General features: G+C 62.8%; 50 protein-coding genes and 1 tRNA gene (1 of these 51 running past the window's edge). 19 read left to right on the forward strand and 32 right to left on the reverse strand.

Annotated elements, in window-relative coordinates:
* Both VA599_RS13640 and VA599_RS13645 read right to left on the reverse strand, forming a co-directional pair.
* Positions 1-3372: two-partner secretion domain-containing protein (locus VA599_RS13640; protein ID WP_346789052.1), on the reverse strand; the 3372-nt coding region annotated here is incomplete at its 3' end.
* 36 nt (positions 3373-3408) lie between these two features.
* A complete protein-coding gene (locus tag VA599_RS13645) occupies positions 3409-5100 on the reverse strand; it encodes a ShlB/FhaC/HecB family hemolysin secretion/activation protein (protein ID WP_346789054.1) in 1692 nt (563 codons plus the stop codon).
* 515 nt (positions 5101-5615) lie between these two features.
* Here VA599_RS13645 and VA599_RS13650 point away from each other — a divergent pair.
* Together VA599_RS13650 and VA599_RS13655 are read left to right on the forward strand one after the other, a co-directional pair.
* On the forward strand, positions 5616-7016 hold the full coding sequence (locus VA599_RS13650) for an L-serine ammonia-lyase (protein WP_021477256.1): 1401 nt from the start codon (positions 5616-5618) through the stop codon (positions 7014-7016).
* A gap of 112 nt (positions 7017-7128) precedes the next feature.
* Positions 7129-7656, forward strand: a complete 528-nt coding sequence (locus tag VA599_RS13655; protein ID WP_104947446.1) for a GNAT family N-acetyltransferase — start codon at positions 7129-7131, stop codon at positions 7654-7656.
* 63 nt (positions 7657-7719) lie between these two features.
* Here the strand turns inward: VA599_RS13655 and speA are convergent, their stop codons facing one another.
* Positions 7720-9600 (reverse strand): arginine decarboxylase, encoded by a 1881-nt coding sequence (gene speA / locus VA599_RS13660; protein ID WP_021477258.1) that lies wholly within the window; start codon positions 9598-9600, stop codon positions 7720-7722.
* A gap of 469 nt (positions 9601-10069) precedes the next feature.
* On the opposite strand from speA, the gene astE reads away from it, so the two are divergent.
* On the forward strand, positions 10070-11059 hold the full coding sequence (gene astE / locus VA599_RS13665; RefSeq protein ID WP_346789056.1) for a succinylglutamate desuccinylase: 990 nt from the start codon (positions 10070-10072) through the stop codon (positions 11057-11059).
* 63 nt (positions 11060-11122) lie between these two features.
* Here the strand turns inward: astE and flgL are convergent, their stop codons facing one another.
* Genes flgL through flgB form a run of 11 tightly spaced genes read right to left on the reverse strand, consistent with a single transcriptional unit; the run spans position 11123 to position 21233 of the window.
* Positions 11123-12058, reverse strand: coding sequence for a flagellar hook-associated protein FlgL (gene flgL, locus VA599_RS13670; protein WP_021477260.1), 936 nt, complete (start codon positions 12056-12058; stop codon positions 11123-11125).
* An 11-nt stretch (positions 12059-12069) separates the two neighbouring features.
* Positions 12070-13881: a flagellar hook-associated protein FlgK gene (flgK, locus tag VA599_RS13675; protein WP_021477261.1), complete on the reverse strand. Its 1812-nt coding sequence runs from the start codon at positions 13879-13881 to the stop codon at positions 12070-12072.
* A 50-nt stretch (positions 13882-13931) separates the two neighbouring features.
* Positions 13932-14891 carry a flagellar assembly peptidoglycan hydrolase FlgJ gene (gene flgJ / locus VA599_RS13680; RefSeq protein ID WP_021477262.1) on the reverse strand — a complete coding sequence of 320 codons (960 nt, stop codon included), beginning with the start codon at positions 14889-14891 and terminating at the stop codon, positions 13932-13934.
* 53 nt (positions 14892-14944) lie between these two features.
* The gene (locus VA599_RS13685) at positions 14945-16042 is read right to left on the reverse strand and encodes a flagellar basal body P-ring protein FlgI (protein ID WP_031296417.1); all 1098 of its coding nucleotides are present in this window, start codon (positions 16040-16042) and stop codon (positions 14945-14947) included.
* Positions 16043-16062: 20 nt separating this feature from the next.
* Positions 16063-16746, reverse strand: coding sequence for a flagellar basal body L-ring protein FlgH (locus VA599_RS13690; protein ID WP_021477264.1), 684 nt, complete (start codon positions 16744-16746; stop codon positions 16063-16065).
* Between the two features lie 39 nt (positions 16747-16785).
* A complete protein-coding gene (gene flgG / locus VA599_RS13695; RefSeq protein ID WP_021477265.1) occupies positions 16786-17568 on the reverse strand; it encodes a flagellar basal-body rod protein FlgG in 783 nt (260 codons plus the stop codon).
* Between the two features lie 34 nt (positions 17569-17602).
* Positions 17603-18343 carry a flagellar basal body rod protein FlgF gene (locus VA599_RS13700; protein ID WP_346789057.1) on the reverse strand — a complete coding sequence of 247 codons (741 nt, stop codon included), beginning with the start codon at positions 18341-18343 and terminating at the stop codon, positions 17603-17605.
* 15 nt (positions 18344-18358) lie between these two features.
* The gene (gene flgE / locus VA599_RS13705; protein WP_021477267.1) at positions 18359-19603 is read right to left on the reverse strand and encodes a flagellar hook protein FlgE; all 1245 of its coding nucleotides are present in this window, start codon (positions 19601-19603) and stop codon (positions 18359-18361) included.
* A 40-nt stretch (positions 19604-19643) separates the two neighbouring features.
* Positions 19644-20384 (reverse strand): flagellar hook assembly protein FlgD, encoded by a 741-nt coding sequence (locus tag VA599_RS13710; protein WP_158677676.1) that lies wholly within the window; start codon positions 20382-20384, stop codon positions 19644-19646.
* A 20-nt stretch (positions 20385-20404) separates the two neighbouring features.
* Positions 20405-20815 (reverse strand): flagellar basal body rod protein FlgC, encoded by a 411-nt coding sequence (gene flgC, locus VA599_RS13715; RefSeq protein WP_021477269.1) that lies wholly within the window; start codon positions 20813-20815, stop codon positions 20405-20407.
* 4 nt (positions 20816-20819) lie between these two features.
* The gene (gene flgB / locus VA599_RS13720) at positions 20820-21233 is read right to left on the reverse strand and encodes a flagellar basal body rod protein FlgB (RefSeq protein WP_346789058.1); all 414 of its coding nucleotides are present in this window, start codon (positions 21231-21233) and stop codon (positions 20820-20822) included.
* A gap of 245 nt (positions 21234-21478) precedes the next feature.
* Here flgB and VA599_RS13725 point away from each other — a divergent pair, with 245 nt between their 5' ends.
* On the forward strand, positions 21479-22276 hold the full coding sequence (locus VA599_RS13725) for a response regulator (protein ID WP_346789059.1): 798 nt from the start codon (positions 21479-21481) through the stop codon (positions 22274-22276).
* 102 nt (positions 22277-22378) lie between these two features.
* Here VA599_RS13725 and VA599_RS13730 read toward each other — a convergent pair whose 3' ends face one another.
* The gene (locus VA599_RS13730; RefSeq protein ID WP_346789060.1) at positions 22379-23206 is read right to left on the reverse strand and encodes a hypothetical protein; all 828 of its coding nucleotides are present in this window, start codon (positions 23204-23206) and stop codon (positions 22379-22381) included.
* An 88-nt stretch (positions 23207-23294) separates the two neighbouring features.
* Entirely contained in the window at positions 23295-24338 is a 1044-nt protein-coding gene (locus VA599_RS13735; RefSeq protein ID WP_346789061.1) for an EAL domain-containing protein, read from the reverse strand.
* 433 nt (positions 24339-24771) lie between these two features.
* Between VA599_RS13735 and VA599_RS13740 the strand changes: the two genes are divergently transcribed.
* Complete coding sequence (locus VA599_RS13740; protein WP_021477274.1) at positions 24772-26091, forward strand: DEAD/DEAH box helicase; 1320 nt, start codon at positions 24772-24774, stop codon at positions 26089-26091.
* Between the two features lie 63 nt (positions 26092-26154).
* On the opposite strand, the gene VA599_RS13745 is transcribed toward VA599_RS13740, so the two are convergent.
* The 3 genes from VA599_RS13745 to VA599_RS13755 all read right to left on the reverse strand — a co-directional run bounded on the left by VA599_RS13745 (position 26155) and on the right by VA599_RS13755 (position 29826).
* Entirely contained in the window at positions 26155-26763 is a 609-nt protein-coding gene (locus VA599_RS13745; RefSeq protein ID WP_346789062.1) for a hypothetical protein, read from the reverse strand.
* A gap of 140 nt (positions 26764-26903) precedes the next feature.
* A complete protein-coding gene (locus VA599_RS13750; RefSeq protein WP_346789063.1) occupies positions 26904-28589 on the reverse strand; it encodes a glycoside hydrolase family 9 protein in 1686 nt (561 codons plus the stop codon).
* A gap of 25 nt (positions 28590-28614) precedes the next feature.
* Positions 28615-29826 (reverse strand): ROK family transcriptional regulator, encoded by a 1212-nt coding sequence (locus tag VA599_RS13755; RefSeq protein WP_346789064.1) that lies wholly within the window; start codon positions 29824-29826, stop codon positions 28615-28617.
* A gap of 156 nt (positions 29827-29982) precedes the next feature.
* Between VA599_RS13755 and VA599_RS13760 the strand changes: the two genes are divergently transcribed.
* The 5 genes from VA599_RS13760 (at position 29983) to VA599_RS13780 (ending at position 34424) form a co-directional block, all read left to right on the forward strand.
* Positions 29983-30864: a glucosamine kinase nucleotide-binding domain-containing protein gene (locus VA599_RS13760; protein WP_346789065.1), complete on the forward strand. Its 882-nt coding sequence runs from the start codon at positions 29983-29985 to the stop codon at positions 30862-30864.
* 10 nt (positions 30865-30874) lie between these two features.
* On the forward strand, positions 30875-32131 hold the full coding sequence (locus VA599_RS13765) for an ABC transporter substrate-binding protein (protein WP_346789066.1): 1257 nt from the start codon (positions 30875-30877) through the stop codon (positions 32129-32131).
* Between the two features lie 79 nt (positions 32132-32210).
* Entirely contained in the window at positions 32211-33080 is an 870-nt protein-coding gene (locus VA599_RS13770) for a carbohydrate ABC transporter permease (RefSeq protein ID WP_346789067.1), read from the forward strand.
* A gap of 7 nt (positions 33081-33087) precedes the next feature.
* Positions 33088-33933 (forward strand): carbohydrate ABC transporter permease, encoded by an 846-nt coding sequence (locus VA599_RS13775; RefSeq protein ID WP_346789068.1) that lies wholly within the window; start codon positions 33088-33090, stop codon positions 33931-33933.
* The gene (locus tag VA599_RS13780) at positions 33930-34424 is read left to right on the forward strand and encodes a hypothetical protein (RefSeq protein WP_021477555.1); all 495 of its coding nucleotides are present in this window, start codon (positions 33930-33932) and stop codon (positions 34422-34424) included. The genes VA599_RS13775 and VA599_RS13780 overlap by 4 nt, the downstream gene beginning before the upstream one ends.
* Before the next feature lie 47 nt (positions 34425-34471).
* Here VA599_RS13780 and VA599_RS13785 read toward each other — a convergent pair whose 3' ends face one another.
* On the reverse strand, positions 34472-34765 hold the full coding sequence (locus tag VA599_RS13785; RefSeq protein ID WP_021477556.1) for a hypothetical protein: 294 nt from the start codon (positions 34763-34765) through the stop codon (positions 34472-34474).
* 195 nt (positions 34766-34960) lie between these two features.
* On the opposite strand from VA599_RS13785, the gene VA599_RS13790 reads away from it, so the two are divergent.
* Complete coding sequence (locus VA599_RS13790; RefSeq protein ID WP_104947458.1) at positions 34961-36274, forward strand: MFS transporter; 1314 nt, start codon at positions 34961-34963, stop codon at positions 36272-36274.
* On the opposite strand, the gene VA599_RS13795 is transcribed toward VA599_RS13790, so the two are convergent.
* On the reverse strand, positions 36262-37062 hold the full coding sequence (locus VA599_RS13795; RefSeq protein ID WP_346789070.1) for a M90 family metallopeptidase: 801 nt from the start codon (positions 37060-37062) through the stop codon (positions 36262-36264). The genes VA599_RS13790 and VA599_RS13795 overlap by 13 nt on opposite strands.
* Before the next feature lie 93 nt (positions 37063-37155).
* Between VA599_RS13795 and VA599_RS13800 the strand changes: the two genes are divergently transcribed.
* The 4 genes from VA599_RS13800 to VA599_RS13815 all read left to right on the forward strand — a co-directional run bounded on the left by VA599_RS13800 (position 37156) and on the right by VA599_RS13815 (position 41811).
* The gene (locus VA599_RS13800) at positions 37156-38361 is read left to right on the forward strand and encodes a cation:proton antiporter (RefSeq protein WP_021477559.1); all 1206 of its coding nucleotides are present in this window, start codon (positions 37156-37158) and stop codon (positions 38359-38361) included.
* Positions 38354-39487, forward strand: a complete 1134-nt coding sequence (locus VA599_RS13805; protein ID WP_021477560.1) for a YbdK family carboxylate-amine ligase — start codon at positions 38354-38356, stop codon at positions 39485-39487. Before VA599_RS13800 ends, VA599_RS13805 begins: the two co-directional genes overlap by 8 nt.
* A gap of 25 nt (positions 39488-39512) precedes the next feature.
* The gene (gene nudC / locus VA599_RS13810) at positions 39513-40310 is read left to right on the forward strand and encodes an NAD(+) diphosphatase (RefSeq protein ID WP_346789071.1); all 798 of its coding nucleotides are present in this window, start codon (positions 39513-39515) and stop codon (positions 40308-40310) included.
* 265 nt (positions 40311-40575) lie between these two features.
* A complete protein-coding gene (locus VA599_RS13815; protein WP_346789072.1) occupies positions 40576-41811 on the forward strand; it encodes a hypothetical protein in 1236 nt (411 codons plus the stop codon).
* Positions 41812-42041: 230 nt separating this feature from the next.
* On the opposite strand, the gene VA599_RS13820 is transcribed toward VA599_RS13815, so the two are convergent.
* The 7 genes from VA599_RS13820 to VA599_RS13850 form a co-directional block, all read right to left on the reverse strand.
* Positions 42042-42911 carry a HEPN domain-containing protein gene (locus VA599_RS13820; RefSeq protein WP_346789074.1) on the reverse strand — a complete coding sequence of 290 codons (870 nt, stop codon included), beginning with the start codon at positions 42909-42911 and terminating at the stop codon, positions 42042-42044.
* Between the two features lie 15 nt (positions 42912-42926).
* Positions 42927-43760 (reverse strand): hypothetical protein, encoded by an 834-nt coding sequence (locus tag VA599_RS13825; RefSeq protein WP_346789075.1) that lies wholly within the window; start codon positions 43758-43760, stop codon positions 42927-42929.
* 151 nt (positions 43761-43911) lie between these two features.
* Positions 43912-44187 carry a hypothetical protein gene (locus VA599_RS13830; protein ID WP_346789077.1) on the reverse strand — a complete coding sequence of 92 codons (276 nt, stop codon included), beginning with the start codon at positions 44185-44187 and terminating at the stop codon, positions 43912-43914.
* Between the two features lie 73 nt (positions 44188-44260).
* Positions 44261-45418 carry a hypothetical protein gene (locus VA599_RS13835; protein WP_346789079.1) on the reverse strand — a complete coding sequence of 386 codons (1158 nt, stop codon included), beginning with the start codon at positions 45416-45418 and terminating at the stop codon, positions 44261-44263.
* 184 nt (positions 45419-45602) lie between these two features.
* Positions 45603-45932 carry a phage tail tube protein gene (locus tag VA599_RS13840; protein WP_346789081.1) on the reverse strand — a complete coding sequence of 110 codons (330 nt, stop codon included), beginning with the start codon at positions 45930-45932 and terminating at the stop codon, positions 45603-45605.
* A gap of 257 nt (positions 45933-46189) precedes the next feature.
* A tRNA-Thr gene (locus VA599_RS13845) sits at positions 46190-46265 on the reverse strand.
* Between the two features lie 46 nt (positions 46266-46311).
* Positions 46312-46905 (reverse strand): hypothetical protein, encoded by a 594-nt coding sequence (locus VA599_RS13850; protein WP_346789082.1) that lies wholly within the window; start codon positions 46903-46905, stop codon positions 46312-46314.
* On the opposite strand from VA599_RS13850, the gene VA599_RS13855 reads away from it, so the two are divergent.
* Positions 46904-48511, forward strand: a complete 1608-nt coding sequence (locus tag VA599_RS13855) for a methyl-accepting chemotaxis protein (protein WP_021477570.1) — start codon at positions 46904-46906, stop codon at positions 48509-48511. The two genes, VA599_RS13850 and VA599_RS13855, sit on opposite strands and share 2 nt — an antisense overlap.
* A gap of 88 nt (positions 48512-48599) precedes the next feature.
* Here VA599_RS13855 and VA599_RS13860 read toward each other — a convergent pair whose 3' ends face one another.
* Genes VA599_RS13860 through VA599_RS13875 form a run of 4 tightly spaced genes read right to left on the reverse strand, consistent with a single transcriptional unit; the run spans position 48600 to position 53808 of the window.
* Positions 48600-49151, reverse strand: a complete 552-nt coding sequence (locus VA599_RS13860; protein WP_346789083.1) for a cob(I)yrinic acid a,c-diamide adenosyltransferase — start codon at positions 49149-49151, stop codon at positions 48600-48602.
* Entirely contained in the window at positions 49144-51834 is a 2691-nt protein-coding gene (locus VA599_RS13865; RefSeq protein ID WP_346789085.1) for a hypothetical protein, read from the reverse strand. Before VA599_RS13865 ends, VA599_RS13860 begins: the two co-directional genes overlap by 8 nt.
* Positions 51831-52256 carry a DNA polymerase III subunit chi gene (locus tag VA599_RS13870; RefSeq protein ID WP_021477573.1) on the reverse strand — a complete coding sequence of 142 codons (426 nt, stop codon included), beginning with the start codon at positions 52254-52256 and terminating at the stop codon, positions 51831-51833. The genes VA599_RS13865 and VA599_RS13870 overlap by 4 nt, the downstream gene beginning before the upstream one ends.
* The gene (locus VA599_RS13875) at positions 52243-53808 is read right to left on the reverse strand and encodes a leucyl aminopeptidase (protein WP_231153532.1); all 1566 of its coding nucleotides are present in this window, start codon (positions 53806-53808) and stop codon (positions 52243-52245) included. The genes VA599_RS13870 and VA599_RS13875 overlap by 14 nt, the downstream gene beginning before the upstream one ends.
* Before the next feature lie 194 nt (positions 53809-54002).
* On the opposite strand from VA599_RS13875, the gene lptF reads away from it, so the two are divergent.
* The 3 genes in view from lptF to VA599_RS13890 are tightly spaced (at most 12 nt apart) and all read left to right on the forward strand, a layout consistent with a single transcriptional unit that may run on beyond the window.
* Positions 54003-55109: an LPS export ABC transporter permease LptF gene (gene lptF / locus VA599_RS13880; RefSeq protein ID WP_346789087.1), complete on the forward strand. Its 1107-nt coding sequence runs from the start codon at positions 54003-54005 to the stop codon at positions 55107-55109.
* 12 nt (positions 55110-55121) lie between these two features.
* Entirely contained in the window at positions 55122-56198 is a 1077-nt protein-coding gene (gene lptG, locus VA599_RS13885; protein ID WP_021477576.1) for an LPS export ABC transporter permease LptG, read from the forward strand.
* 1 nt (position 56199) lies between these two features.
* Positions 56200-57396, forward strand: partial view of a [protein-PII] uridylyltransferase gene (locus tag VA599_RS13890; protein WP_346789088.1) — the 5' end (the start) only. The gene runs 1374 nt beyond the window's last position; only the first 1197 of its 2571 coding nucleotides appear in the window; the start codon lies at positions 56200-56202; the stop codon falls past the right edge of the window.

Genomic DNA, 57396 nt, shown 5'->3' on the forward strand with positions numbered 1-57396 from the left:
GCCGGCAGCGTTCTCCAGCGTGCCGACACTCAATTTCACTTGGCCGTCGCTGCCGACCACGCCGTCGTTGTGCAGGCTGTCGGTCGCCGTCAGGTCGACGCCCTGGCCGCCGATCAGGCTGCCTTTGCTGTTGTCTAGGGTCTTGAGTTGGCTGCTCAGCTGCTGCTGGGCGTAGATCTCGCCGGCCTGGTTGCTCAGCGAATCGGCGTTCAGCTTCAGGCTCTGGCCGGCGATATGGCCGCCATCGTTGATCAGGCTGCTTTGCTTGCTCAGCTCCAGATGGCTGGCCGCTTGCAGCGTGCCCTTGCTGTTGTCGATGGTCGCCGCGTTGACGGTCAGATCGGCGTTGCCGGCGACTTTGCCCTGGTTATGCAACTCGCCACTGACGTCCACCTTGCTCGCCGCGTCTTTGCCCAACGCCAGGATCTGACCCTTGTCGGCGTTGGTCAGGCTTGATGCGCTGAGCTGCAAATCCTTACCCGATTGAATCGCGCCTTGCGCATTCTCCAGCTTGCCGGCGGTCAGCTTCACTTGGCCGTCGCTGCCAAGCACGCCGTCGTTATGCAGCAGGCTGCTGACGGTGAGGTCGACGCCTTGTCCGCCGATGACGCTGCCCTTGGCATTATCGAGAGTCTTCAGCTGGCTCGTCAGTTGCTGCTGAGCATAGATTTCGCCCGCAAGGTTGCTCAGGTTGTTCGCACTCAGTTTCAGGCTCTGACCGGCGATATGGCCGCCGTCGTTGATCAGGCTGGATTGTTTCGACAGCTCCAGATGGCTGGCCGCTTGCAAGGTACCCTTGCTGTTGTCGATGCTGGCGGCACTGACGGTCAGGTCGGCGTTGCCGGCCACCTTGCCCTGGTTATGCAGTTCGCCGCTGACGTCCACCTTGCTCGCCGCGTCTTTGCCTAACGCCAGGATCTGCCCCTTGTCGGCGTTGGTGAGGCTACTAGCGGTAAGCTGCAGATCCTTGCCGGATTGGATGGTGCCGGCGGCATTGTCCAGCTTGCCGGCGCTCAGCTTCACTTGGCCATCGCTGCCGACCACGCCGTCGTTGCGCAGCAGGCTGCTGACGGTGAGGTCGACACCCTGCCCGCCGATTAGGCTGCCTTTGCTGTTGTCTAGGATCTTGAGTTGGCTGCTCAGCTGCTGCTGGGCGTAGATCTCGCCCGCCTGGTTGCTCAGCGAATCGGCGTTCAGCTTCAGGCTCTGGCCGGCGATATGGCCGCCGTCATTGATCAGGCTGCTTTGCTTGGTCAGATTCAAGCTAGCCGCCGCCTGCAAGGTGCCCTTGCTGTTGTCGATGGTCGCCGCGTTGACGGTCAGGTCGGCATTCCCGGCGACCTTGCCCTGGTTGCGCAGCTCGCCGCTGACGTCCACCTTGCTGGCGGCATCCTTGCCCAGCGCCAGAATCTGGCCTTTGTCGGCGTTGGTGAGGCTATTAGCCGTGAGCTGCAGGTCCTGACCGGACTGAATCAGCCCGCTGCCGTTGTCGAGCGCGCCGGCGGCGAGGTCCAGCTTGCCATCGCTGCCCAGCACGCCGCCGTCGTTACGCAGCTCGCTCTGGGCCCGGACCGCCGCCGACTGGACGCCGACCAGCCGCCCCTGGCGGTTGTCCAGTTGCGCCGCCTGCGCGTCCAGCCGGCCGTCGCTGGCGATGCGGCCTTGTTCGCGGTTGTCGAGCGCGTCCGCGCTCAGGCGCAGCGCTCCGGCGCCGGCATGGCTGATCTCGCCGCCGCGGTTGTCCAGGTTGCCGCTTTGCAGCTTCAGGTCGCGGCCGGCGCTGGCAAGCACGCCCTGGCGATTGTCGGCCTGGCCGTTGATGCGCCAGGCCGAGTCCGCTTGCCCGGTCTGCACGATCTTGCCCTGGCGGTTGTCCAGCGCCCCCAATTGGAGGTCCACCTGAGCGGCGGCGAGCTGGCCGCTACGGTTGTCGAGCTGGCCATCTAGGGTGAGCCGGGCGGCGCCGGCGGCGCTCAGGCGGGCCTGCTGCGCGTTCACGTCGCCGGCGGCGCGGATGTCCAGCGCGCCGTGGCTGGCGCTGACGGTGGCTTGGGACAGGTCGGCCTGGCCAGCCTTCAGACTGACGTCGCCGCCGGCCAGCAACTGGCCGCTGTGCTGCAGCATGCCGCCGCTGGCCACCGCCAGCCGGCCGTGGTCGGTCAGCTTGCCGTCGGCCTGGGCCCCCGCCGCCAGCGCGCCGTCACCCTGCAGCGAGCCTGTGTTCAGCGTGAGGTCGCCGCCGGCGCTGAGCGCCTGGCTCAGGGCGGTCTGACCGGCGATATCGGCCTGGATCGCTCCCTCGGCGCGGGTGACGCCATCGTGCCGCAATTGGCCGTCGGCCTGCAGGATCAGGTTCTGCCGGCTGTGGGTCTGGCCGCGCAGGATCAAGTCGCCGGCGCTGGTCAGTTGCAGATCGCCGGCCTGGGCCGCCATGGTGCCCAGCTGATTGACGCCGACGCCCTTCTCGGTGCCCACCAGCTTGATGGCGTTGGCGTACATGCCGCCCAGCTGCGCCACGTCCAGCGCGAAGGCCGGGGCGTCGCTCGGGCTTGCCGCCAACGGCTGGGCCGCCAGCGTGGCGGCGTCCACCTGGTTGCGGCCCAGCACCAGGTCCAGCTTCTGAGCGTACAGATTGGCGTTGATCGACACCGCCCGGCTGATGATGGCGAAGCTATCGATATTGGCGGCGTTTAGGCCGGCGCCGTCGATGCTGACGCGGCCGCCGGCCACCTGGTAGCCGGTCAGCGCGCCCAGGGCGTTCAGTTGCGGCGCGCCGGTGGTCAGCGTGACTTGCGGGGTGTTGATGAAGCCGCAGCCGCTGCAAGTGATGCCCCAGGGGTTGGCGATCACCACCTGCGCGCGCTGGCCAGCCACCTCCAGGTAGCCGCGCAGCTGTGACGGATTCGCCTGCGTCACTTCATTGAGGATGATGCGGGCGCTGCCGTTCTTCAGATTTGGGTTGCCGCTGATATAGCCGGCCAGCTGGGTATTGACGTTGACCGCGCTGTTGTTGAGCAGCGCGCCGCCGGGGCCGACGTTGAACTGCTGGTACTGGTTGTGCGATACGCCGGCGGCGGTGGGCGCGGCGATCTGCACCACCGGCAGGCCGTTGGCCGACTGGATCACGCCCGGTTGCTTGCCGGCTGCGGCGTTGGAATCGGCGATGATGTCGGCCGCCAGGGCGCTGCTGCCTAATCCCAGGCCGATCAACAACACGCTGAGGCGCAGGGAGAATGCCTTGCACACCGCCGCCAGCGTGGCGGCGACGCCCTCGGCGCCGTTGCCCTTGCCCTGTCCGCAGGCGTCTTCCTGCACCACCATCAGTTGGCCGCGGGATTGATTGAAGATGATCCGATAAAGGTGTTTGTTCATGATGTCAGCTCAACAAGACGGGACAGGGCAGCGGGCTCACCACTGCGCGGTAATCGAGAAATGGGTGATGGCGGGACGATCCCAGCCCTGCGGCTGGTGCAGCGCGCGCTCGTGGCTGAGTTCGGCGGACAGATGGCCGCCCAAGCTCATGCGCAGGCCGGCGGCCCAGCCGGACAGGCTGCGGACCGGACCAACATCGTAGGTAGGGCGCGCAATCTGGCCGGCATCCAGCCCCAGGTAGGGCTCCAGCGCCAGCGGTCCGGCCGGCGGCAGCGGCCAGCTCAGTTCGTTGCGCAGGTAATAGCCGCTCTGCCCCACCAGCGTCTCGCCGTTGAAGCCGCGCACCGTGCAGCGGCAGCCGAGAGAGAACTGCTCGCTGGACATCAACAGGTCCGGGCTGTACTGGCCGCGCAGCTCGCTGCTCCAGCGCAGCGTCTGCGATGCGACATGCAGCGGCAGTTGCAGCGCCAGCCTGCCTTGGTAAAGCTCGTGGCGGGCGGTCGGGCCGCCCAGCGCCGCCAGCGTGTCCGGCTGCGCGCCCCAGGCGCCGATGCCGCGCTGGTAGCTGATCGAGCCATCCAGCACCGCCTCGCCCAGATACTGGCGATGGCTGAGCTCCAGCCCGGCGATGGTCAGGTCGCGCCGCTGCTGCACGACCTCGGCGTCCTCGACGAAGCTGCGCGACGCCTTGCGCGTCAGGCTCAGCTTCAGCTCGGTCTTGCCGCTCTGATTGCGCCGCAACAGCCGCGACAGCGACAGCAGCGTGTTGCGGCTGTCGCCACTGGAGGTGAAGCTTTGGTTCACCCCCTGCACCGTCTGGTGGTAGGCGAAGCCGCTATAGCTGACAAAGCCGGTCCAGTTGCCCAGCGGCAGCAGCCAGGACAGCGACGCCGACTGGCTCAGCGGATGCCGCAGATGCTCGGCGTCCTGGCTCCAGGACAGCGACAACGCGTCGTTGAGGCCTGTCGCGCCGCCCAGCGTCAAACTGCCGGTCGTTTGTAGCCGGCCAGTGGCATTCTGGCCGGAGTCGTCCAGCGACAGCATGCCGGACAGCAAGCGGCCGCCGCTTCTATCCACCACCACGTCGCTCTCGCCCGGCGCGTCGGCCGGCGTCAGCTCCATCGTCGCCTGCTGGCCTGGCACTCGGCCCAACTGCTCCAGACCCTGTTCCAGGTCGCGCACGTTGAGCAGGTCGCCTGGCCCGGCCGGGAAGGCGCTGCGCAGGCCGATGTCGCCGCCGCCCGCCTTCAGCCGGATCGCGTGGATGCGGCCGGGCACCACCGCCAGCCGCAGTTGGCCGCCGCGCAGGTTCTGTTCCGGCAGGTAGACCCGGCTGGTGACGAAGCCGCGCGCCACCATCTCGTTGGTCAGCGCCGCCGTCAGGCCGTTGATCCGGGCCAGGTCGACGCAGCCGGCCAGGCCAGAGTCGGCCAGCGGCTGCAGCCAGGCCAGCCAGCCGGCCGGCGCGCCTTCCAGCTCCACCCGCGTCAGGGCGAAGCAGCGTTGGGCATCGGAAGCAGGAACAATCGGCTGCGGCGATGCAGCCGGCAACGGGGAGAACACGTCCGGGCGCTGCTGCAGTTCCTGACGGCGTTGTTCCAGTTGTTGTTGCTGGTGGCGGAGCTGTTGGTCGTTCTGTTGCAGCACCGCGTCCGGCACGGTGGCGGCGCAAACCCAGGCGGGAAAGAGCAAGCCGCCCAGGCGGGCGGCTTTGGAGGCAAAGTTCATCGCGGGAATAATTTAGAGTAAATGTTTAAATTTGTTTAAAATTTTGCCTTAAATGTTAACAATTTGTTTACGTAATCGAATTACGTAAAAATACGTAATTAATCTGCAAGAGATTGATAAGCCCTCGATTTAGTCATTCAAAACGTATAAATTTCATAAAATGCAATAGATAAGGTTTTTAATGCCAAAAATGACATATAAATCTTGCAAGCAAAAATACGACAACTATTCTGACTTCAGTCCCACGACGCTCTCCGCGCCACACCCTGGATCCGCTCATTCCCTAAAAAAACAACGACATATTCCAAATAAGACCATATTCTCGACAGGGTGGTGCGGGCTTGCGCTCTGCGGTAATCTGCCGACGAGCCAACCGGACCGCTCGCCTGCGGCGCAATCATCCGCCGCCCGCGCACCCTCGCCCGGCAACCATTACAATACAAACTAAGAGACGCTTCGCGGCGCCCGACAACAACCCGGCCCGAGCCGGGAATTTCCCTTAGAGAAGCATTACCATGGCAATCAGTGTTTTCGACCTGTTCAAAATCGGCATCGGCCCATCCAGCTCCCACACCGTGGGCCCGATGCGCGCCGCCCGCCAATTCATCAGCCGCCTGGAAAAGGACGGCCAGCTGGACGCCACCGTCCGCGTCAGCGCCGAGATGTTCGGCTCGCTGGGCGCCACCGGCAAGGGCCACGGCACCGATGTCGCGGTGCTGCTGGGCCTGCAGGGCGAACAGCCTGACCTGGTCGACACCGATGCCGTGGACGGCATGCTGGCCGCCATCCGCGAACAGCGCAAACTAAAGCTGCTGGGCAAGCGCGAGATCGATTTCGTCGAAGGCGAGCACCTGATCCTGCACAAGAAGAAAACCCTGCCCTACCACCCCAACGGCATGATCTTCGAAGCCTTCGACGCGGCCGGCGAAAGCCTGTCCAAGCGCGCCTACTACTCGGTAGGCGGCGGCTTCGTGGTGGATGAGGCGGCGATCGACGCCGGCTTCGTCCCGCCGGGCGTCACCGAGCTGAAGCACCCGTTCAAGAGCGCGGCCGAGCTGTTGGCGCTGTGCCAGCGCCACGGCAAGAGCATCAGCCAGATCATGCTGGAGAACGAGCTGTCCTGGCGCAGCGAGGAAGAAGTGCGCGCCGGCCTGCTCAACATCTGGAACGTGATGCAGGCCTGCGTGAAACGCGGCTGCGAGCGCGAAGGCATCCTGCCGGGCGGCATGAAAGTGAAGCGCCGCGCCGCCGACATGCACCGCAAGCTGCTGGCCTCGCCGGAAGCCGCGATGCGCGACCCGCTGACGGTGATGGACTGGGTCAACCTGTACGCGCTGGCCGTCAATGAAGAAAACGCCGCCGGCGGCCGCGTGGTCACCGCCCCCACCAATGGGGCGGCCGGCATCATCCCGGCGGTGATGCACTACTACTCCCGCTTCGTGCCGGGCGCCAGCGACGACGGTATCGTCCGCTTCCTGCTGACCGCCGGCGCCATCGGCATCCTGTTCAAACTGAACGCGTCCATCTCCGGCGCCGAAGTCGGCTGCCAGGGCGAAGTGGGTTCTGCTTGTTCCATGGCCGCCGGCGCGCTGTGCGAAGTGATGGGCGGCACGCCGGAACAGGTGGAGAACGCCGCCGAAATCGGCATGGAGCACAATCTGGGCCTGACCTGCGATCCGGTGGGCGGCCTGGTGCAGGTGCCTTGCATCGAACGCAACGCGATGGCTTCGGTGAAAGCCATCAATGCGGTGCGGATGGCGCTGCGCGGCGATGGCCAACACTTCGTGTCGCTGGACCGCGTGATCAAGACCATGCGCGACACCGGCATGGACATGAGCACCAAGTACAAGGAAACCGCGCGCGGCGGCCTGGCCATCAACGTGATCGAGGTGCCGGTCAACATCGTCGAGTGCTGACCTCCTGCGCCAAGCAAAAAAGCCGCGGTTTTAGCCGCGGCTTTTTTTATTGGCTAAGCCCCTGCCCGCTGGCACACTGTAGCCTGTCCCACCCACACCAGAGCTTCATTCCGTGCACTCACTAGACATAGAAACGCCGCGCCTGCTGCTCCGCCCGCTGCAGGAAAGCGACGCCCCCTTCATCCTGGAGCTGGTCAACGAGCCTGCCTTCCTCGCCAATATCGGCGACAAGGATGTGCATGATCTGGCCGGCGCGCGCAACTATATCGAGAAAGGCCCGCAGGCCAGCTACCGCCAGCATGGCCACGGTCTGCTGATGGTGGCGCTGCGCGATAGCGGCGAGCCCGTCGGCATCTGCGGCCTGGTCAAACGCGACAGCCTGCCCCACCCCGACATCGGTTACGCATTCTTGGCGCGCCACTGGGGCCGCGGCTACGCCAGCGAAGCCGGCGCCGCCTGTCTGGAGCACGGACGCGCGCGACTGGATATCCACTACGTGGTGGGCATCACCGCGCCACACAATCAGGGTTCGATCCGGGTATTGGAGAAGCTGGGCCTGGTCTACGACCGCACGCTGGACTTGCCCGGCATCGACGGCCCCAGCCTGTATTTCGTCCCGCCAGGCTCCGATCCAGTCTGATCGGCGCGCCAGGCGCAAAAAAACCGGGCTCAAGGCCCGGTTTTTTACTGGCGAAAGCGTAGATCAAACTGCCAGATACGACGACTGTTTCAGGCCGCGGCAGAACTCGGCGAAGTACAGGCTGCGCTCTTCCGGGTTCAGATCGCATTCGCGGGTCTTGGCCTCGTAGCGGTTGATCAAGTCCTCCGGCGACAAGTGCACGTAGCGCAGCATGTCTTCGATGGTGTCATGCTCTTCGATGCCGGAAACCTCCAGCTCGCCGCCTTCGCGGACGTAGACGTTGACCGAGTCGGTATCGCCGAACAAATTGTGCATGTCCCCCAGGATTTCCTGGTAAGCGCCCACCAGGAACACCGCGATCAGGTACTCGTCGCCCTGCTTCACCTCGTGCACCGACATGCTGGACTCGATGCTCTGCTGGTCCACATACTGCTTCAGCTTGCCGTCGGAGTCGCAGGTCAGATCCTGCAGCACCGCGCGGCGGGTCGGCTGCTCGGCCAGGCGATGCACCGGCATGATGGGCAGCACCTGGTCGATGGCCCAGGTGTCCGGCAAGCTCTGGAATACCGAGAAGTTGCAGAAGTACTTGTCGGCCAGGCGGTCGGTCAGCTCGTCGTACACCTGGCGCTGCGAACGCTGGCTGGCCTGCAGCTGGTTGTGCAGACGGCGGCACAGCGTGGCGTGCAGGTCTTCGGCCAACGCCTTTTCCTTCAGCGACAGGCGGCCTTCGGCGTACATCTCGCTCACTTCCGACACGCAATGGCTGGCGCGGTAATAGATCTCGGTGACCAGCTCCTCGTCGTTGAGGTTGGCCAGTTCCACCAGCTTGCGCAGCGGCAGCGACAGCTCTTCCGCGTTCTCGATCGGCGCCACCGTATCGGGCAGACGCTCGACGTCGGTCACATTCATCAGCAGCACCGCGTGGTGGGCGGTCATCGCGCGGCCGGACTCGGACAGGATGCGCGGATGCGGAATGCCGTTTTCGCCGCAGAATTCGGACAACATGGACACGATCACGTGCGCGTATTCATCCATGTCGTAATTGATCGAGCTGTCGTTGCGCGAATGGGTGCCGTCGTAATCGACGCCCAGGCCGCCGCCGACGTCGACATGGTCGACCGGCAGGCCCAGCGCGCGCAATTCGGCGAAATAGCGGATCGCTTCGCGGAAACCCAGGCGGTAATCGGCGATATTGGCGATCTGCGAGCCCATGTGGAAGTGCATCAGGCGCACGCAGTCGCCCAGGCCGGCCTCGATCAACTTGTCGGTGGCTGAGATCAATTGGCCGGCGGACAGCCCGAACTTGCCCTTCTCGCCGCCGGTGTCGGACCACTTGCTGGACGCCAGCGACGACAAGCGCACGCGCAGGCCGATATTCGGGCGCACTTCCAGCTTGCGAGACTCCTCGATCACCAGCTCGACCTCGGACTCCTTCTCGATCACGATGAACACCTGGTGGCCCAGACGCTCGCCGATCAGCGCGAGACGGATGAATTCGCGGTCCTTGTAGCCGTTGCAGACGATGGTGCAGCCCTTGGGCGCCAAAGCCAGCACCGCCATCAGCTCGGGCTTGGAGCCGGCTTCCAGGCCGATGGACACGTCCTGGGTGGCGATGATGCTCTTGACCACCGCTTCCTGCTGGTTGACCTTGATCGGGTAGATGGCGGTATAGCGGTTGCCGTAGCCCTGTTCGGCGATGGCCTTGTCGAAGGCGCCGCACAGGCGGGTCACGCGATCCTGCAGAATGTCCGGAAAACGGACCAGAAGCGGCAGATCCAGGCCTTTGCCGCCCAGATCGCTCACCAGGCGATACAGATCGATTTCCTTGCGCTGGCGCACATTGGGACGCACGACGATATTGCCGTTGTCTCCGACGTCGAAATAACCAGCCCCCCAATGCCGGATGCCATACAGGCTCCGGCTATCAGCCACAGACCAAGCCATGAGTTTTCCTCTCAGAACTTATGATGGATAACCCCGCTCCTTAGTGCACGGCTTTCGGGCTCTACAGCTTTTATGTGGGCCTGGGATGTCGGAGCGAAACAGAATGAATTGTCAGTTGTTGCATAGCGCAAACGAGCGCGGATTGTAACAACATCTCGCTGATTGACAAGTAAAAAAATGCACTCGTTCGCACTCGTCCGAATCGTTTTCCGCCGCCGCTCCCAAACAGCATCCTCCAGCTGGAAAAATCAAGGCAAGCAAAACAAAGGATTGCGCGCGCGGCCCCGGCCCAGCCATGACATCGGGCACCATCCGCGCCCTCCTCAAGCAGGCCTGCTTTTTCGCAAACGACAAGCTTTTTAACCAGATTCGCAACACTATCCCCACCCCGCTGCCGCGCCGCGACATGACCGGAGAACAGGCCGCGATTACAATCGGGCATCACCCACTGCCATCGAACCGCCACGCCATGACGCACACGCCCTCCTTCCTGCAGCACGCGCTCTCCACGCCACCCGCACTCGCAGAATGGCCGCTGCCCGGCGGCCTGGAGGCCCGCTGGCTTGCCCCTGGCTGCGTGGAGCTGAATGGCGGCGCCGTTGATGCCGACTCTGTATTGCTGTCCTGCGGCGTGCATGGCAACGAGACCGCGCCCATCGAAGTGGTGGACGGCATGCTGCGCGACATCGCCGAAGACCGGCTGGCGCTGCGCTGCCGCCTGCTGGTGATGTTCGCCAACCTGGATGCCATCCGGCAGGGCGTGCGCTACGGCGGCTACGACATGAACCGTCTGTTCAACGGCGCCCACGCCAAACAAGCCGAATGGCCCGAGTCGGCGCGGGCCGCGGAACTGGAAAGCGTGGCCGAGGCCTTCTTCGCGCCTTCTCGCGGCCCCCGCCTGCATTACGACCTTCACACCGCCATCCGCGGCTCGGCGTTTGAAAAATTCGCTATCTACCCCTTCATTCATGAACGCGCTCACAATCGCGAGCAGCTAGCCTGGCTGCAACAATGCGGAGTCGAGGCCGTGCTGCTGCACAGCCAGCCGGCCAATACCTTCAGCTATCACACCAGCCGCCGCTGCGGAGCGGACGCCTTCACGCTAGAGCTTGGCAAGGCGCGCCCATTCGGCCAGAACGACCTATCGCGCTTCTCGGGCATCGACCAGGCGCTGCGCGCGCTGCTATCCGCCGAACCAGCCGCCTGCGGCTCGCAAGCGGCGCCGCTGCCCCTGTTCCGCGCCAAATACGATCTGGTCAAACTCAGCGAGGCCTTCCACCTGCACCTTGCGGACGACGTCGAGAATTTCACCGTGCTGCCGGACGGCATGCTGATCGCCGAGGACGGCGATGTCCGCTACGTGGCCTGCGGCGGCGAAGAGCGCATCCTGTTCCCCAACCCCGCGGTGAAGCCGGGACTGCGCGCCGGCATCGTGGTGGAACCTGCCAGCCTGGGCTGAGCGAGTCGGAATGCGCAAAAGAAAACGGGCCGCATTGCGGCCCGTTTTCGTCCAAAAGGCGTATCAGCCGGAAATGTAATTGAACAAAGACAGCTGCGCGACCTGGGCATAGGTCTTCTGCGTGTACTGCAGCGAGGTCTGGGTCAGGGTGAACTGGGAAATCGCCTGCGCCATGTCGAGATCCTGCAAAGAGCTGATGCCGCTGTTGTACTGGAGATTGAGGTTGTCGCTCATGTTTTGCAGGTTCGAGTTTTCCTGCTCGCGCGCGCCCACCGAGGCCAAGCCGATATTCATCTGCTGAGTGGCATCGCTCATCTGGTTGATGATGTTGTTTATCTGCGTCGGGAAATTGGCCGGCTTGGGATTCTGACCCAGCAGGTTGTACAGATTGATCACCGAATCGAAAGCAGCAGTGGGGCTGCCGCCGCTTGCCAGCGAACCAAACACCATATTGCCCGGATCGGAAATCGCCATGATCCGCGAAGCGCTGACTTGCACGCTGCGCTGGCCATCATCACCGTTGTAGGCGATGGTCGGCGGGTTGTTCGACAGATCCAACGCGAAAGGGGCCGTGTTGATCTGATTGCCGCTGAACAAATAGCTACCGTTGCCGTCGGTCGCGTTGCCATAGCCCACCAGCTCGGACAAGCCTTCCTTCACCGTTTTTTGAATCGCCTGCAGCTGCGTGGTGGACAACGCGCCGCTTCCGGCATAGATCGCCTGACTCTTCAACGAGCCCATCAGGTCGATCGCGCTCTTCAGCGAGGTGTCGGAATACGACAGCCAGCTATCCACCGCCTGCGTATTCGCCTTGTACTGCGTATTCTGGCCGCTGGACGTATTCAGCAACTCTATCCGCGAAGCGGCGACCGGATCATCCGACGGAGTCACCACACGCTTCTGATAGTCGATCTGCGTGTTGACCTGGACCAGCTGAGCCTGCAGGTTCGACATATTGTTCACGCCGGACTGATATAGCGTTGTCGAGCTGATGCGCATCGCCGCTCTCCTTACATGATATTCAGGATGCTGGAAAAGGTGCTCTGCGCAATCTGTATCACCTTGCTGCAGGCCTGATAGGACTGCTGGTATTTGATCAGATTGGCCGCCTCCTGATCCAGGTTCACGCCTGAATAATTCGAGTTGTTGGTAGTGGCTTGCTCCAGCGTTTTTTGCGCGCCGGAATTCATCTGCCCGACGGCGAAACCCTGGTTGCCAATCGAAGCCACCATCGAGGTGTAATAAACCTGATACGACTGATTATTGACCAAATTGATATTCTGCTGGGCGGTCAGTTGCAGCAGGTTGCTGTTATCGCCGGACGCCTTCAAATTGGGCGCGCCCACCGTCGCGGGACCCACGGTGAAACTCTGGCCGAGGTCCGGCGTGCCGGACAGCTGGAAGCCGATGCCGACATCGACCGGCGGCACCGCCGTGGTCTGCAATTTGTAACTGTTGGGCTGGCCGGTATTGGCCACCACATTGTATGGGCCGCCGCCATTGGGGCCAGTAATGGTCGCGGTCATCGCCACCGGCGCGGTGCCCGATGCCGTGATCGTCATATTGGTCATGCCGGTGGACGGATGGGTCGCCTTGGTCGGGAACGGCAAAGTCGGAGGCGAACCATTGATGCTGCCCGCGTAGGTGCCAGGCAACGAGGACCACACTCCCGTCATCGTCACGCCGCTAGTGCCACCCGCCGTGCCCGTAGGCACCATATTGGAGGCTGTGGCCAGCGCCTTCGGATCTCCCATCAGCACCTGGAACTGCCCCGCCGCATATTGAGGATTGGCCGCATAAGACGACAAGTCCTGGAAAATCGGTCCGCCAGGCTGCGCGTTGTAATCCAAACCCAGCGAGTTCTGGTAATTCATCGCTGCCGAGAAATTGATCGCCAGCGTGCCCAGCTGGTTCTGCGCTTGCAACAGCGCCCCATCGCGGAAATTGAGCAGCCCGCCCAGCTGACCGCTACCCAGAACACTGTTGGGCAGGATGATGGGCGAGCCGCCGGCCGGGTTGACGAAACCGACCTGGCGATTGGTATTGTTGTTGGGGTCGGCCTGGGTAGTCAATTGATTGACCGTGCCGCCGATCACCAGCGTCTGGCCGCTGCCGATATTGACCGTATAGGAGCCGTCGCTGGCGATGGAAACCGTCGCGCCCACCAGCTTGTTCAGCTGCAGCACCGCCTGATCGCGCGCGTCCAGCAGCCCGTTGGGCTGCGCCTGGGGAGCGGAGGCATTGCCACCGGTCGCAGACCCTATCTTCTGGTTCAGATCGGCGATCTGCTGGCCCAGGGCGTTGATGCTCTGCACTGTGGTGTCGATCTGGCCGTTGATCCCCTGCTGCATCTGCACTAGTTGGCTATTCAGCGAGGTCATCGAGGTGGCCAGCGCCTGCGCCATGCTCAGCACGTTCTGGCGGACAGGCAGCGATGCCGGCTGCTGCGACAGCGTCTGCAACGCGCCGAAGAAGGACTGCATGGCCGGATTCGGGCTCTGGGTCGAGTTGGCGATGGTATTGTTGATCTGGTTCAACTGCTGCAGCTGCGAAGAATAAAAACTGCTGTTGGCTTGCGCGCTCTGCACCTGGGTGGACAGGAACTGGCTATAGGTGCGCAGCACATTGGTGGCGTCCACGCCCTGCCCCAGAAAGCCGAAGCCGGCATTCTGCGGTTGACGGTTTGCCTGGGTCAGATATTCGACGTTGTAACCCGGCGTGGCCGCATTGGAGATGTTGTTGCTCGTCACCGACAACGCGTTCTGAGCGACGTTGAGGCCGCTCAGGCCGATGCTGAATATGTCTGCTCCGACGATTGCCATGATTATCCCCTATCCTGCCGTCCTTATCGGCTGTTTGCGCCAAAACTTGATCAAGCTTTGGCGACTTGTTGCGCCAGACTCGCCGCCACGTCCACCAGCTTGCGCGCATAGCGCGGATCGGTGGCGTAACCGCCTGCCTGCAGCCCCTGGGCAAAGCCATACATGTTCTGCCCCTGGTTCAACACGTTCTTGTAACGCGAGGAGCCCTTGAGCACTTTGGCGTAATCGGAAAACGCCTCGGCGTAAGAGCCATAGGAACGGAAGGTTTCCATCCGTTTCTGCGGCGCGCCGCCCACGTACTCGGTGGTCATGATCGTGGTGGTCTTGCCTTGCCAGTCCGAACCGGCCTTGATGCCGAACAGGTTGTGGCTGTCCGAGCCATCGCCGTTGCGTATCGTGCGCTTGCCCCAGCCGCTCTCCAGCGCCGCGTGGGCCACCACGCATTCGGGCGCCACGCCCAGTTGCTGCGCCGCCCCGCGGGCATGCGGCAACAAGTTGCTGGCGAAACTCTTGCCGCCCCCCGTTTGCGGAGCGGACGGCTGGACCAGGCTGGCCACTGCGCCGTCAGCCTCGGACTGCGCGCTCCGGTAAGCCTGCAGCATGCGCTGCCCCGCCGGTTGAACCATCAACGCGGGACCGGCTTGCCGATGCGTCAGCGCGGTCTTGCCCTCGTCCGGGCTGAAACCTGACTGCTTGGCGATCTGGCGGTAGATCATGTCCCCCAGCCCCAGGCCGCCGTTGGCGCTCATCGCCTGGATCATCTGCTGGTCTGACAGGCCGCGGAAGGTATCCATGCTGTTGGACTGGTCCGAATCATCGAACTTGGTTTCACGCATGGCTTTCAGCATGGTGCCCATCAGCAACGACTCGAACTGTGCGGCAGTCTCCCGCGCGGCGGCCTTTGGATCCGAAGCGGCCTTGGCACGCAGGCTGCGCAGATGGCTCGGATCTATCGCCAACTGGTGGCTGAGCGCGTCCTGCGGCAGAACAGACTGGAATTTAGCGGTCATCAATCACTCCTCGCCGCGTAAAAAGCAACAATCATGCCACAGTCGCGCCAGATTCAAATAATCTGCAAGTCGGCCTTCAGCGAACCCGCCGATTTCATTGCCTGCAAGATGGAAATCAGATCCTGCGGCGTGGCGCCCAGCGCGTTGAGCGCGTTCACCACCTGGGACAGGTTGGCCCCGCCCTTCAGGCCCACCACCTTGCCGCTGGTGCTGTTGATGGTGATTTCAGCTTGATTGGTGACGACGGTCTTGCCACCGGACAGGGGGTTGGGCTGGCTCACTTGCGGCGTGTTGTTGACGGTGACGGACAGATTGCCGTGCGATACCGCGCAGGAGCTCAGCGTCACCGCCTGGTTCATCACGATGGAGCCGGTGCGGGCATTGATGATGACCAGCGGGGAAAGATCTGCCGGATCGACGGCAATATTTTCCATCCGCGACAGGAATTGCACGCGCTGATTGCTGTCGAACGGCGCCCTCACCTCGATCAGCCGGCCATCCACCGCGCGGGCGGTATCCGAGCCGAACACTTTGTTGATGGCCTGCACCGCGCGGTTGGCGGTGGTGAAGTCCGCCTCCTGCAGTTCCAGATGAATGAATTCGCCGTCGCCCAGCGCGGTCTGCACTTCCCGCTCCACCGTGGCGCCGCCTGGAATGCGGCCCACGCTCAGCTGATTGATCTGGGTGGAGCTGCCGCCGGCCGACGCGCCCGCGCCGCCCACCACGACATTGCCCTGGGCCATCGCGTAGATCTGGCCGTCGGCGCCCTTCAAGGGCGACAGCAGCAGCGTGCCGCCGCGCAGGCTCTTGGCGTCGCCGATCGACGACGCGGTGATGTCGATCGCCTGCCCGCGCTTGGCGAACGGCGGCAAGGTGGCGGTCAGCGTCACCGCGGCCACGTTCTTGGGGTCGATCTTGGTGCCCGGCGGAACCTGCACGCCCAACTGGTTCAGCATATTGGTCATCGCCTGGCCGGTGAACGGCGAGGAAGTCACCTTGTCGCCGCTGCCGTCCAGACCCACCACCAGGCCATAGCCGATCAGTTGGTTGGGGCGCACGCCGCCGATATTGGCGATATCTTTCAAACGCTGCGCCGACAGGGCCGGCAGCGAGGCCAGCAACAGGCTGGCCAGCACGATCCATTTCTTCATCATCCCATCCCTCGCCGCGCTCAAATCGGCAGCAGCGACATGAAAATCTTGGACAACCAGCCCGGCTCGTTGTACAGCCGGTTGTTGCCCTTGGTTTGCTGTTCGATGCGGGCGTCCGCCACTTTCAGCGACGATACGGTGCGATCCGGAGAGACATCGCGCGGATTGACCACGCCGGACAGGCGGATGGACTCGGTGTCGCTGTTGATGCGCACCTGCTTCTCGCCGCTGACCACCAGATTGCCGTTGGCCAGCATGTCGATCACCGTCACGGTGATGGAGCTGACGAAGGTGGTGGCGACCTGGTTGTTGCCCTTGCCGGTATTGTTGGCGGTGCCCGAACTGTTGAAGTTGGTGCCGCCCAGGCCGCTGGCCAGACCGCTGGGCAGGAAGGGGATCTTCACCCCCGCCGTGATGCTGGACGTCAGCCCGGAGGTGCGGGTGTCGGTGGTCTGCTCCGACTGCGATGTGGAGGAATTCTCCTGAATCGTGATCTGCAGCGTATCGCCAACCTGCACCGGCATCGAATCCTGGAACATCGGCCGGTAGCTGGCCGCCTGGAAGATGGCGCCATTGGCCGGCAGGCCCACCGAGCGCGGCTGCGGCCGCGCCGTGGTCGGGCCCTGCACCAGCGGCGGCTCCTGCACCACGCATCCCGTCAGCAAAGCCGCCGCGGACAGCAAAATCGCCAGATTGGTTTTCATCGCCCTACTCCCATCATGCCGGCCGCGCTCGGCCCATCGTTACAGATTGCTCAATTTTTGCAGCATCTGGTCGGCGGTGGTCACCGCGCGCGAATTCATCTCGAACGAGCGCTGGGCGGTGATCATGTTGACCAGTTCCTCGGTCACGTTGACGTTGGACATTTCCAGAAAACCGGACCGGATCGAACCCCGGTTGTCGGTTTGAGCGTCGCCATCCTGCGGATCGCCGGAAGCCGCGGTCTGCAGATACAGGTTGCCGCCCGTGCTCTCCAGGCCCTGGGGATTGATGAAGGTGGTCAACAGAATCGTGCCAGCCGTCTGCGGCGCGGTCGCGCCTGGCAGCGTGTACTGCACCACCCCGGCAGTCGACACGGTGATCTGCGTCGCATTGGCCGGGATATTGATGTTGGGGTTCATCGGGTAGCCCATCGCGGTCACCACATCGCCGTTGGAGTTGCGCTGAAACTCGCCGTCGCGGGTATACGCGGTGGTGCCGTTGGGCAACTGGACGCGGAAGAAACCATCGCCGTCGATCTGCATGTCCAGCGGCTGGCCGGTCTGGGTGGGAATGCCCTGAGCGTGGATGCGAGCAGTCGCGACGGCGGCTGCGCCGGTGCCGATCTGCAGACCCGAAGGCAAGGTGCTGCCGTTGGCAAGCTGTCCGCCCGGCTGGCGCAGGGTCTGGTAGTACAGCTCTTCGAATATGCCTCGGCTGCGCTTGAAGCCTATGGTGTTGACGTTGGCCAGGTTGTTGGATACCACGTCCAGCTGAAACTGGCTGGCGTCCATGCCGGTCTTGGCGATATACAGTGCGCGCATCATGGCGTTTTACCTTGTTCTTTCCTCTGCCCCGGCATCAGCTCGTGGACAGCAACTGCGCAGCCTGCTGATCGTTCTGCTGCGAGGTTTGCATCATCTTGATATTGAGTTCGTACTGGCGGCCATGGGAGATCATCTGCACCAGCGCCTCCACCGAATTGACATTGGAAGCTTCCAGCGTTTCCGGCACCAGCTTGACATCGGCGCTGGCCGGCAGCGTGCCGCCGCCATTGACGTGAAACAGGCCATCATCGCCCTTGTACACATCCTTGGGCCCGGGATTGACCATCTTGATCTGCCCCACCAGCTGCGGCGCGCGATTGGCGCCGGTCAGCGGCGCCGCCATCACCGAGCCGTCCTGGCCCAGCTGAACCTGGGTGCCCGCCGGCACCGTGATCGGGCCGCCGTCGCCCATGATGACAAGACCGGTGCGGGTGTGCATCAAGCCATTGGCGTCCAGCACATAGCCGCCGTCGCGGGTATACGATTCTTGCCCATCCGCGCCCTGCACTGCGAAGAAGCCCGGCGAGCCAAGCGCGAAATCGGACGGATTGCCGGTATGCTGCAGCGCGCCCTGGCTGGCGTCGAAGCCGATGGTGTTGTCGACGACATAGGTCCGGGTCGGCGCGCCGTCGCCGATCACCGGCAGCGCCCGGTATGCCGCCAGATCCGCCTTGAAGGCATTGGTGTTGACGTTGGCCAGATTGTTCGCGGTAGTCGCCTGCTGCCAAGCCTCATGCTTGGCGCCGGTCATCGCAAGGTACAGCACTCTATCCATGCTTCAATCCGCCGCTTAGATGTTCAACAAGGTTTGGATCAGCGTGTCCTGCGTCTTGATCGTCTGCGCGTTGGCCTGGTAGTAGCGCTGCGCGGTGATCATGTTCACCAGCTCATTGGTCAGGTTGACGTTGGAATCCTCCACCTGGCCGGACGACAAGGTGCCGGCATTGCCAGCGCCCGGATTATTGACCGTCGGCGAACCGGAATTGCCGGTCTGAACCCACATATTGCCGCCGATGTCCTGCAAGCCCTGCGGATTGACGAAGGTCGACAGAGCCACCTGGCCTATGGTCTTGGTCTGGCTATTGGAGAAGCTGGCCTGAATCATGCCGTTAGCCGAGATGTTCACGCCCTGCAGCGTGCCCGGCGCCGTGCCGTCCTGAATCTGCGGCGACAAGGTGCCGAACTGCTGGTTGTTCTGCACGGAATTGGCGAAATCCACGGTTACGGTCTGAGGGATCGCCGAGCCGTTCACCGGCGTAGTGGTGAACGTGATCGGCACAGGCGTGAAGCCGGTCAGATTGCCGCTGGTATCGAAATTCAAATTGAAACTGGCGCCCGCGCCGGTAGTTGTCGGCTTGCCATCGACGTAGGCATTGACCGTCCAGGTATTGCCAGTGGCCGCGGACGCCGTCAGCGAGTAATAAAACACCATCTGGTGCGGGTTGCCCAGGCTATCGAACACCTGCACGGTATTCGGCCAGTTATACGATGTGGCGTCCGCCGGATTGTTGATGGGTACGCCGGTGGGCGTTTTCTGATTGGAATTCAACTGCACCGGCATGCTCAGCTTGGTGGTGGCGTGCGGAGCGATGGACGTGGTCGTCAGTTGCAGATTGCCGACCGGCCCCTGGGAAACGGTTCCGCTCGAGTTCGCCGTCCAGCCCTGGACAAAGTTGCCGGCCGTGTTGACCAGATAACCCTGGCTATTGACCTGGAACTGGCCGTTGCGGGTATACGCCTGCGTGCCGTTGGGCAAGCCCATGATGAAGAAGCCGGCGTTATTGATCGCCAAGTCCAGGCTGCGGCCGGTGGAGTCCAGATTGCCGTTGCCCATGTTCTGCGTCACCGCCTGCACCTGGGTGCCGATGCCCGGCGTGGTGGCGGTAATGCCGTACAAGCTGTTGCCGTAGAGATCGGCGAACTCGGTGCGCGAGCTCTTGAAGCCGACGGTATTGGCGTTGGCCACGTTGTTGCCTATGGTGTCCAATTGCACGGACGCCGCGTTCAGACCACTCAGACCTTGTTGAAAGCCCATCTCAACTGCTCCTCATCAAGCTTTATTTTGGCAGAGTGCTTCAGGACATCTGCGCGACATTGGACAACGGCACCAGGTTGTTGCCCGGCAGCACCAGCATCGGCGTACCATTGGCCCAGGATACCGCCTGGACCTGCTGGGTGTTGTAGGCCGTGGCGGCGGTCGTGCCAGACGAACTGGCCTGCGCCACCTTGACCTGGAAGGTGTAACTGCCGCCAGCCGGCAACTGGTTGTTGTTGGCGTCCTTGCCGTCCCAACTGAAGGTTGTCAAACCCTTGCCCGGATTTTGCAGCGGCACCGTATCCACCACATTGCCGTTCTGATCCAGCACATTGACCTGCACCGAAGCGGCGGGTCCGTTCAACAACACGCCCGCCTGGGTGGTCTGGCCGGCGGCCGGCGCGGTCAGGGTGTTGCCGGCCACCATCACGTTCTTGCCTATCATGCTGGAGGCCATCAGCGACTGGGTGGCGCTCTGCGCCGACACCATTTGCTGCATGGTCTGGTTCAGCGTCTGCAGGCCGGCCACCTGGCTGATCTGCGCCATCTGGCTGGTGATCTGGCTGTTGTCCATCGGATTCAGCGGATCCTGCGCGTTCAGCTGCGCGGTCAGCAGCGTCAGGAAATTGTTCTGCATCGCCTGCGCGCTGGTCACCGACGAATTGCTGGACTTCGTGCCGGCGTTGTTGGTCGACTGAATGGAGCCGGCCGGTACTTGGCCGCTGTTCACGTTGGTGTAATCGAATCCGTTTCCGATGCCGTTCGTTGCTGCGGTAGCCATGGCCGTCACCCTTTAGTAGTTTATTGACCGAGCTGCAGCGTCTTCTGCAGCAGCGTCTTGGCGGTGTTCATCATTTCAACGTTGTTCTGGTAGGCGCGAGAGGCAGCGATCATGTCGGCCATCTCCTCCACCACGTTGACGTTGGGCATGGTCACGTAGCCGCGCTCGTCGGCCAGCGGATTGCCCGGTTCGTACTTCAGTCTCGGCGGCGACTGGTCTTCCACCACCGACGTCACGCGCACGCCGGCCACCTGCGGCTGGGCGTTGTCCACCGGAATCGCGGTGAACACCACGTGGCGCCCCTTGTAAGGCTGGCCGGTCGAGCTGGTGGCGCTTTCCGCGTTGGCCAGATTGCTGGCCACCACGTTGAGCCGCATCGATTGCGCCGACAGCGCCGAACCTGAAATATTGAAGAGATTAGACAGTGACATTCAATCAGCCTCCCGTGCCGCTGCCCTGGATTGCCGAGCTCAGGCCGCTGATCTTCTTGTTGAGGAAGGCCAGCGTGGTCTGATACTGCAAGGCGTTGTCGGCGAAAGCGCCGCGCTCCACGTCCATGTCCACCGTGTTGCCGTCCAGGCTGGGCTGCACCGCGCTGCGGTACTGCAGCGGCGTGCCGGAGCCTTCGCCAGCCTGATTGGCGATGTGGCGCGCGTCGGTCTGAGCCAGCCTCAGTTGCCCTTGCTTGTCCACCTGCGCCTGCAGCGCGGACTTGAAATCGAAATCCACCGCCTTGTAATACGGCGTTTCAGCATTGGCGATGTTGCTGCCTATCACTTCGGCGCGATAGGCCTGCAAATTCAGCGCGCGCTGCTGAAAATCGAAATAGTGGGCAATCTTGTCTAGCATTGGGCAATCTCCTCGCTGGCCTACGCTAAAGCACGAAGTGTGCCAGTGCTTGAAAGCCGCGCAAAGCCAAGTTTTCACGCCGATTCGGCCGCAAGCGGCAAGTTTGCAGGCCGGACGCGGCGCGAGCGGCGGCAAAACTTGCCGCCCCCATCCGCATCAAGCTATTTGAGGATTTTGCTTGCCGGCCCATCCAAATCGTGCCAAACCGACAATAATGTAAATAAGTAGAATGTCGGAGCAGAGCGATGCTGGCTTTGGAACAACTGCTGATCTCATTGGCCGAACCCTCCCAGGTGCAGGCCCAAATCATCACCAAGGCGCTGGAGGCGATGGGCGCCGCCCAGATAGAAGTCCACCCTTCCGGCCGCGAGCTGATAGAGCAGGCCCGGCAAAGGCGGCCGAACCTGATCATCAGCGCCTACCACCTGCCCGACATCACGGGCGCGGAGCTGGTCCGGGAGCTGCGCGAAAGCGATGATCTGTACGACCTGCCCTTCATCCTGATCTCCAGCGAAACCAATCCGGAAAGACTGGAAACGATACGCCAGGCCGGCAGCCTGGCCATCCTGCCCAAGCCGTTCACGCCTGAGGAGTTCGATCTGGCGATGCAGTCGGTGATGAGTTTCCTCAACTGCCCCAGCCTGGGCGCCGAGGTCGACTCCGACATGGCGCTGATGAACGTGCTCATCGTCGACGACAGCAGCACTTCGCGCCATCACATCCGGCAGGTGCTGGAGAAGCTGGGCTTCGAGCATTTCTGCGAGGCGGCCAGCAGCGAAGCGGCCATACCCTATCTGGAGCAGGAGCCGTTCAAGCTCATCATCACCGACTACCACATGCCGGGCATGGACGGACTGGACTTCGCCCGCCACGTCCGCAGCAGCGGCCTCCAGCCGGACACGCCGGTGATGATGATCACCAGCGACAGCGACAATATCGGCAAGGATGACCTGGAGGACGCCGGCATCGCCGCCTGCTGCCAGAAGCCTTTCGACATGGACAAGATGCGCGAGCTGATCCGCACCTTGCTCAACGAGTACTGACGCCAGCGCAATCGGCTCCCCAAAAAAACGCCCGGCTAGACCGGGCGTTTCATCTCCTCGGCAAGCGCGTTCGCGCCGCCGGGCAAGGCCTGCCCGCCAAACTCAGCGCGGCGCCACCCATACCAGGCGCGAATGCGCCTTGTCCGCGCCGAAAGACTGGCGGCGCCAGTAACCCTGGCTGGCGTATTCGACGCCATCGGCCAGTTCCGGCACCCGGCAGAAAGTCACCTCGCCGAAGCCGGACTTCAACAGCTGGCTGCGCGCCTTCTGCCGGGTTTTCACACACGAGGGATGCGCGGCTTCCGCCACCCATTCCGCCGGCGCGGAAGCCTCCCAGCCCTTGGCCAGCTCCAGCTTGGGCTGAGTCATCATCGCCAGGCCGTTCAATACGGAAGACAGCAGCCCCTGCCAATCGGCGGCCACATTTTCCAGCTGCGGCGCCAGCTCGCCCGGGTACTCCACCCGCGCCAACTCCACCTGATCCGCCGCCTGCAGCCAATTGACGCCATCCGGCGCGAAGCCCATCCGCACCATCGTCAGCAGCAAGGCCCGGCGCTCCGGCTGATGCGCGATGAAGGCCCCGCCCTCGCCCGGCACATGCAGGAAGAAGGCCGCTGCGGGGAGATTCAGCGTATCGGGCAGGTTCGACGGCTGCCGGGTGTGGGCCAAGGCTGCCGCCAACGCGCCATCCAGATGGGACACCACGCGCCCGTGGCGAGCGAAGTGTCCCCAGGCCTCGGCCAACGCCAATTCGCAGACGATGGTGGCCTGCGGAATCTCGAACACTTGCGCCGCGCGCTCCAGCTCGCGCTTGATCACATCCTTCATCTGCGCCCGCGCCTCGGCGGCCTGGACCGTCTGGGCATACAGCTGCCCCACTCGCTTGGCCCAAGGCCGGGTGACGGCGTAGCGTTGCACGGCGTATTCCATGCCACTGCTTCCTTCGAAATAAAAAGGGCCGCATTGTAGCAAACGCGGCCCCATGCCCCAACCCGTCCCCAAAACCCGCGCCAGGCATCTAATGGCCGCCGCCCTTTCGCCGCGTAGGCGACCGGTCCTGGATAACCCCGGAGTACAGCCACTGCCGGAAGTGGCTCAGCGCCATCGGCTTGCCGAAATAGAATCCCTGCAGCAACTCGAATCCACTCGCTTTCAGATAGTTCTGCTGACCTGCGGTCTCCACGCCCTTGACGATCACGCTCACGCCCAGCTGGCGGGACGACGGCAACAGGCCGTCCAGCACATTGCCGCGCAGCGTGTCCTGCCCCAATGCGGAGGCGAAGCCTTTTTCCACCTTCAGATAATCAAAATCCCAGCGCCGCAGATAGTCCTTGTCGGCATAGCCGGAGCCGAAATCGTCCAGCGCCAGCCTCACCCCCTCCCGCTTGAGCCTTCGGATCACCTCCTGCGCGCCGGACGCCTCGCTCAATGGCGTCTGCTCCGAAATTTCCAGCACCAACGCCGCCTGCTTGGCCCGCAGCATCTCCAGCATTTCCCGGCAATCGTCCGCCAGTTCCGGCATCGCCAGATGCTCGCCGGCGATATTGACGCCGACGATGAAACCCGGCGGCAAGGCCACCTGGCGCAACTCGCCGGCCGCCCGCTTAAGCAGATAGCGGGTCAGCGGCACGATCAACCCCGCCTCGGTCGCCTCCCGGATGAACAGGTCGGCCCTCACATTGCCCTGCATCGGATGGCGCCAGCGCGCCAGCACTTCCGCGCCGACGCACTCTCCGCCCGCGGCGGTGACGATGGGCTGGTAGTGGACGAAAAACTCCTGGTTGCGTATGCCTTCCAGTATTTCCCAGTCGCTGGCGCTGCGCACGCCCGCGCCGCGCCGCAGCCAGCCGGCGAACATCGCCCCGGCCAGCGCGGCCAGAACCCCCACCTCCGCGCCGAGCGTCCATCCGCGCCAGTCCGGCGGATCAAATCCCGCCCGGCCCAGCCACCAAGGCAGGAACAGCGCCGGCAACGCGCACGCCAGCACCGCCAGCGCATACACCGGCGCGGCGCCCGCCCCGGCCGCCCGCCGCGACAGCCACACCGCCAACTTCCGCCCCATCCGCATCCGCCCGCCCCCAGCCTGCTGCCTTATAGTGCAGTGTAGCGAGCGGGGATGGCTTCGCCAGCCCCGCCCCCCGCCCGGTAGGGCGATCGCAGGCTATTTTTGCGGATAGTCCAAATCAAGACACAAACAATCAAATACTTATCCGGCCATTTTTCAGAAAAGTGTTGCCTTGGGGCCGTAATTAATGTACAGTCCGGCCTCTTGTAATTTCACCGGGCAAACCCACACCACGCCTCTGCCCGAGTGTGTTTTCATCGTCCCTGACCCTTTACCAGGCTTCGTCCAAGCAATAATGTCGCTTTCGACTGGACCGCTGTTCGCCGCTTGCCAGGTTAGTGCCGATGATTTGCGGCCCAAAGGCGCCGTATAACCGCCACGAAATCTGGCTATAAGTGACGCCGGCATCATCCGGCCTGAAAGGACATACATGAACTTTTCCGATCTGGGCATCGCCCCGACCATCCTGCGCGCTCTGGAAGCTGCCGGCTACACCTCCCCCACCTCGGTTCAAGCCGAAGCCGTCCCGGCCGCCATCGCTGGCCGCGACCTGCTGGTTTCCGCTCAAACCGGCAGCGGCAAGACCGCCGCTTTCCTGCTGCCTGCGCTGACCAAGCTGTCGGAACGCTCCACCGGCAAGGGCCAAGGCCCGCGCGTGCTGGTGCTGACCCCGACCCGCGAACTGGCGCAGCAAGTTGAAAAGAACGCTCTGGAATATGGTAAGGACCTGCGCTGGATGAAGACCGCCTGCCTGGTGGGCGGCTCTTCCTTCGGCTTCCAGATTCGCGCCCTGTCCCGCCCGATCGATCTGATCGTGGCGACTCCGGGCCGCCTGATGGACCACATGCGCTCCGGCCGCATCGACTTCTCCCGCCTGGAAATGCTGGTGCTGGACGAAGCCGACCGCATGCTGGACATGGGTTTCATCGACGACATCGAAGCCATCGTCAAGGCCACCCCGGAATCGCGTCAGACCGTGCTGTTCTCCGCCACGCTGGACGGCATCGTCGGCCGCATGGCTGAAAAGATGACCCGCGATCCGCAACGCATCGAGATCGCCCGCACCGAAACTTCCGGCGGCACCATTGACGAACACCTGCTGTACGCGGACGACCTGAACCACAAGCATCGCCTGCTGGATCACATCCTGAAGGAATCCGGCTTCGACCAGTGCGTGATCTTCTCCGCCACCAAGGCGTATACCGAAGAGCTGGCCGACAAGCTGTCTGATCAGGGCTACTCCGCCGCCTGCCTGCACGGCGACATGCCGCAAAGCTGGCGCAATCGCACCCTGAACGACCTGCGTCGCGGTCGCATCAAGGTATTGGTCGCCACCGACGTGGCCGCCCGCGGTATCGACGTGCCGACCATCACCCACGTGGTGAACTTCGACCTGCCGAAGCAAGCTGAAGACTACGTGCACCGCATCGGCCGTACCGGCCGCGCCGGCCGCGACGGCACCGCCATCACCCTGGCGGAAGCGAAAGAGTCGCACAAAGTGCGCCGCATCGAGCAATACCTGAAGCGTTCCATCGCCGAAGGCGTGATCGAAGGCATGGAGCCGACCCGTCGCCCGTCCAAGGGCGGCCCGCGTCGCAACGGCAAGCCGGGCGGTTACGGCGATCGTCGCGGCAATGGCGGCGGCAGCCGCGGCGGCTATCAGGGCAATCGCCGCGAAGGTGGTTACCAAGGCCAGCGTCGCGAAGGCGGCTACCAAGGCAACCGCGGTCCGCGCAGCAACGCGCAGTAAGGTTGAGCTTGAAATGAAAAACGGCGGGAATCCCCGCCGTTTTTTTTGCGTCCGCGCCGCTCCTTATTTCTTGGTCGCCGCCGGCTTGCACAACATGGCGCTCGGCGAATGGAAACTGCCGCTGGGCAGCCCGCGATTGTCGAACACGGTCCCGCCAAGAAGCAGGCCCTTGTTGGGATTCGTCACATTGGACGGCCAGGGAATGATGTAATTGATCTTGGAGATGCCGGAACTGCCGGCGCTGCCTCCGGAGAACGACACGTCGCCCGCGAACTGGATCTGGGCGGTCCGGTAGCCGATAGGCCCCCGCGGGCCGCCTTGCCTGACCTGTCCGGACACGATCATGACCTTGTCGCGCACTTCGATCGAAGTGATTCCGCCGCCGCTGCCTGCCGCGCCCGCCTCGTCGCCCCAGGATCCGCTGGCGGTGAAACCCACCAGGTCCATGTAACCGGTCACCTTGTAGCCATTTACATTGCCGGCGATCAACAGCCGGTTGGGCGACACCGCGCCGATGTAGTTGATGGTGGCGTTGGTGTTCAACTGGTTGAACCCCGGCCCGATGATCGCGAAGCGCGTATCGCAATCCTGATTGGAATCGGCCAGAACGGACGGACTGGCTCCAGCAAAAGCCGCGCCTGCCGCCAGGGCAAGCAGTATCTTGGACTTCATCACGGTTCCTTTCCTGTTGTCATCGCGGCGATTCGATGCCAGTGGCTTTCTCGCCGCGTCGCCTATCGTGAAGCAAGCCAAGAAAAAATGACATTGATATTAAAAAACAAACAATAAAATTTGATTGATATCAATAACTCTTATTCCCCGCCTATCGCCTGCCGCCGCGCCAAAGCCAGCATCAGCCAGGCCCCATGGGGCAGCCACTGCTCGCTCCAGCGCCATGACTGGCTGATGTCGGTCTGCTCCGGCAGCAGGAAGGCGATGCCATCGCCCCTTCCCGGCTCGGCGGTGACGCCGTTGCAAACCCCGCCGGGCGCGTTGCAGTAGCCCGGCTCGTAACGCGGATTGTTCCTCCCATGCCCCTGCCACATGCAAACATCGAATGGATTGCGGCCCAACACCCAGTCCACAGCGGCCTGGGCGTAGGCATCCAGGTCTTCCGCCAGCTCCGGCCAGCGCGCCGCGCCGCGCCAGGCGGCAGCGGCCAGCGAGCCCAGCCGCGCGTTCTCGCCCTGCCACCAATAGCCGCTGGCATTGCGCTGCGGCATGAAAAAACGCGCGCCTTCGATCTCGCCCGCCTGCCTGACCCATTGCCGCGGATAGCCAAAAGGGTTGCCCCCCGCGCTGCGGGCCAACTCGCCACGCAGTCCTAGCTTCCACCCCCGCTCCACGGCCTCGGCGCAAGGGCCGTCCGGCAAGGTTTCCAGGTAGCGCGCCAGCGCCATATAGGGCAGGCCTGCATCGGACGCGTGACAGAAACTGCGGCCTTGCCGGCGATCCAGCCAGAACCAGCCGTCGCCATGCTGTCGGGCCAGCAAGCCGGCCGCGCGCTCCGCCGCCGCGTCGGCGTAATCGCTGTCGCCGCAGGCCGCATACAGTTCGCAGGCGGCCAGCAGCGCGCAGTAGTCGTCGATCAGGTTTTCCTCGCCGTCCGGCAAATAATCGCGGCCATGCTCCCGCAGATGGGCGAAACCTTGCCGCGCGGCCGCCAGATATTCCGCCCGCTCGCTTTCGCCGTCGCGCGGCAGCGTCGACGCCGCAGCCAGCGCCGCCACCGCCATGCCGCCGCCCTGGCGCCAGCCCGCCTGAAATGCCGAAGATCGCACGCCCTGCTGCGTGGAATAGGCGCACAAGCTGCGTCGGCCCTCGTCCTTGCTCCAGCCATCGAACAGGGTCTGGTAGAAGAAACCCGATTCATGTTGCATCCGCAGCAGGAAATCGGCGCCATGCAGCGCCTCGTCAACCAGGCGCTCGTCGAACCACTTGCCCTGTTGCGGCAAGGCTTGCCGCGCCTGGATCAGGCTCCAGACCAGCAGCGGCGTCTGCTGGGGATTCAGATAATTGGCATAGGACAGGTGGCTCAGATACTTGGAGCAATCGCCGGAAGCGTCGAACCACCCCCCGTGCGCGTCGCGCCGCGCGTCGCCGCCCTCTTCCGGCGCCGCGCGATCGGCCTGGTCGTACAGGCCGCTGCAGCGCTGCGACTTGAAATAGAACACCAGATCGGACAACAGCGCCGGCCCGTACAGGCCATCCGCCACCTCGAACGGCGCCGACACCAGCGGCGGCGCGCTGCCTTCCAGCCACAGCTGATAGCGCCCGGGCTGGGTCAGTTCGTCGAGATCCGCGCGCCAATAGTGATCGTCACCCCAGCCGTTCACGCTGCCCAGCGCCCGCAACGGCGCGCGCATCACCACCTTGCCGGCGGCATCCAGCACCGCCACGGCATCCACCGCCGCGCCGGCCTTCGCCTGCAGCAATATCGGCTTGGCCGCCTTTCGCTCGAAGCCCAGATGATTGAACAGGAACCGCATCGCCATCATCGCCCTCCAGTCTGATTCCGCGCGCTCAGCGCCGGCCGCCCTTCAGCAGCACCTCGTATTGCGGATTGAATTCGTCGAACACCAGCAAGGCCGCCGCCCCCAGCGCCACCACGTCGCGGCCGGCGCTGCCCTGCCGCACGCGCTCTCCGCTGCTGCTGCGCACCGACAGCGGCAACGGATGCAGCCGCGCCATCAAAGCCTCTTGCCAGACTGGCGGCAGCAATCCGCCCAGCACCACCGCGTCGATGTCCAGCATGGATTCCAGGATATTGATCGCCTGCCGCAGCGGCCCGGCCGCGGCGTCCAGCCAGCGCTCTCCGGCGGCGTCTATCCCCCGCGCGGCCAGATGCTCCGGCGTGGCGAGCGGTCCGCCGGCGATGCCTAGTTCCTCGTACAGCGCCTGCAGCGATACGTAGCGTTCCAGGCAGCCGCAGTTGCCGCAATCGCAGGGCCGGCCGGCCGGCACCACCATCATGTGCCCCGCTTCGCCGGCGTTGCGCCGGCCGCCGGTGTACAGCCGGCCATCCAGGAACAGGCCGGCGCCCAGCCCGGCGCCGATGAACAGGTAAACGAAATTGCGCAGCTCGCTGGCCATGCCGTATAGCCGCTCGCCTATCGCCGCCGCAGTGGCGTCCTTTTCCAGCAGCACCGGCAGGCCCAGCGCCCGCTCCAGCCCCGCCGCGTCCACGCCCTCCCACCCAGGCAACGTGGTCGGCCCCACCGAGGTCATCCCCTCCACGCCGAACGGCCCCGGCATCACCAGGCCCAAGCCCAGCAATCGCCCCCAGTCCAGACCGGACTCCCGCCTCAGCCGCTGCAGCAGATCCGAGATCAGCGGCAATGCTTCGTCCGGCGACGGGCGACTCACCGGCGCCTCCAGCCTGACCCGCACCCGGCCCGACAAATCCAGCGCCAAGGCCACCAGCATCTGGTGATCCAGCTGCATCCCCACCGCGTAAGCGCCGTCCGGATTGAGGGTAAGCGGAATGGCGGGCTGTCCGCGCGCCCCCTCCCGCAAAGGCTGCCCCGCCAGCAGCATGCCCGCGTCCAGCAGCTCGGCGGCGATATTGGACACCGTCTGCGGCGTCAGCGCGGTCAGCCGAGCCAGATCGGCCCGGGTCAATTGGCCGTTCAGGCGCACGGTTTCCAGCACCGCGCGGCGGTTATGCGAGCGGGCGTATTCGAGATTGGTGCCCGACACCGTGCGCGGCTCGGCGGCTGATGATGTTTTTTTCATGAAACGGAAGTATGACGGCGACGCACCGGCCAAACAAGCCATTGTCATCGAGCGGCACTTAAATAAATCAAGTTGACGAAATAAAATTCGAATGCTTTACTGGTGAAAATTCAAATGTCATCATTCGAACGAGGCGGGCCGCAAGCCCGGCAAGCGATGAATCCAAGCATCCGATACCTGATAGGCGTGGATGGCGGCGGCACCGGCACCCGCATCCGCCTGAACGCGGCCGACGGCTCCCCGCTGGCCCAGTCGGAAGGCGACGCCTCGGCGCTGTCATTGGGCATCGGCAAGGCTTGGCAAGCCGTGCGCTCCACGCTGAACAACGCTTTCGAGCAGGCCGGCCTTCCCGTGCCGCCCGTCCATGAGTGCGCGCTGGGGCTGGGCCTGTCCGGCGTTCACAACAAACAGTGGGCGAGCGAATTCAAGGCGCTGGCTCCGGACTTCGCCGAGCTTCGCCTGGCCACCGACGGCTACACCACCCTGCTGGGCGCGCACGGCGGCCAGCCCGGCATCATCGTGGCGCTGGGCACCGGCAGCATAGGCGAAGCGTTGTATTCCGACGGCAGCCACCGCGAGGTGGGCGGCTGGGGCTATCCCAGCGGCGATGAGGCCAGCGGGGCCTGGCTGGGCCAGCGCGCCGCCCAGCTCACCCAGATGGCGCTGGACGGCCGCCGCAGCCACAGTCCGCTGACGCGCGCGGTGCTGGAATTCGTCGGCGGCGACTGGCAAGCGATGATGAACTGGAACGGCCGCGCCACGCCATCCCAGTTCGCCCGGCTGGCGCCGCTGGCGCTGAGCGCCGCCCGCGTCGACCCGGAAGCCGACGCGCTGCTGCGCCAAGCCGGTGAGGACGCCTGGGCCATCGCCCGCGCGCTGGACCCGAAAGACGAATTGCCGGTGGCCTTGTGCGGCGGATTGGGCCAGGCGCTGCGCGACTGGCTGCCGCCGGGCTTCCGCCAGCGCCTCGTCGCGCCGCGCGGCGATTCCGCCCATGGCGCCTTGCTGCTGCTGCAACGCTCGAACCCGCAACAATAAGGAGAAGACGATGAAACCGTTCCGCCCCGCGCTGGCCGCGTTCGCGCTGCTGGCCTGCAGCCTGTCCGCCCATGCCGAAAAAGTCCGGCTGGAGTTCTGGACCGACTCGCTGAAGCCCACCTTCGACGGCTACTTCGCCAACGTCAAGAAAACCTACGAGGCGCAGCATCCCGACGTGGAAGTGCAGTGGGTGGACGTGTTCAACGACAACTTCGAAACCAAGCTCAACGCCGCCATCGCCGCCGGCCGCCCGCCGGCGCTGGTCAACCACGACGTGCCGCGCCTGTTCAAATACGCGCAGAAAGGCACGTTGATTCCGCTGGACGCCGCGCTGGGCGCGGACAAGGCGGCCTATCTGCCCAACGCGCTGGCCGACCTCAGCTTCGGCGGCAAGCTGTACGGCCTGCCGTGGTACAACAACATCAATGTGCTGGTGATCAACGGCGAGCTGTTCAAGAAAGCCGGCCTGGACCCGAAACGGCCGATCGCCAGCCTGGACGACGAGCTGCGCCTGGCCAAGATCATCAAGGCCAAGACCGGCGTGCCCGGCCTGCTGCCGCAGCTGGGCCAGATAGACGGCATCATGCTGGGCCAAGGCCTGCCGCTGATCCAGAACGGCAAGGCCGTGTTCAACAGCCCCGCGCACGCCGCGCTGATCCGCAAGCTTGCCGACGCTTACAAGGCCGGCGCTATGGCCAGGGACAATCTGTTCGCCGATGACAATTACCAGGCCAGCATCAAACTGTACAACAGCGGCCGGCTGGCGATGATGGAAACCGCGCCCACCTCGGCCCAGCGCACCCAGAGCGACGCGCGCAACATCTACGCCGCCACCGTGGTGCAGCCGGCGCCGCTGGGACCGGCCAAGATCGCCCAGGGCGGCTATCTGTTCAGCTGGTCGGTATCCAAGGGCCTGCCGGCGCGGACGCAGCAGGAAGCGGTCAAGTTCGCCAGGTTTCTGACCGGCGACGCCCAGCAGCTGGCCTTCGCCAAAGTGACCGGCGCCACCTTCCCCTCCACCCGCCGGGCGCTGGCCGACAGCTATTTCGTCAAGACCTCGGCCGGCGGCGGCGCGATAGAAAGCGCGCGCATCGAAGGCGCCAAGGTGGCGCTCAACATTCGAACCCTGGTGCTGATCGGCGTGCCCAATGTCGGCGATCTGAAAAAGAATCTGGTCGACAACGTGGAAGCCGCGGTCACCGGCAAGAAGGACGCCCAGAAGGCGCTGGACGACGCCGTCGCCTTCTGGAACCGCCAGCTGAAATAAACCGCTTCCCTCCTCAGCTCCTCGCCGCGTCTTCCGGCAGGGGCGCTTTTTCTTTTGAAGGCCAAGCCGGACCGCAAGCATGACGCCGACTTCCACCCGCAACGCCTGGCTGTTCCTGTCACCCGCCCTGCTGCTGATGGGCGTGTTCACTTTTTGGCCGTTGCTGTTCGGCAGCTATGTCGCCTTCACCCGCTACGACCTGATCTCGCCGCCGCAGTGGGTGGGCCTGGACAACTTCCGCTACCTGCTGGACGACCCGGTGTTCATCCTGGCGCTGGGCAATTCGCTGCGCTACCTGCTGGTGGTACCTGCCATCCAGTTGGCCGGCATCGCGCTGGCTGTGCTGGTGAACCGGGCGCTGCCTGGCATCAAGTGGTTCCGCGCCGCCTTTTACCTGCCGGTGATCACCACGGTGTCGGTGGTGGGCATCATGTGGAACTGGATGTACGCCGATTACGGCGTGCTCAACGGCGCGCTGCATTGGCTGGGATGGGTACCGAAGGAGCACGATGTCGGTTTTCTCAGCGACGAGGATCTGGCGCTGTATTCGGTGATGTTCGTCACCTTCTGGCGCGGCATCGGCTATTACATGGTGCTGTATCTCGCCGGCCTGCAGGCGATTCCGGCCGAGATGCAGGAAGCCGCGCGGCTGGACGGCGCCAATGCCTGGCAGCGCTTCTGGCGCATCACCCTGCCCATGCTCAAGCCCACCATCCTGTTTTGCAGCCTGATTTCCACGCTGGACGCGATCAAGGCCTTCGAGGAAGTGCTGGTGATGACGCGCGGCGCGCCGATGAATGCCACCTACACCGCGCTCTACTACGCCTTCCACCAGGGCTTCAACCAGCTGGACTTCGGCCGCGGCAGCGCGGCTGGGCTGGTGCTGACCCTGGTCTGCCTGCTGCTGGCCTGGCTGAATTTCAAGCTGATCCGCGCCGATCACCGCTGAGGACGACATGACCGCCATCGCCCTGAACCACGCCGCGCCGCGCAAACTGCTGCGCCGCCTGCCCGACTACCTGCTGCTGCTCGCGCTGTCCTTCGCCTGCGTCTATCCCTTCCTGTGGACGCTGGGCATCGCCGTCGGCAACGGCGAGCAGGTGTTCGACTTCCCGTCGCCGCTGTGGCCGAAGGACGCCGGCTGGCGACACTTCGCCGCGGTGTGGGACGCCATCCCGCTGGGACGCTTTTTCTGGAATTCGCTGTGGATTTCCGGCCTGACCACGCTGGGCACGCTGGCGGTGTCGGCGCTGGCGGCGTTTCCGCTGGCCAAGCTGCGCTTCCGCGGCCGGCAGGCGGTGTTCTACGCCATCATCGCCACCCTGCTCTTGCCCAGCGAGATCAACTTCATCAGCAACTACGTCACCATCAGCCGGCTGGGCCTGGACGACAGCCGGCTGGGCGTGGTGCTGCCATCCATCGCCGGCGCTTTCGGCATCTATCTGATGAAGCACGCATTCGAGGAGATTCCGGACGAGATCGTCGACGCCGCGCGAATGGACGGCGCCAGCGACTGGCAGGTGTTCCGCCGCATCTGCCTGCCGCTGTCCCTGCCCTACCTCGCCACGCTGGGCATCTTCACGCTGGTGTGGTCGTGGAACGTCTACGTCTGGCCCAGCGTGGTGCTGAAAACGCCGGACCTGTATCCGCTGTCGGTCGGCGTGCTCTATCTGAAAGGCGCGTTCGCCACCTCCACCCGGATGGTGGCCGCCGGCGCGGTGCTGACCATCCTGCCGGTGCTGGCGGTGTTCGCGCTGTGCCAGCGCTACTTCATGCGGGGAATGGACGGGGCGGTGAAATGAAAAAAACGGGCGATGGTTCAGGCGCGGCCGCGCCGCTGCGCGACATGGGTCCAGCAGGCCCGTATCATGGCGATTCATCTTTCTCTCAGGAACCCGGCGTTCGCAATATCGCAATATGGGGGCTTCTCTCCGCCCTGCTTCTCGCCTTTTCCGCGGCCGCCGCTGCCGCGCCGCCGACACAGAAACTGCCGGAGCCGGCCATCACGGTCCGCTTCGACTATTATCCGCAAGATCTCGCCACAATCCGCGCCCTGGAGCGCAAGCTCGCCAGCGCGATCAACCGCGCCAAGGCCGGCGAATTGGGCGAAACCGAGCTGCATCTGGACGGCAATGACGGCTTTTTGTACCTGTACGGCCCCGATCCGGACCGGCTATACGCAGCGGCAGGCCCCATCCTGAGACCATCCAGACTGATGGTCCATGCCGAAGTGACAAAACAATACGCCGCCAGCTCAAAGACCTTTCCGCTGGGCAAAGACAATCCGGATTAAATCCGCCAGCCGCAGCGGGGATAGCCGCAGCCTCGACATGAGCAGGCTTAGAGATCCATCCGTCTCCTGAAAGACCTCAACCCGCAGACCAGCGCCGCGATGCCGGGTATCGCCACGCACAGGAAGATGGGAACGCCCGCCGCGCCCATCAGGAAGCCGGCCAGCACCGCCGCCAAGCCGTAGATGGGGAGGATCAGCCACTCCCATAGCGCCAGGTTGGCGGCATCCTCCGCCATCGGACGCGGCGGATGGCCTCTTCCCCGCCGGATCACGCGTATCAGGTAAAGGTCCAGGATAAAGTCCAGCACGCCAAGCAGCATCCTGCCGATGAACTCCAGCATCGGAGCCTCCATGATTCGATACGCGACGGTCCGAGTCTAGCATTGCCGGATGAAGACAGTGCCCGAACAACCGCGCGCCGCGAACGAGTCTTATTGTCAGACATCGCCGCCGTCATTTAATCTGCTCGGCACGACCTTACATTCCACAACCATACGGTCGATACATAACCATACCAAGACAAAGGAAATCGCCGCATGGACACCCGCTCCCTCTCGCCGCACCGCCCATTGAACCGGCAGGACTGCAAGACGCTGTTCCTGGCCGCGCTGGGCGGCGCGCTGGAGTTCTACGACTTCATCATCTTCGTGTTTTTCGCCGTGGTGCTGGGCAAGCTGTTCTTCCCGCCATCCATGCCGGACTGGCTGAGCCAGCTGCAAACCTTCGGCATCTTCGCCGCCGGCTATCTGGCGCGCCCGCTGGGCGGCATCGTGATGGCGCATTTCGGCGACCTGATGGGCCGCAAGCGCATGTTCACGCTGAGCATCGTGCTGATGGCGCTGCCTACGCTGGCCATGGGCATGCTGCCCACCTACCACGAAATCGGCATGGCCGCCCCGTTGCTGCTGTTGGCGATGCGCATCCTGCAGGGCGCGGCGATAGGCGGCGAGGTGCCGGGCGCCTGGGTGTTCGTCGCCGAGCACGCGCCGGCGCGCCACACCGGCTTTGCCTGCAGCGTGATCACCTCCGGCCTGACCATAGGCATCCTGCTGGGCTCGCTGATCGCCACCGCCATCAACCTGGCCTTCAGCCCGCAGCAGATCGCCGACTGGGCGTGGCGCGTGCCCTTCCTGGTGGGCGGCGTGTTCGGCCTGGTGGCGATGCAACTGCGCCAATGGCTGCACGAGACGCCGGTATTCGCCGAGATGCAGGCGCGCAAGGCCCTGTCCGAGGAGCTGCCGCTGAAAACCGTGCTGAAGAAGCACAAGGCCGCCGTCGCGCTGTCGATGTTCGTCACCTGGTTCCTGGCCATTTCCATCGTCGTCGCCATCCTGATGGCGCCGGCCTATCTGCAGAAGCAGTTCGGCCTGCCGGCGGTGGACACGCTGCGCGCCAACAGCCTGGCCATCGTCGCGCTGACGCTGGGTTGCCTGGTGGCCGGCGTGTCCAGCGACCGCCTGGGCAGCGGCCCCACCTTCATCGGCGGCAGCCTGCTGCTGGCTGCCAGCAGCTACGCGTTCTACTCGTCGATGGCGGCGCACGCCGGCCAGCTGTACACCCTGTATCCGCTGCTGGGCTTCAGCGTGGGCATCGTCGGCGCGGTGCCGCTGGTGATGGTGCGCGCCTTCCCGCCGCAAGTGCGCTTCTCCGGCCTGTCCTTCTCGTATAACGTCGCCTACGCTTTCGCCGGCGGACTCACGCCCATCCTGCTGTCCATCTGGCTGAAGTACGACGCGCTGGCGCCGGCCTACTACCTGATGCTGCAATGCCTGATCGGCCTGCTGGTCGGCTGCTACCTGCTGTTCGCCGGCAGGAAGACCGGCTCGGCGGCGCTGGCTCAGGAAGGCTGAACCGGCATCACGCTCTCTTCGTCCACCGGCGGCAGCCTCGCCGCCGGGTCCTGGCAATAGAACTGGCTCAGCAGCCGGTACAGCTCGGGATAATCCCGCCGCGCCAGATGCGGGATTTCGAAGAAGGCCTCGCTGAGCACGGCGAAGAATTCCGCCGGATTTTCGCTGGCGTACGGGTCCAGCCACCCCTCCACCCCGTGGTCCACCTCGCGGCAGAACTGCCGGTAGGCCTGGTTCCAGGCCCGGCTCCACGCGGCGCGGTCCATGCCCTTGTGCAAGGGCGGCGCGCCGTTGGCCGGGCCGTCCAGCATGTCGAACTGGTGGGCTGTCTCGTGGATCACCACGTTCCAGCCGTCCAGCAACGGCGATTCGTTGACGTCCGGCCAGGAAAACACCAATGGTCCCTGGTAGTGGGCCTGGCCGATCAGTACCTGCTCGCCCTCGTGGGTAAGCCCTATCCCGTCCTGCCAGCGGTTGCGCGCCACGAACGGGGCCGGGTACAGTATCGCCTCGCGCCAGTTTTCATAGGCGCGCATGCCCAGGTTCATGCCCGGCAGCGCCAGTTGCAGGGCCAGCCGGCAGCGCATGGCGTCGTCCACTTCCATGTCTTCCAGGCCGGTGATGGTCTTGGCCAGCAGCAGTTCGCCGGCCAGCCTGACCAAACGGTCTGTTTCTTCGGTCGACAAACCGACCAGCAGCGGCATGCCGCCCGCCTCGTCCCGCAACCACGACAGCAAGGCGGCCGGTATCCGTTTGCCGCCCAGGCGGCGCATCCAGTCTAATAGCATGAACTCTTGGCTCGGAATCGCGTCAGTCATTGATACCTTAGGGCGGGGAAGGAGCAATTCAATGCCCCGCCCTGCAATACAGGAGAAACCATAATGACCCTCCCTCTCTGGCCCAATCTGATGCTGAATCCGCTGGCAGCGTTCGGCATTCTGCTGGCGCTGGGCGTGATAGGCGGCCAGATCGCGGTGCGCGTGGCGCGCCTGCCCGCCATCACCGGCTACATCGCCACCGGCCTCATCATCGGCCCCTACAATCTCAACCTGCTCAATCAGCAATTGCTGAACGAAGCTTCGCTGTTCGTGCAGCTGGCGCTGGGCATCGCGCTATTCGAAGCCGGCCGCCGCGTGGACCTGCGCTGGCTGCGGGTGGAGAAAACCCTGCTCGCCACCACTCTGCTCTACTGTCTGCTGGTGTTCGGCGCGCTGTTCGCGCTGCTGAACGGCAATGGCTTCGGCGCGCCGGCCAGCCTGATGCTGGCGGCGCTGGGCATGGCCACATCGCCCATCGTGGTGCTGGAGATCGTGCGCGAATCGCGCGCCGACGGCCAGGTCAGCGAGCGGTTGCTGACCGCCACCGCGCTGTCCAGCCTGCTGGCGATGGCCGGCTTCGCGCTGGCGCTGTCCTACACCCATCTTTCCTCCGACCACAGCGTGGAGGACGGCATCCTGATGCCGGGCTGGCTGATCCTGGGCTCGGTGGCGCTGGGCCTGGTCGCCGGCCTGGTCACCACCCAGCTCAACCGCTGGCTGGGCGGCCATCAGCGCGAGGCGCAGCGCGTGCTGCTGTTCGGCCTGATCGCGCTCTTGGTCGGCGCCGCCGACATGCTGCAACTGCTGGCCCTGCTGGCGCTGCTGGTGGCCGGCATGAGCACCCGCACGCTGCGCCACGGCTACACCGTCAGCGAACCGGGCATCCTGTCGCTGAGCCATGTCTTCACCGTCGCCTTCTTCGTATCCGCCGGCGCCCACCTGTCGCCTCAGGCGCTCGCCTCGCATTGGCAGCTGGCGCTGTTGTGCCTGATCCTGCGCAGCGGCATCGGCATGCTGGTATGGTGGCTGGCCGCGCGCGGCAACGGCCTGTCCCGCAAGCAGGGCGCCTGGCTGGGCCTGGCGCTCAGTCCGATGAACAGCGGCTCCGCGCTGCTGCTGGGCCTGGGCATCGTGTCGCTGGGCGAAGCCGCCACCAGCTTCAGCGCGGCGCTGATGGCCGCATTGCTGATCAACGAAATCGTCGCCCCCGTCCTCACCCGACTGGCCCTGCGCCTGGCCGGCGAAACCGCAGGAGCCAACCATGCTTGAATTCAACCAAAGCCAGCCGCTCACCCTGGGCGTGGAGCTGGAACTGATGATACTGAACCGCCGCGACTACAACCTCACCCGCGGCTCCGACGATCTGCTGCTGCAGGTCAACCGCAAGCCGCACGGCTTCGACATCAAGCCCGAGATCACCCAGGGCATGATAGAAATCGGCACCGCTGTCCATAGCGACGTCAACGCGATGCTGGAAGAGCTGCTCGCCATCCGCAAGCTGCTGGTGGACAGCGCCCACAAACTCAATCTGGGCCTGGCCGGCGGCGGCGCCCATCCGTTCCAGCACTGGGAGGACCAGCGCATTTATCCCAAGGAGCGCTACCGCCTGGTGTCCGAGCTGTACGGCTACCTGGCCAAGCAGTTCACCGTCTACGGCCAGCACATCCACATCGGCTGTCCGGACGGCGACGTCGCGGTGCGGCTCACCCACTACCTGGCCCGCTACATTCCGCACTTCATCGCGCTGTCGGCGTCGTCGCCGTTCTACCAAGGCGTGGACACCTCGTTCCAGACTTCGCGGCTGACCAGCGTCAACGCCTTCCCGCTGTCCGGCTGCATGCCGGTGGTGGATAGCTGGAGCGCGTTCAACGACTACTTCGAACGGATGGAGGCGCTGGGCATCGTCGCCAGCATGAAGGACTTCTATTGGGACATCCGGCCCAAGCCGGAATACGGCACCGTGGAAATCCGCATCTGCGACACCCCGCTCTCCATCGAAACCCCAGTGCTACTGGCCGCCTACGCCCAGATGCTGGCGCGGCGCTGCTTCGAGGAAGAGTGGAACGACATCTGCTCCGAACCCTACCTCACCTACAGCTACAACCGCTTCCAGGCCTGTCGCTTCGGCTTCGACGGCGTGATGGTGGATGCCCGTTCCAAGAACCAGCTGGGACTGCAGGAAGACCTGCTGGACACGCTGCGCGCGCTGGAACCGCACGCAGAGGCGCTGGGCAGCCAACACCAATTGGCGGCGCTGCGCCAGCGGGCATTGAAATGCCACAGCGACAGCCGCTGGCTGCGCCAGGTGTTCGAGCAGAGCGGATCGCTGAGCGAAGTGGTGCGGCGCCAGAGCGAGCACTGGATGTACGCCGAGCCGGGAGTCGGCGTAAACTGAGCGATTCCAATCGGATCGCCCTTTTATGCCTTTCGAACTCCCGCAGCAGCCGGCGCCGGAACTGCCCGCGCGCTGGTGCATTTTCAACGGCGGCCTGCTCTGGCTGCAAAACCAGCAGCTGCCAGCGCATCCGCCTGCCGGCTGCGCGCTGACCGGCCAGCGCTTTCTCGGCATCCACGAAGACAGCAATCTGTTCATGGCGGATCTGGTCGGCGAAGCCCCGCCGCAAGCGGGAGAATGGCTGCCTCTGCGGCCGGCGTTGATGGCCATGCCCGCGGCCCAGGTGCAGGCGGCCGCCCGCGCCGCCCAGCTGCGCCAGTTCTTTCACAGCCACCGCTTCTGCGGCCATTGCGCCACGCCGCTGGCGGTAAACAGCGATCAGCTGGGCCGGCATTGCCCCAGTTGCGGCCAGGTGTACTACCCTCGCATCTCCCCCGCCATGATGGTGCTGGTCCGCCGCGGCCGCGAGCTGCTGCTGGCCCGCAGCCCGCATTTCACGCCCGGCATGTACAGCGCGCTGGCCGGCTTCGTCGAACCCGGCGAAACGCTGGAAGAGTGCGTGCACCGCGAAACCTGGGAGGAAGTGGGCATCAAGGTGAAAAACCTGCGCTACGCCTTCTCCCAATCCTGGCCTTTCCCGCACTCGCTGATGCTGGCTTTCACCGCCGAATACGATGGCGGAGACATCCGCCCGCAGGAAGGGGAAATCGAGGATGCCGGCTGGTTTGACATAGACGCGCTGCCGACGCTGCCCTCGCCGATCTCCATCGCCCATCACCTGATCGCGCACGGGCGCGAGCTGATCCGAAATCAGCAAGCATAAGCCGCTCCCCAAACCTGAATCGGAGGGATGCGCCATCCCTCCGATTTGGCGTCGCCTGCCAGACTCCACAGACCGTCCCAAAAGAAACGCCCGCTCGGGAAAAATCCAGCGCAGGCATCGGCCGGCGCATCCCCGAGCCATCTTTCATAAACAAGGCAGCAAGCTGTCATTGCCGCTGCGATGAAAATTCAAATAGAATATTTACTCGATAAAAGCATTGCTAAATGCTGCTCACCTTGTTTACTTCCGGATGAAAGAATCGATCGTGAAACAAAAAAACCTGCTGAACCTTGCCCTGACGATAAGCCTGCCCCTTGCCTGCGCAACCGCGCAGGCGGCCGCCATGACCGTGGACAGCCTGGACGGCCCGGTCACCCGCAACGAAATCCAGTCCTTCGTCGATTTCGCGCAGGGGCTGCAACCGGGCGCATCCAATGTCGACAACGAATGGGCGCAAGGCCGCAGCGGCGAAAACCTGAAAGCCATGGCCCTGGTTTACGACATCGCGCCGAGCCAGCCCCTGCTGGACAAGATGGTGTCCTTCTGCGACGCGCTGCTGTCGGAACGCAACGACATCCTGCCGGCGCCAGCTGGCCAGCGAGTGATCTGGACCGGCCGCATCGATCCGGTATGGCCGAACAAACCGGACGTCAGCCCGATCCAGACCGGCGGCGAACAAGGCGACCCAGTGGGCCACCTGGGCAGCTGCGCCCGGCAGATACTGAAAACCACTGCGGTATACAACCAGAAAGTGGCCGGCGGCGACCCCTTCCATTTCGGCGCCACCTATCTGCAACGCGCCAAGACCTATCTGAGCCAAGCCGACAAGACGGTTGACCAGCACATCCTGAAATCGCTGATCAAGCTGACCGACGGCAACCGCATGTACTTCGCCGCCAACGCGCCATACAAAGCCGGCCTGCCCGTGCCGTGGAACCAGCAGATGATGTTCGGCTACGGCTTCCTCAACCTGGCACAGGCGCATGAGCTGCTGAAAGACGACCCGGCCCGCGTCAAACGCTACGACCAGATCCTGCAAGCCAATCTGGACTGGTTCCTCCAGTCCGGCCTCACCCGCTACACCGACAAGGCCGGCCACCCCGCCTACGATTGGGGCTACACCATGCCCGACACCTCCGGCGAAGACAACAGCCATGGCAGCCTGGACACCGCCGGCCTGTACCGGCTGTATCAAAGCGGACGCTACGGCCTGAAAGCCGCGCAGCTGGCGCCCATCGCCAACACCGTGCTCGACGTGATGCGCCTGGGCGACCGCCACTACGCCGGCCGCCTCAACGGCACCACCGGCGCCGGCAACAGCAAGGACACCAACTACCTGCGCAGCGGCTACCTGTTCACCGCGCTGTTCCAGCCCAGCGCCTACTACACCATGATGAGCGATGCCGGCATCCAGGATGGCAGCAACGCCTCCCGCATCGACGCCTTCTCGCGCTTCCTGGCGGTGAAAGCCGCCCGCGCGGCCGGCGGCAAGCAGAAATAACGACTAACGCCACCCGGCGTTTCATCCCTAGGGATAAACCGCACAGCCTGGCTGTGCGGTTTTGTTTTGACGCAGCTGGGCGACCAGACCCCGAGCGAGTTCCGGCTTGCTCACCTTTAAGCCAGAAATCTCCAGCTTAGACCGCTCGGTTAGTCGGGAGGAGGTCACACGGGCGGGCTATGTCAAGTGGAAATGCAATGAAAAATAGGCAAACCATTTATAACAGAACTTCAACCTGCCGTCGCATCTGGAAGCAAAATAGCTTTAACAAAATACGCGAGAATCAATTCTTTTTTTCTCTCCTCTCCAGCATCAATACAACTTAAATAAGCCTTGCCGCAAAACTCCATTTCGTATACTTCAGCATCTTCATCTACCCCTGAAAAAACACTATTCCAATCAATTCTGCCCGGTTTGGCGACATTCCGCCACTCAACCAAGCGCTCGGATAATTTCTCACATAAAACGTAATTCCCACCTTGGCTAACAAAAACGGAATCAAGGGACTTGGCCCTTTCAAAATCATTGACAGATACATTTATAAACTTTGCCTGATTGGAAATCCTATCCCTAGCCTCAATATTTAATTTTGCTCGAAAAATGAGACGATTATGAGAATGCAACAAAAACTTCAACGCTTTCCCATTTAAACCAAAGTCATCATACGCCCAGCATGTCAATAGAGCAACAATCTTGCTCATCACAACACCAACCTTAGCAAAATCTCCTTTCGACAAATTATGCTTATCACCATGAGCAATTTTATTCCTAATGCCCATAACAAACTTAACTCCACTATCGCTGAGAGAAATTATCTCAACCACCTCTTTATTGCAAACACTCACCGCATACCGATATTTATCCATAAAGGATGGGCCAATTTCTTTCACACTAAGCCTATTTGCAAACTCCAACACCTTATCCTTATACTCTGACGGCAATGTTTTTGCATACTCTTTCATGTCTTCTTTTAGCTTCAAATTCTTAGGCTTCGCCTTGCTCTTTTCCATATCGGCAACATAAACCGAATCAACGTATGCCTCCAACAAGAAGAAATACCCTAAAACCTCATACTCCCAAAACCCTTTATAACTTTTCATTCCAGCCAGCCTAAGTCACAAATCCCGTCGCTTAACCATCGCAACTGAGAAATAGTTATTCAATGATTCATGCCAATGATCTTTAACATCATCGGCCGTTAAAAATGCATATAAACCGCCAGCAGACTCATACTCATGATTAGGCTCTCTTACAAATGCAGGGAAGTAGCCATCTCTAACATCCCCATCATCATTCCGAAGATAAATTGAATTAACATCGGCAGGCATACCCATAACAATAACAAAATACACTAATAGTTCATGCACCCTATCTTTAAACTCAATAATAGAAAATTCACATCCAATAGGTTCTATACAGAAATTTACATGCTCATGAATAACAAAATCCTCATTCACTCGCTGACAACCATTAGCAGAGCTACTCTTAACAGAGAATGGTTTATCGACACTCAACACCTCGACTTCGAATTGTTCTTGATTTGCACTCCATGTCACAACACGATCTTGTCTTGAAGATGATCTATCTATGCCATTTCGATCATTAAACCATCGAGAAACAACATTGTACCGAACATATAACTTAGCTTTATTTAATAAAAAACTACGCCCCTCCAGAATCAATTCTGCCTCAATGCTAAAAGCCTCAACGGTGCAATTTATTATTGTATAAAAATCACCGCCATCATCTTTCAAAACCAATTGACCATACGTCTCTCCCGCACTCAGCGCATTTACCCTAAGCAGATCATTTGCAAAAAAAACTACAATGCCTTTTAGTTTTCCAAAAGTTAGCTTTCCACTAACCACTGACTCATTGCCCTTAAAAACTTCAACATTTTTCTCAACCACATCATCGTATCCAAACCCCATCACGCCGCCCTTTCTCATTTTGCATAACCTGTTTCATTGGACAACAAAAAAACCCCAGCCACAAGGCCGGGGTTGGAGTCGGTTGTCACACCGTAGCACTACAAGAGGAGAACGCCATGAAGCGCAGAGCCAGTATGGCCCGCGCCGGGCGGTGCAAACAGGGGGGGGATCAGACCAGCTCGGCCGGGTTGCCGGCCGTGGTGACGTCCACGTTGTCGCTCTGCGGCCAAGTCGCAGGGGCCGGTAGCGTTTTTGGTCTGCTCGCAGATCGCGCTGCCCATCTTGAGACAAAACGAGCATGCTCTACACTTGCTTCCGTCCAGGCACGCTGAACCGCCAATTCCTGCTCCCCGATTTTGGCATTCAGATGCTTGGCGTACACCGTCTTGGCACCCCAGATGATGAGCCATGCCACAACCAAAATCAGAATTTCCGTTCCAGTCATGCGCATTGCCCTTTCAAAATCAATCACTACAATTTGGCACGCTTCCAGATAACAGGCCCAACCTGCTTAAATATTACTTCTCTTTCTTCCCCTCGGCTTCGCCTTCATCTTTTTTACTTTCACCAGACTTTTTATTAAGCGATTTATCTTTCAGATCACCAATCAGTTTCGGCAAAGCTTTGACAGCTTCCATCGCCACGGGGGTATCCAACGCCTCATGCCATGGACTGCCATAAATTTTTCCACTCAAATGACGAAGGGGATGCTGACCAATTGTATCTAGTGTTTTATCAAACAATTTTCCAACATGCTCCTCCCCAATATCACTTGCCAACTGCTTATATCCCTGATAAGCCATTGAAACAGCAGCCTTATAAGCATAATCCTCAGATATGCGGAATCGCTCGGTTAGCTGCTTCGTTGCCAACCATGCCATCCACACAGGCGCAGCAAAAGACAAAACAGCCATTACTGCCTTCAAAATAAACAAGTCATAATTCACCTTATTCAGAATTAAAGTTTCCAACTCATTAACCTGAGAGTGCCCCCACCAAACCCCACCCCCCAATGACAAAATCAAAGCCAAAACCCAAATAATAGCCACAACCTGAGAAACTATAGCTCTAGAATTAAAAGCACCAGCAAGGCCTACCCTTGAGGCCCCCTGCAAAGCCTGCTCAGCCTGCAAAACAATGTCCTTTGCCTTTGATGAGCTATCCTCATACGATTTATTCAGCTCCTCAAATTTGGCCACTCCCGTGTCCAACTCGCCAACCTTTAATAAAACCTTCTCTCGATCTGCTTGGACCATGCTCAGATATGACTCTGCCGTTTTTATACACTGATCAATATCCAACTGCTTCTTCTTTTCTTCCGCCTTAATCAAAAGCTCATTAAAAACACTGGCACGTAGCAAGTCAATAATATCATCTAATAATTTATTAATCTTCAGTACAATCTCTCTTAACTCACTACGCGACAATTTCGAATGAAAGCTCTGATTTACTAGGTACATAACCTCTTCTGATTTTGAATTCACTTCGCTTACAATGTCACCATCCAGAAAATCATCATTACTTGTAGCGGCAACTGTTACACTTTCTAGCGCGCTATAAAACTTTACCAACAGCTCTTCAACATCTGCCGCATCGGCACTAATTCTAAATCTCTTAACAGCACTAACGGCACCTCTCAAGAACTCATGCGAACTACGCAAGTTACTCCCCAACATATCGCCCCCTCCATTTAAATTTCTAATAAATAGCAAATATGCATACAATATATCATACAAATAAAAACCCCAACCACAAGGCCGGGGTTTGGGTCGGTTGCCACACCGTAGCACTACAAGAGGAGAACGCCATGAAGCGCAGGGTCAGTATGGGCCGCGCCGGGCGGTGCAAACAGGGGTGGAATCAGACCAGCTCGGCCGGGTTACCGGCCATGGTGACGTCCACCTTGTTGCCCTTCAGCTCCACCTCCCCCACCGTGCCGGCGTTGGCCACCAGGTAGCGCTGGCCGCTGTCGGTTTCAAAAATCAGCGTCACGTCCTCCAGCTGCTGCAGCGCCACCACGTCCTCGTCGCTGCCGTGGCGCAGGGTGAACTTCACCTCTCCGCCGTTCACTTCCTTGGTGGTCAGGCCGCAGGGGCCGTTGGCGTCTTTGATCTGCTCGCGGATCTTGCCGCCCACCTTGAGGCTGGCGTCGCCCTCGCTGCGCTTTTTTGGCCATTGAGCGTGATGCACGCCATGCCGGTATGCGTGTCTTGGGTTTATTGCCAGCGTCAGCACGACGCTGATATAACCAACCATGCAACGCGCGCAGGAAATGCCGAAAGGAGATAAGAATTGAGACAGGGAAAATATAACTAGAAAGGGAAACGCGCGAACAGGCATCGACCAATATAACCGGAATAAGGCAATATCAGATGAGGCTGCCTAATATCCGGCCCGCAATGCATCAAGGGCTTACGAAATTAAATTCGTAAGCCCTTGATTTTATTTGGTGCCGGCGGCAGGAATCGAACTCGCGACCCCCTGATTACAAGTCAGGTGCTCTACCAACTGAGCTACACCGGCGAAGAGAGACGCATTATGCCCGGCTGTTTATGGCTTGGCAAGAGCCTCAGCGCTTTTTCTTGTGCTTATGATGCGGCTTGGCGGTTGCCTTCTTGTTATGGGCCTTATGCTTATGCGCTTTAGCGGGCTTGTGGGCTTTCTTTTGAGCGTGATGCTTGGCCTGCCCTTTTTTCAGATGCTTGCCGCCTGCTTGGGCCCGCTTGTTTTTGGCGGCATGCTTGGATTTCACATGGCGCGGCTTGGCTGCATGTTTTTTGGCGTGGGCCTTGCCGGATTTGGCATGCGGGGCCTTGGCTTTGCGCTGCGCATGGGTGGCAGGCTTGGAAACGTGGCTTGGCGCGGCTTTGGCGCGGGGCTGGTGCAGCGGCTTGGCTGCGGGGGCGGGCTGGAAGTCGCCAGGCAGCGGCTGGTCTTCCGGCTCTGCGTGGCTCAATGGGCTGGCGATGGCCAGGCCGATGGCGATGAACGGGCTTATCAGCTTGATCAGGTTCATTTTTTTATCGGATTCGTTTGAGGGAAACCGTTGATCGGAATCATGGCGGTATTTGCCTATATTAGCATGAGTGCGGAAGGCGGCCAGAAACCGGGCCCGGCTGAAGCCGCGTAACGAAGGATGTGCTGGATCAGGAGTGACTGCCATGAAGCTTTCCACCCGCCTGGGCATTCTGGTATTGAACGCAGGCCTGGGCCTTGTCGTATTGGCGGGCGTTGCCTTGTACAGCCTGCATGATTCGCAGCTGGAAGACCGCCGTTCTCAGATTCACACCTTGCTGACGCTTGCGGGACAGCAGGTTTCCCATTACCAGAAGCTGGAACAGTCCGGCAAACTGTCCCAGCCGGAAGCGCAGCGGCGGGCGATCGAGGCGATGAGCAGCCTGCGCGACAAGGGCACTTACGTTTTCGCCCGCGGCAGCGACAACCTGGTGCTGGTTCACCCGGACAAACGCAAGCTGGGCAAGAATGATCCCGGCGAAAAGCTGCCGGACGGACGCACGCTGGTGCAGGCTTACGAAGACGTGCTCCGCGACGCCGACTTCGGCTTCGTGCAGATCCGCACCCGCCGCCCCAATGGCGACGTGCCGCTGCCCAAGCTCAACGCGGTGATGCGCATCCATGGCTGGAACTGGACCATAGGCACCGGGGTGTTCCTGGATGATGTCGACCAGGTGTTCGACAGGCTGGCGCTGCGGCTGCTGCTGATCGGCGCGGGGGTGCTGGCGGTGGTGATCGCGATGGCCTGGCTGGTGGCCCGCTCGATCTACGCCGTGATAGGCGGGGAGCCTTATGACGCTTCGCGCACGGCGCTGGACATCGCGGCCGGCGATTTGACCCTGAGCGTGAAGAGCGAAGGCCGCGGCAGCCTGATGGAGGCGATCGCGACGATGCAGGCCAGCCTGCGCGGCATGATACAGAGCCTGCAGCGCGGCGCGACGGACCTGGAGCGCGCGGTAGGCGGCCTGAGCGGCCAGGTGGAGCGCATCAACGACGCGGCGCACCAATCGCTGCTGGCGACGCAAGGCACCTCCCGCGAGATCGAATCCATGGCGGCTTGCAGCAATCAAGTGAGCGCCTGCGCGGGAGAAACGGAGAGCGATTCGCTGCGGTCCTGCCGGCTGGCCGGCGAAGGCGAGAAGCTGGCGATGCTGGCGGCGGACGAAATCCAGCTGGTATCGGGTCAGATCGCCAGCGCGTCTTCGCTGATCGGCGGCCTGACCGACCGCTCCCGCGAGATAGACGGCATCGCCGGCGAGATCAAGGAGATCGCCGACCAGACCAATCTGCTGGCCTTGAACGCGGCGATAGAAGCGGCAAGAGCCGGAGAGACCGGTCGCGGTTTCGCCGTAGTGGCGGACGAAGTGCGCAAGCTGGCCGAGCGCAGCGCCCAGGCCACGGAAAGAATCACCGGCATGGTGAAGCGGATCCAGGCGGATACCGGCTCCGTGGCGGACAGCATGAGCGAGGTGAGGCCGCTGGTGGCCCGTGGCGTGGAGCGCGCGAAAGAGGCCGCCCAGGCGCTACGCGAGATCAACCAGGGCGCCGAGCACACGCTGGATCAGATCCGCACAATGGCAAAGGTGGCCACCGAGCAGGCTGAGGCTGGGCATAGCGTCGCCACCAACGTGGCGTCCATCTCCCAGATGGTGGACGCGTCCCAAGCCTCGGTATCTGAAGTGAACGGCAATGTCGAGGCGCTGTCCGCGCTGGCCCACCAGCTCAAGGACTCGGTGGCCAAATTCCGTCTGTGATCAGCGCTCCTGCCCCATCCGCAAGACAGGCAGCCCGCTGCGGAATGAAAAAGGGCGGCTTTCGCCGCCCTTCTTTCCACCATGGCGCTCAGCGCGTCCTTCCCGCCCGCCATAACACGTCAGGCACGCCCTGTTCCCGATTCAGATAGCGCGCGAGCACGAACAGAAAATCCGACAAGCGGTTCAGATAACGGCGCAAGGCCTGGCACAGTTCTTCCTCGCGGGCCAACGCCACCACCGCGCGCTCGGCCCTGCGGCAAACGGAACGCGCCTGGTGCGCCAGCGCGGCGCTGCGCAAGCCGCCGGGAAGAATGAACTCCTTCAACGGCCCCAATTCCTCGTTCATGAAAGACACCAGTGCCTCCAGCGCCTGCACATGGCCGTCGGAGATGGCGCTGTAACCGGGAACGGCGAGTTCCGAACCGAGATCGAACAGATCATGCTGGATTTCCGCCAGCCACTCCGCCATAGGTTGCGGCGGAGACTCCGCCAGCAACACGCCGATCACCGAGTTGAGCTCGTCGACATCCCCAAGCGCCTGGATGCGGGCGCTGTCCTTGGCGACGCGGCTGCCGTCGCCCAGGCCGGTGGAGCCGTCGTCTCCGGTGCGGGTGACGATGGAGGACAAACGGTCACTCATGTCCGTCCTCCCCTATTCTGCGCACGCCGTCGCCATCGCTCAGCGCCTGCCGCAAACTTTCTTTCAGCGCATCGCCGAACAGCATTTCATAATCCTCTTTCAATTGGTGCATCATCCCGGACAGCATTTGCTTGGCTTGCACCTCGATCGCGTCCTGCAGCCATAGCGATAGCTCCACTTTCATCCGCGGCAGCATGCGTTCGTACAGGGAGTTGAACAAGGCCTGCTCGTCCAGCACCGTCGCCGGAGGCCCTTGCCGCCCTGCCCCGGCGGCGGACGACATCGCGGCCACCTTGACCACCGAAACGGGAGCATCCAGCGCCATCTCCTGCGGCGGCGCAGGCGCATCCTCCGGGGCAGGCGCGGCCAGGCTCCGGCCCAACAGACCGGACAAGGCCGGCATATCCTCGTCTTCCAACGGCGCGGGCTGCGGCACCGCCTCGTACAAGGTAGACACCGCGTCGCCATGCCCCTCTGCCACGGGCTCCGCCTGGACATCTTCTTCGTGCGCATCCGACGTCGGGACAGGCTCCGGCAAGGCCGCTTCCAGCGGAATGGCCTCCAGCACCGCAAGGTCCGCGTCAAGGGCCGGCTCGGCCTGGGAGTGAGCCGCCTCGGCAGGCTCCGCGAAACCATCCATCGCCTCAGCATGCGCCGGATCAGCGTCCGGAGCCAGCTCCCCCAGCTCTACCGGCTCGGTCATTTCCGCCGGCTCCGATGGGGCCGTTTCATCCGACTGCGCGCCATCCAAAGAGGAAGGCTGCGGAACGGACCCATCAGACGCCTCCATCTCTGCGTGCGAAAGCATCGCATCAGTGGAAGCCTCTTCGGCAAATCCCGGCTCGACACCCCCCGCCGGCACCGACGGGATCACGCCATCCGGCTGCGCGCCATCCTGGGACGACGCCAGATCAGTCCCGCCAAACGGCTCCGCCTCTGCCGGCGAAAATTCGGCATCAGCCGGCTCGCCCTCCCCTAATGCCTGCTCGACATCAGGCACAGAAGCCAAGCTCTCGGCCTGCTCAGCATCGGCTTCTATCTGCTCAGATGCTCCCCCCCCCGGAGGCTCGGCCTCAATGAACGGCGCGGACTCGGCCACAGGCTCCAGCTCAGCCTCCTGCTCGACAAGCAAGGGCGCGGTCTCAAGCGCAGCCTCATCTTCAGCAAGCGCATCGGCGGCAAGCTCAATCGGCTCGGATGCAGGCTCCAGTCCAGAATCCACCAACGGCTCCGCGTCGGCGATCGGCTGCTCCTCTTCCGCCGACTGCGGGACAACCGCGTCAAATGCCTCCACCGGCATGTCGGGATCAAGCGCCGGCTCGGCCTCCGCCGGCTCCGACGGCTCATCCGGCACGGTGAACGCCTCCATCTCCGGCATTGCCTGCGCCATATCCGCCTCAGCCGCGGCAACCGGCTCCGCTGGACTCTGCTCAAGCGCCTGGCGCTGCTCCAGCGGCATCGCGGCCAACGGCTCGACCGGCAGCGGCGCTTCGCTCTCCAAGCCAAGAGCCGCTACGTGAGCGACGGCATCCGCCTCGGCGGTTTCCCGCGCCTGCTCGATGTCAGCCGTGGCCTGGGCGATCTCGGCCTCAAGGCCTGCACCGGGCAAAGCGCTGTCGGCCTCCGCCGCATGCGGGACTTCCGGCGCGACCGCCGGGGCCTCGATGGGTTGCGCCGCGGCGATGGATGGCTCCTCCCGCTGCGGCAAGCCGAACGCTTCGGCCACTTCTCGATTGGCGGCCTGCTGCTTTGCCCTCTCCTCCGCCAGCACGCGCTCCGCCTCGGCGATCATGTCCTTGATCGTCGGCTTGGGCGGCTCGGCCTGCTGTTGGGACGGCAGTTCGGACAGCCACTCCAGCCCGCTGGACGGGGGAGGCTCGCGGCCTGCGCCGCCACCCAGCACGCCGCTGGGCAGGCTGTCGATGGAAATGGAAGTGAACGGCGGCGACGCATCCGCCGCCTGGACCATCGGCACTGCATCAGCCGGAGAGGCCTCCGGCGCAGACGGCGCTGCCGCGTCCGGAATCGGCAGTTCGGGAAGGGATTCCGCCTCGACAGGCGGCGTCTCAATCGCGCCCTCCGGCTCCAGCGCCGGCAGCGCTTCGGGCGCGTTCTCGGCAGCGGCCTGATGCGCGTCGGCGGGAAGCTCGCTGGCCGCAGCCACCACATCGCTCCAACCCATTTCTTCCGGAACAACCGTCTCCGCGGCATCTTCCGCTGACGCCGCCGAATGCAGCTCGAACGGCTCCTCGGCAGACGGCTGCGGATCGGCCCTGGCCATCAACTCAGCCAGTCCATCCGCCTCCGGGGCTTGCGCCTCGGCCTTGGGCTCCAGCACGAAGCCCAGTTCCTCGCCGTCGGCCGCGATGTCGGCGTCCGCCAGTTCCAGCGACGGCAAACCGCTGAAATCCAGGCCGCCGGCCGGCTCGGCTTCCGGCTTGGGCGCCTCCAGCAAATCGTCCAGCGTCAGTTCGGGAATTTCCAGCTGAGCTTCGCCCTCGTCCAATTCGGCCGCCAGCAAATCCAGCTCGGAAGAGAAATCGAACTCGGGTACCTCCGCCTGCGCTTCCGTGGATGCTTCCTCGGCCAGTGTCGGCACGGCCTGTTCGTCCACCACTTCAGTCAGGACCGGCAGGTTGAGGCCGCTCCAGTCGGGCTCGTCGGCTTTCGGCGACTCGGTCATGGCGTTTGACTCATGTCGTGATGTTCGATCGCGCAACCGTGCTCACGGTAGGCACGGAAACGCTCGCGGGCAGTGGCCAGCGACTCCGGGTCGCGCCCCACTATTTCAAGAATGCGCTCAAACCTGCCGAATTCATAGGGCAATTGCGGCCCCAGATTCAGCAATACCGGGTGGGTCAAGTCGTCCGGCAGGCTGGCCGCGAGCCAGACCGGCGTCTCAGCCGCGCCCGGCTCGCCCAGCCGGCAATGCGGCACGAAGCGGGTATCGCCGAAACTCCACAAGCGGTTGCTGAACACTTCGACGCTGCGTTCGCTGTCCAGCCAGATCAGCAACCGTTCCTTCTTGCGCTGCACGGTATCCGCCAACCTGCAGGCGAAAGCCTGCGGATCGGCGACATTGGTGTAGAAATCAATCTTGCTCATCGTCTGCCACTTCGGGCGCCTCGCGGCGCGGGCGGCCGCGGCGCACCACGTTGCCCAGCGCGATGTCGGCGCGGTCTTGCAGGAACTGCACCAGCAGCGGCACCGGACGCGCGGTGGCGCCCTTGTCCTTGCCGCCTTTCCAGGCGGTGCCGGCGATGTCCAGGTGCGCCCAGTCATAAGCCTTGGCGAAACGTGACAGGAAGCAGGCCGCGGTGATGCTGCCGCCCGGGCGGCCGCCGATATTGGCCATATCGGCGAACGGACTCTTCAACTGCTCCTGGTATTCATCCCACAGCGGCATGTGCCAGGCGCGGTCGGCGACTTCCTCGCCGGCGGCCAGCAGCTCGCGCGCCAGGCTGTCCTGGTTGCTGTACAGACCGGTGGCGATGTGGCCCAGCGCGATCACGCAAGCGCCGGTCAGGGTGGCGACGTCCACCACCGTGGCCGGATTGAAGCGCTCGGCATAGGTCAGCGCGTCGCACAGGATCAGTCGGCCTTCGGCGTCGGTATTCAACACTTCGATGGTCTGGCCGGACATCGAGGTGACGATGTCGCCCGGCTTGACCGCATTGCCAGCCGGCATGTTTTCGCAGGTGGGCACGATGGCGACGATGTTCAGCGGCAGATTCATCTCCACCACCGCGCGGAACGCGCCCAGCACGGTGGCGGCGCCGCACATGTCGTACTTCATCTCGTCCATGCCCTCGCCCGGCTTCAGCGAGATGCCGCCGGAATCGAAGGTGATGCCCTTGCCCACCAGCACGATCGGCTTGTCGCTCTTATCCTTGGCGCCTTGGTGCTTGAGCACGATCAGGCGCGCTTCTTCGCTGCTGCCCTTGGCCACGGACAGGAAGGAATGCATGCCCAGCTCGGCGATTTCCTTCGGTCCCAGAATCTCGGCCTCGCCGCCGAAAGCATCGGCGACCTTGCGTCCTTCGTCGGCCAGATAGCTCGGCGTGCAGACGTTGCCCGGCAGATTGCCCAGGTCTTTGGCCAGCTTCATGCCGTTGCCGATGGCCAGGCCGCGCTGCAGGCCTTTCTCGCCGTCGGCCAGGTCGCTGCGGCGCGGCACCGCCAGCGTCAGCTTGCGCGGTTCGCGCGCGGACTCGTCCTGCTTGCTCTTGAAGCGGTCGAAACGGTACAGCGCGTCCAGGGTCACCACAGTGGCCTGCTCGATCATCCACTCCACGTCATGCTTCTTGACGGTCAATTCGGACAAGTAGCTGACGGCCTCGCTGGCGGAGGTCTGGGTCAGCGCCTTGACCGAGGCGCGCACCGCCTCGCGGTATTCCTTGGCGCGGAACTCCCGCTCCTTGCCCAGGCCGACCAGCATCACCCGATCGCACAGCGTGTGCGGCACCGAATGCAGCACCAGCGTGCTGCCCAGTTTCCCCTCCATATCGCCGTGGCGGATCACGTCGCTGATGAAGCCGTTGGAGATGCGATCGAGCAGATCGGCGGCAAAGGTTAGCTTGCGCGATTCATAAACGCCGACCATCACGCAGGCGACGCGCTGCTTCTCCGGGCTGCCGCTTTTTATGTTAAATTCCATAGGTACTCCGCTGTAGAACGAGTGTCGTTGCGCCACCTCATGACGGCCGTCTAAGCTCGAAAAAGACGGACGGCCCGGCCGCCGGTAACGCAGGATTGTTGTATTAGTCCAAATTTGCCGGAATTGGCGATTCAGAATTGTCTCATCGAATTATCACAATGCTTTTCACAAAAAGTCAAAAAGGCACTGAATAAATGGTTTTTCAAAAAAGCCTGACACGGGAATTGACTTTAACCGCGCTGGGCGTATTCGTCGTACTCCTCGCCATCATTGTTTCCACCCAAGCGATCAATCTGCTGGGGCGGGCGGCGGAGGGGCAGATCGCGAACGAGGCGGTCACCGCGCTGATCGGTTTCTGGACATTGGGATTTTTCCCGGTTCTGATGATCCTGACGGTGTTCGTCAGCGTGCTGGTCGTGCTCACCCGCACCTGGCGCGACCATGAGATGGTGGTCTGGCTGTCCGCCGGCCTGTCGCTGCGCGACTGGGTCTGGCCCATCATGCGCTTCACCGTGCCGCTGGCGGTGCTGATCGCCGTCGTGACGCTGTTCGTCGGCCCCTGGGCGGACCAGCGCAGCCAGGATTACGCGGAAATCATCAAGCGCCGCGAAGAAATCTCCGCAATATCGCCCGGCGTGTTCAAGGAATCCGCATCGTCCAGCAAAGTGTATTTCATTGAAAATTATTCCGGCCTGCACAGCGCCGCCACCAATATCTTCATGCAGGATATGACCGACGGCAAAGTGAGCTCCATTTTCGCCAAGCGCGGCTATATTTCGATCAAGCCGGACGGCGAGCGCGTGCTGGTGCTGGAAGACGGCAAGCGCTATGTCGGCGAACCCGGACACGCCGATTACCAGATAGGCGATTTCAAGCGCTACACGGCCAGCCTGGGAGACAGCCAGGCCTCAACCGGACCGGCCAGCAACCGCCAGTCCATCCCCACCAGCGTTCTGCTCGCCGGCAGCGGCAACCCCGAATACCGCGCGGAGCTGGCCTGGCGCCTTTCCATGCCGATCAGCTGCATCCTGCTGGCGCTGCTGGCGCTGCCGCTGTCCTATTACAATCCGCGCAGCGGCCATACCTACAACCTGTTGTTCGCGCTGCTGGCCTTCTTCGTCTATCAAAACGGCCTGACCCTGACCCGAAACTGGGTGGGCCAGGACAAGGTGGGCGTCTGGGCGGTGGCGCTGGTGCACGCGCTGCTGCTGCTGGCGGCGCTGCTGCTGCTCAAACACCGCGACCGTCCGCAGGCGCCTTTCTCGCATTCCCTGCGCCTGATGTTCAGCAAGAAAAGCTAAGCCACCACGTCGATGAAACTCATACACCGCTACATCATCAGCACCCTGACCCAGTCCACGCTGTTCACCTTGCTGGCGCTGCTGGGCCTGTACGGCTTTTTCGATCTGCTGGGCGAAGTGCCCGCCCTAGGCACCGGCACCTATACCGCCAGCGTGATGGCCACCTACGTGGCGCTGCTGGTCCCCGGCCACGCTTACGAACTGATGCCGCTGGCCGTGCTGATCGGCGGCATGGTGGCGATGACCCAGCTGGCCAGCTCCAGCGAATACACGGTGATCCGCACCTCCGGCGTCACGCTGGGCCAGATCGCCGCCACCCTGCTGAAGTTCGGCCTGGGCTTCGCCGTGCTCACCATTTTGCTGGGAGAATTCGTTTCGCCGTGGGCGATGCAGGAGGCCGAGCGCACCAAGCTGACCGCCACCCACTCCATCGTCGCCAAAGAGTTCCGCTCCGGCACCTGGGTGAAAGACAACCAGAATTTCATCAACGTGCATGAAATGCTGCCGGACAACACCCTGCTGGGCATCCGCATCTACACCTACGATCAGGACTTCAAGCTGGAGCGCACCCGGATCGCCGAGCGCGGCACCTTCTCCAAGCAGGACCGCAGCTGGCAGCTGGAAAACGTCAAGGAAACCGTGCTGGCCGCCGATCACACCATCAGCAACGCCTACCCGGCGCTGAAATGGAAATCCATCATCGAGCCGGAAATCCTGTCGGTGCTGCTGGTGGTGCCGGAACAAATGTCGGCGCACAACCTGCTCACTTACATCGAGCACCTTAAGAAGAACAAGCAGCAGACCCAGCGCTACGAGATCGCGCTGTGGAGCAAGCTGTTCTACCCGCTGGCCTGCATTTCGATGGCGCTGGTGGCGCTGGCCTTCACGCCGCAACAGCGCCGCCACGGCCAGTTGGGCATCAAGCTGTTCGCCGGCATCTGCCTGGGCGTGACCTTCCACTTCGTGAACCGCCTGTTCGGCCATCTGGGCTTGCTGTACGACTGGAACTCCATCCTGTCCGCCACCTTGCCCACGCTGATCTTCTTCCTGGGCGGCATCGGCATCATCGCGAAACAGGAAAGGCGCTGACATGACGCTTGCGGCCACTCCCCTGCAGCGCTGGCGGCAGACGCTGGCCGACAAGCGACAACAACTGGCAGAGGCCTACCGCGCCGACCGCGACGCGCCGGCCTTCCTGCGCCATTACAGCCAGGCGGTGGACCAGGCGCTGGCCGAGCTATGGCGCGAGCAGGGCCTGGACGAACTGGCCACCCTGGCGGCGGTGGGCGGCTACGGCCGCGGGCAGCTGTTCCCCAGCTCCGACGTCGACATCCTGATCCTGCTGCCCGACCAGCCATCCTCCGAAACCAACGACAAGGTCAGCCATTTCATCGGCCTGATGTGGGACATCGGCCTGGAAATCGGCCACAGCGTGCGCACGACGGACGAATGCCTGCGCGAAGCCGCCGGCGACATCACAATCGAAACCAATTTGCTGGAAAACCGATTGGTCGCCGGCCCGGCCGAGCCCTGGCGCAAGCTGATGACGCGGCTGGAGGCGCAACGCGACCCGCTGGCCTTCTTCGAAGGCAAAACGCTGGAGCAGCAGCAGCGCCACACCCGCCACTTCGGCGTCAGCAACAACCTGGAACCCAATCTGAAGGAAAGCCCGGGCGGCCTGCGCGATCTGCACACCATTCTTTGGATCAGCAAGGCGGCGGGGCTGGGCGACAACTGGGATTCGCTGGTCCGGCGCGGCATCCTCACCCTGGCCGAGGCGCGGCTGATCAAGCACAGCGAGGAGCAGCTGCAAAAACTGCGCATCGACCTGCACCTGCTGGCCCGCCGCCGCGAAGACAGGCTGATCTTCGACCTGCAGCAGCAGGTGGCGCAGGCCTGGGGCCTGGCCGACACCCCCGCCAAGCGCGCCAGCGAACAGCTGATGCAGCTGTACTTCCGCGCCGCCAAAACGGTGAACCAGCTCAACGGCATCCTGCTGCCCAACCTGCGCGGCCGCATCTACAGCCAGGTGCCGCGCGTCACCCAGCACATCAACGAATACTTCCATGCCGTCAATGGCATGCTGGGCATACGCGAGGTCAATGTCTTCGACAAGCACCCGCACGCGATACTGGAAGCCTTCCTGACGCTGCAGCGCCACCCCGAACTGTCCGGCTTCGCCCCGCGCATGCTGAGAGCGCTGTGGCATGGCCGCAGCCAGATCAACGACCGCTTCCGCCAGGATCCGCGCAACCGCGCCACCTTCATGCAGATCTTCCGCGAGCCA

The organism is Chromobacterium indicum (genome assembly GCF_039708975.1).
Classification (GTDB): Bacteria; Pseudomonadota; Gammaproteobacteria; order Burkholderiales; family Chromobacteriaceae; genus Chromobacterium; species Chromobacterium piscinae.

What these genes read in the sequence shown, in the direction of transcription:
- VA599_RS13645 (WP_346789054.1), bottom strand. Translation starts at nt 5,100, where the DNA reads ATGAACTTTGCCTCCAAAGCCGCCCGCCTGGGCGGCTTGCTCTTTCCC.
- VA599_RS13650 (WP_021477256.1), top strand. Translation starts at nt 5,616, where the DNA reads ATGGCAATCAGTGTTTTCGACCTGTTCAAAATCGGCATCGGCCCATCC.
- speA (WP_021477258.1), bottom strand. Translation starts at nt 9,600, where the DNA reads ATGGCTTGGTCTGTGGCTGATAGCCGGAGCCTGTATGGCATCCGGCAT.
- astE (WP_346789056.1), top strand. Translation starts at nt 10,070, where the DNA reads ATGACGCACACGCCCTCCTTCCTGCAGCACGCGCTCTCCACGCCACCC.
- flgL (WP_021477260.1), bottom strand. Translation starts at nt 12,058, where the DNA reads ATGCGCATCAGCTCGACAACGCTATATCAGTCCGGCGTGAACAATATG.
- flgK (WP_021477261.1), bottom strand. Translation starts at nt 13,881, where the DNA reads ATGGCAATCGTCGGAGCAGACATATTCAGCATCGGCCTGAGCGGCCTC.
- flgJ (WP_021477262.1), bottom strand. Translation starts at nt 14,891, where the DNA reads ATGACCGCTAAATTCCAGTCTGTTCTGCCGCAGGACGCGCTCAGCCAC.
- VA599_RS13685 (WP_031296417.1), bottom strand. Translation starts at nt 16,042, where the DNA reads ATGAAGAAATGGATCGTGCTGGCCAGCCTGTTGCTGGCCTCGCTGCCG.
- VA599_RS13690 (WP_021477264.1), bottom strand. Translation starts at nt 16,746, where the DNA reads ATGAAAACCAATCTGGCGATTTTGCTGTCCGCGGCGGCTTTGCTGACG.
- flgG (WP_021477265.1), bottom strand. Translation starts at nt 17,568, where the DNA reads ATGATGCGCGCACTGTATATCGCCAAGACCGGCATGGACGCCAGCCAG.
- VA599_RS13700 (WP_346789057.1), bottom strand. Translation starts at nt 18,343, where the DNA reads ATGGATAGAGTGCTGTACCTTGCGATGACCGGCGCCAAGCATGAGGCT.
- flgE (WP_021477267.1), bottom strand. Translation starts at nt 19,603, where the DNA reads ATGGGCTTTCAACAAGGTCTGAGTGGTCTGAACGCGGCGTCCGTGCAA.
- VA599_RS13710 (WP_158677676.1), bottom strand. Translation starts at nt 20,384, where the DNA reads ATGGCTACCGCAGCAACGAACGGCATCGGAAACGGATTCGATTACACC.
- flgC (WP_021477269.1), bottom strand. Translation starts at nt 20,815, where the DNA reads ATGTCACTGTCTAATCTCTTCAATATTTCAGGTTCGGCGCTGTCGGCG.
- flgB (WP_346789058.1), bottom strand. Translation starts at nt 21,233, where the DNA reads ATGCTAGACAAGATTGCCCACTATTTCGATTTTCAGCAGCGCGCGCTG.
- VA599_RS13725 (WP_346789059.1), top strand. Translation starts at nt 21,479, where the DNA reads ATGCTGGCTTTGGAACAACTGCTGATCTCATTGGCCGAACCCTCCCAG.
- VA599_RS13730 (WP_346789060.1), bottom strand. Translation starts at nt 23,206, where the DNA reads ATGGAATACGCCGTGCAACGCTACGCCGTCACCCGGCCTTGGGCCAAG.
- VA599_RS13735 (WP_346789061.1), bottom strand. Translation starts at nt 24,338, where the DNA reads ATGGGGCGGAAGTTGGCGGTGTGGCTGTCGCGGCGGGCGGCCGGGGCG.
- VA599_RS13740 (WP_021477274.1), top strand. Translation starts at nt 24,772, where the DNA reads ATGAACTTTTCCGATCTGGGCATCGCCCCGACCATCCTGCGCGCTCTG.
- VA599_RS13745 (WP_346789062.1), bottom strand. Translation starts at nt 26,763, where the DNA reads ATGAAGTCCAAGATACTGCTTGCCCTGGCGGCAGGCGCGGCTTTTGCT.
- VA599_RS13750 (WP_346789063.1), bottom strand. Translation starts at nt 28,589, where the DNA reads ATGATGGCGATGCGGTTCCTGTTCAATCATCTGGGCTTCGAGCGAAAG.
- VA599_RS13755 (WP_346789064.1), bottom strand. Translation starts at nt 29,826, where the DNA reads ATGAAAAAAACATCATCAGCCGCCGAGCCGCGCACGGTGTCGGGCACC.
- VA599_RS13760 (WP_346789065.1), top strand. Translation starts at nt 29,983, where the DNA reads ATGAATCCAAGCATCCGATACCTGATAGGCGTGGATGGCGGCGGCACC.
- VA599_RS13765 (WP_346789066.1), top strand. Translation starts at nt 30,875, where the DNA reads ATGAAACCGTTCCGCCCCGCGCTGGCCGCGTTCGCGCTGCTGGCCTGC.
- VA599_RS13770 (WP_346789067.1), top strand. Translation starts at nt 32,211, where the DNA reads ATGACGCCGACTTCCACCCGCAACGCCTGGCTGTTCCTGTCACCCGCC.
- VA599_RS13775 (WP_346789068.1), top strand. Translation starts at nt 33,088, where the DNA reads ATGACCGCCATCGCCCTGAACCACGCCGCGCCGCGCAAACTGCTGCGC.
- VA599_RS13780 (WP_021477555.1), top strand. Translation starts at nt 33,930, where the DNA reads ATGAAAAAAACGGGCGATGGTTCAGGCGCGGCCGCGCCGCTGCGCGAC.
- VA599_RS13785 (WP_021477556.1), bottom strand. Translation starts at nt 34,765, where the DNA reads ATGCTGGAGTTCATCGGCAGGATGCTGCTTGGCGTGCTGGACTTTATC.
- VA599_RS13790 (WP_104947458.1), top strand. Translation starts at nt 34,961, where the DNA reads ATGGACACCCGCTCCCTCTCGCCGCACCGCCCATTGAACCGGCAGGAC.
- VA599_RS13795 (WP_346789070.1), bottom strand. Translation starts at nt 37,062, where the DNA reads ATGCTATTAGACTGGATGCGCCGCCTGGGCGGCAAACGGATACCGGCC.
- VA599_RS13800 (WP_021477559.1), top strand. Translation starts at nt 37,156, where the DNA reads ATGACCCTCCCTCTCTGGCCCAATCTGATGCTGAATCCGCTGGCAGCG.
- VA599_RS13805 (WP_021477560.1), top strand. Translation starts at nt 38,354, where the DNA reads ATGCTTGAATTCAACCAAAGCCAGCCGCTCACCCTGGGCGTGGAGCTG.
- nudC (WP_346789071.1), top strand. Translation starts at nt 39,513, where the DNA reads ATGCCTTTCGAACTCCCGCAGCAGCCGGCGCCGGAACTGCCCGCGCGC.
- VA599_RS13820 (WP_346789074.1), bottom strand. Translation starts at nt 42,911, where the DNA reads ATGAAAAGTTATAAAGGGTTTTGGGAGTATGAGGTTTTAGGGTATTTC.
- VA599_RS13825 (WP_346789075.1), bottom strand. Translation starts at nt 43,760, where the DNA reads ATGAGAAAGGGCGGCGTGATGGGGTTTGGATACGATGATGTGGTTGAG.
- VA599_RS13830 (WP_346789077.1), bottom strand. Translation starts at nt 44,187, where the DNA reads ATGACTGGAACGGAAATTCTGATTTTGGTTGTGGCATGGCTCATCATC.
- VA599_RS13835 (WP_346789079.1), bottom strand. Translation starts at nt 45,418, where the DNA reads ATGTTGGGGAGTAACTTGCGTAGTTCGCATGAGTTCTTGAGAGGTGCC.
- VA599_RS13855 (WP_021477570.1), top strand. Translation starts at nt 46,904, where the DNA reads ATGAAGCTTTCCACCCGCCTGGGCATTCTGGTATTGAACGCAGGCCTG.
- VA599_RS13850 (WP_346789082.1), bottom strand. Translation starts at nt 46,905, where the DNA reads ATGGCAGTCACTCCTGATCCAGCACATCCTTCGTTACGCGGCTTCAGC.
- VA599_RS13860 (WP_346789083.1), bottom strand. Translation starts at nt 49,151, where the DNA reads ATGAGTGACCGTTTGTCCTCCATCGTCACCCGCACCGGAGACGACGGC.
- VA599_RS13865 (WP_346789085.1), bottom strand. Translation starts at nt 51,834, where the DNA reads ATGACCGAGTCGCCGAAAGCCGACGAGCCCGACTGGAGCGGCCTCAAC.
- VA599_RS13870 (WP_021477573.1), bottom strand. Translation starts at nt 52,256, where the DNA reads ATGAGCAAGATTGATTTCTACACCAATGTCGCCGATCCGCAGGCTTTC.
- VA599_RS13875 (WP_231153532.1), bottom strand. Translation starts at nt 53,808, where the DNA reads ATGGAATTTAACATAAAAAGCGGCAGCCCGGAGAAGCAGCGCGTCGCC.
- lptF (WP_346789087.1), top strand. Translation starts at nt 54,003, where the DNA reads ATGGTTTTTCAAAAAAGCCTGACACGGGAATTGACTTTAACCGCGCTG.
- lptG (WP_021477576.1), top strand. Translation starts at nt 55,122, where the DNA reads ATGAAACTCATACACCGCTACATCATCAGCACCCTGACCCAGTCCACG.